Raw genomic sequence first — 57,671 nt, 5'->3', positions numbered from 1 at the left:
AACGAGCCTCTGGCCGCCGCTCTCGAGAGCGTACAGCGTGTGGCCGGGCGTGTGGCCGTACGCCGGCTCCGCGCGGAACCCCGGAAAGAACTCGGCCGCTCCGTTGAACGGCTTCACTTGCCCGGCGTCGAGGTACGGCTGCAACGTGGCTTGCGCCGCGGCGTAGAACTGGGCTTGCATCCCCGAGGACTTCGCGGCGGCCGCCTTGTCCATCCAGTAGTCGAGTTCCTTCTGGTTCACGTGGACGGTGGCGTTCGGGAAGGCCCGCTTCCCGCCGATCACGAGCCCACCGACGTGATCCGGGTGAGCGTGCGTGAGGAAGACGTCGGTGACGCTCTCGACGCTCACGCCCGCCGCAGAGAGCGACGCGGGGAGCTTCCCGGTCGTTGGGCCCATGAGCTCTGCGCACCCGGTGTCGACGAGGATCGTCCTGCCGTTCCTGTGGATCAGGAAGGTGTTGAAGGACACGTCGATCGGCGACCTCTGGAAGGATTGCGCGAGGAGCTTGTCGACCTCACCCGGCTTGGCGTTGAGGACGAGGTCATGCGAGATATCCAGGCCGAACGTGCCGTCGGAAAGCACGGTCACGTCGATGTCGCCCACGCGCGTGTGATAGAAGCCCGCCTGACGCCTCTCGCCGCCGGACGGAATCGGCGCGCTCGCCGCCGGAGACGGCGGCGGTGCCGGTGCCGCCGGCGTCGCGGCGGGCTGCTCCGGAGCCGCCGGGCTCGCCGGAGCGCTGCTGCGCGGCGGGGCCGGGGCGGCGCACGCGGCGGGGAGAGTCAGAGCGCCTCCGAGCAGCAGGAGTGAGGCCGCGAAGGACGCGATTCGCCGCGTGGAAATCATCCGCATGATCGTCTTTCTCTCCGGGCTCTCTTCGGTCGTCGGCGGCGCGCGAGCGCTGCTCGACGTCCTTCGGCGGGATGGCGGCCCGTGTTCGCCGCCCGTTCACCGTTGCACCGTACGTCCCGGCAGGTAGACTTTCTATGCCTGAAACATCAAAAAAAAAATCAACCGATCGTCCAACGTGGATCCGACGGAGGGCGAGCCTCTCCTCGTCGCGCTCCCGCGCTTCATCCACCTGCGCATCGAGGAGTCGAGGCCGCCATCGTCATGACGGCGGCGTTCGAGCCTCCAGCGACCCCGCCGCGGCGATCCTCACCGGACGGTGAATTTTGGCAAGCGCTGTCGCATCTGTGGCGGGAGGCGACGAGCTCTGGACCGTGCAGCTCGACGGGCGCAGCGCGGCCCGGCGGGTCTCCGGGCAGATCGGATGTGCTCCTTGCCCCGTGCGCTCCGGTGCGAGCGCCCCGAAACCGAGGAGGAACGATGCGCCGTCACGGCAAAATTGGCTTTTTGCTATTCCGTACGCTTGGCATGTTGTTCGGCTTCGCGCTGCTGCCCGATGCGGCGCGCGCGGCCACCACCGCGATCACGTACACCATCGGCCACGCCGATTGCGGCGCGAACAACAGCTTCGCGCTGTACATGAACGGCACGCTGCTCGACACCGTGCCAAGCTCGAACGACTGCGAGTGCAACTCCCCGCCGCTCCGGGTGAGCATCACCGATCCGGCGTTGCTCGAGCTCTACAACCCCGCGAGCTGTAACGACTTCCAGGTCGCAACGGTCGGTGATGAGTTCGTTTTGTGGGGCTACATGCGCATCGACGTCACGTCGGACGAGGGGGCGGCGTCAGCGTGTCTTTTCGACGCCAACATGATCACCCACAACTGCGCCGACCGGGATATCTGCGAAGCCTATGAGGTCAACCCGTTCCCCGTGGGGAGCGCGGACGGGGATGGCGACGGCCTCATGGCGGGTGCGGGCTCGGGGTGCGACAACTGCTCCGCCACCGCCAACCCGGACCAGAGCGACGCCGACGGCGACGGGTTCGGTGATGCCTGCGATCGCTGCGTGGGCCCGGGATCGGACGACAGCGACGGCGATGGGCTCTGCGAAGGGGAGGACAACTGCGACGCGACCGCCAACCCGGACCAAAGCGACGCCGACGGCGACGGGTTCGGTGATGCGTGCGATCGCTGCGCAGGCCCGGGGTCGGACGACTTCGACTCGGATACGATCTGCAACGGGCCGGACAATTGCTACTTCTACGCCAACCCGGACCAGAGCGACGCAGACGGCGATGGCGTGGGCGACCGCTGCGACAACTGCGCGGACACGCCGAACCCCGGCCAGGAAGACTACGACTTCAACGGCCGCGGCGACGCGTGCGACGCCTGCTACGCGTCCGGGGACCTCGACTGGGACAGCGACGGGGTCTGCGACTCGGCGGACAACTGCGCGGACCGCACCAACCCCGACCAAGCCGACAACGACGGCGACGGGTTCGGCGACGCCTGCGACGGCTGCAGAGGCTCCGGGTTCGACGACGTCGACTTTGACGGGGTCTGCGACGGGGAGGACAACTGCTACGGCTTCAACCCGAACCAGAGCGACGCCGATGGCGACAGCGATGGGCGCTGCGACGGAGCGGACAACTGCCCGTTCAACCACAACCCCGACCAGGCCGACAGCGACGGTGATGGCGTGGGCAACGCCTGCGACGCCTGCGCAGGATCGGGCGGGGTAGACGGCGACAGCGATGGGCGCTGCGACGGAGCGGACAACTGCCCGTTCAACCACAACCCCGACCAGGCCGACAGCGACGGTGACGGCGTGGGCGACGCCTGCGACGTCATCTGCGTGATGATCCAGCGGGGCACCTTCGGCCAGGTGGCGGACACGGCGATCTGGGCGCTGTACCCGAGCTACAACGAGGGCAGCGCTCCCTATCTCCACACGGGCCTGAGCAGCGGCGCGGAGAAGAACGCCCTGTACCGTTTCGAGCTCGACTCCATCCCGTACGGGGCCACCGTCGAGTCGGCCACGTTCAGCACCACGCTCTACAGCTCCGGCACAGGGGAGATCCGGGTGCACCGCATCAACGCCTCCTGGGCGGAGTCCACGGTGACCTGGAGCAGCTTCGCCGACAGCTTCGAGCCGGCCGTCGAGGCGACGTTCCTCGGGGCGTCGTCCGGCGTCGCGACCGTCGACCTGACTGCGCTCGTCCAGGCGTGGGTCGACGGCGTGCACCCGAATCACGGTTTCCTCCTGGAGGAGGACCTGACGGCGCTCACCAGCTACCGTTCGAGCGAGCACGACATCCTCGGCGACCGCCCCTCGCTCGAGGTGTGCTTCCACTGAGCTCCCGTCGTACCGCACCTCCGCTCAGGCGGAAGGCACGACGGTGATCTCTCCGGTCGTGTACAGCGCGGAGGTATCCCAGGCGAGCCCGGGGGCGAGCGGCAGGGCGATGTGCACGTCAGCGAAGGTCCCTGTGAGCTCTCCGCTCCAGCCGAGCAGGGCGACGGTGTCCCCGGCCTGGAACGGCGCCGTGTCGTCCGCCGGGACCACCTCCAGCACACCATCGAGGCTCACGTCCCCGTCCACGACCAGGAGCGGCGCGGCGCCCGGGCCCGCCACGGTGGCGCTCAGCGTGGCGCTCGGGCCCTGGCTGTAATCGCCGGCCACCTCCGTCGAGGCGTAGATGTCTCCCACGGAGAGCGCGCCGGCCTGCGTATTGGCGAGATCGCCGACGAAGCTGCCAGTGCTCAGGCGGCCGCCGGCGAAGTCGAAGTCGCGCGCCTGGATCTCGATCGCGCCCGCGGTGAGCTCCCCGCGCGTGAGGCGCACGATGGGCTCCGGGCCAGGCGTTCCGCCTTCGACCAAGGGCGTGATCCGGAGGAGGCCGCCGATGCTGACCTTGCCTCGCCCGTCGACGAGGAGCGACGGGGAAATCGAGAAGGTCGCGTAGATCGTCACATCGCCGCTGTTGCGCCATGACGCGTAGGGCTCGTTTACCCAGACGAATCCGTGGCCGTACGTGGAGCGGATCTCCGTCTCTTCCGTCACGAGGGTTCCATAAGCGCCGACCGTGAGCTCGCCATGGCCGGCGGCCCCGACGCGCAGCAGCCCCTCGTTGGTCCAGGTGGCGTCCCAGCCCCTCACGATCGCCGAGCTCGCGAAGTTGTAGGGCCCGCCGGGACGGGTCTCGATCTGCGCGTTCGCGGTGAAGACCTGGGCCCCCTGCTCGATGCGCAGCCTCGCGCCGCCGTTCGCGCCCACGATGAACTCGCCCGTGTTGACCCACCTCGTCGCGGAGCCCGTGACGTTCACGTCGCCCTGGCAGATCTGGCACGTCGCGATGAATACGTTGTTCGAGAAGAAGCTCCCTCCCTGCTTGATCTCGAGGACGCTGAGCTCCTCCGAGCGGCCGATGTACGCGTTCGTCTGGCTCGTCAGGGAGGCGTCGTACCCCTCGACGAGCACGTATCCGAAGGCCGAATAGCCGCGCACGCCGAGCACGAGGTCGTCGGTGGTCACCTGGGCGCCCCGTTTGACGAGGAGCGAGCCGGACGCCCCGGTGCGGAGCCCGAGCGCGAGCTGCCCATGGTTGATCCACCGCGAACCGTATCCGATGACCTGGACCCTGCCGCTCGAGTAGGGGACCGCCGCCACCGAGGCGCCGGCGCTGATCAACGTCCCCTGGTGGCTGACGATCACCTCTCCCATCGGCTCCTCGGCGTTGAGCGCGCTGCCGACCACCAGCGCGTTCGACCCGAGATCCCACGGGTCGCCTGGGTCAGCGACAGCGGGCGTCACACTCCCCGAGACGGACACGTCAGCATAGGCCGGCCCGGCCGCGCCCATCGAAGCTGCCACGAGCACTACCGAGAAAACGGTTCGAGCTTGTTGGTTCATGCGCTGTGCCTCTCCATGAGAAAATTCGCTTCACACTGAATCCCCTCGCCACCGACGTGCCCTTGAAACGGGAATTTTGTGAATCGCATTACACGTCCCCACATCAGAGACGTTATCGCCCGTTCTGATCCGCTTGCAGGGGATCAGGTCATCGTTTTCGAGGTGCGAAGGCAGGTTTTGAGGTGAGAGAGTACACAGGATCATTCAAAAGAAAAATCCTCCAGTGGCTCCTCGCTTCAGGAGGACCGACCGCCCCGACGTTCGAGGCGAGAGCGCCTCAGGAGGACGTCCATCGGTGCGAGCACAGGGCGCCCTCTCGATACAGGTCCCTGACGGCGTGATGGATCTCCTTGAGAGCGGCAGCGAGGACGAGGCTGCCACCTCGCCGGAGCGAGCATGGCAGCGCGACGCTCATGGCTTGTAAAACGAGGGGTCGAACACCTGCCCCAGCACCGATTTTCCGATCGTCGAGAGGAGCTGATCGTCGTTGTCGTGCCGCAGGTAGAACGTGAGATCGCGGAGGATGCGCTCCACGGGGCTCGGGCGGATCAGCGAGCGAGCGCCGCAGGCGCGGATGGCGTGGTCCACCGTCTCCGCCGCGAGGTGCTCGATGACGTGCCGCGCGCGGATCCCCGCGAGCTGCGCCTCGGCGTGGCGCGCCCCGTCCCAGAGCGAGGCGACGTGGCGTAGCCAGAGCTGCGCGGTATCGAGGTTCACCGCCATGCGCGCGACCCGCTGCTGCACATAGGGATCGCCCCCTTTGCCTTGCGACGCGATGCACTCGATCGCATAGTCATAGGCCGCCTCCGCCGCGCCGAGGAAGCTCGACGCGTAATGGGGCGTGAACGCCGTCTGCCACCCCTCGCGGAGATACTGCCCCGGCGCCCCGATCAGGTTCTCCTCCGGGATGAACGTACGATCGAACTTCACAAGGTGGCTCACGGTCGCCCGCATGCCGACGGGATCCCACCACGAGCCGTCGAACGTGACCGAGCGATCGCCGAGCTCGCACGCGAGCAGGAGCAGCGCCTCCGGCGAGCCCTGCGCGTGCCTCGCGCCGCCGGGCCCAGCGCTGTTCACGAGCAGGATCGCCCACTCGACCCCGCCCGCGCTGGTGGAGAAGACTTTGGAGCCGTCGACGACCCATCCGCCCGGGGCGCGCTCGACGTGGGTGCCGAACCGCGCCTTCTCTCCAGGGGCCGGAGATTGCGGCTCACCGCTCCACGCGACCCATTTCTCGCCTCGGCGCACGACGCCATCGAACCATCGCTCCTTCTGGGCGAGGTCCGCCATCGCGTCGAGCAGCACCATCGAGTTCGCGTGGCCCTCCCAGCAGCGCGCGAGCGACAGATCGGCCTTCGCGAGCTCCTTGGTCATCATCCACAGGGTGAGCGCGTCGCCGCCGCGCGGCCCGAGCCCGAGCCCGCCGTACCCCGCCGGCACCGCCGCCGCGAGCAGGCCCTCGCGGGACAGATCCTCGAAATCCTCGACCGGGAAGGCCGCCGCGCGATCATAGCGCCCCGCACGCGGAGCGAAGCGCTCGCTGGCGAGGGCGCGGACGCGATCGACGAGCGCCTGCCTTTCCGGGGGGAGCTTGAACATCGACAACTTTATTTCCTCCTCTCCCCTCACGCGATCGCCTGCCGCCGCTCCGCTGCCTCGTCAGCACGCTCGTTGCCATGGCCGTCGAGGAGCTTGCGCGCCGCTTCGGCCGCCATGTGCCGCCCGGTCATCAGGCGGAACTGGCGGCGGGCCTCGACGAGGAGCACCTCCCGGCCGTCGATCACCGTATGTCCCAGCGCCTCTGCGGCCCGAACGAGCGGCGTCGGCGCGGCTCCAACCACCAGATCCACGACGATTGCCCCCCTCGCCAGCCCTCGAACATCGAAGGGGAACTCGCCATCGTGGCCCGCGCACGGTGTCGCATTGACCACGATGGCGTAGTCGCCCACCGCGAAGTCGGCGAGCGGCGCGAACGGCAGGCCCAAGAGGGACGCCGCGAAGCGGCCACGCTCGAGGCCACGGTTCACGAGCGTCACCTCCGCGCCGGCTCCATCGAAGGCCGCCGCCGCCGCGCGCCCCGCGCCCCCGCAGCCGACCACGGCCACCCTGCGCCTCGCCACGTCGACCCTCCGCGCGCGCAGCGGCAAGAGGACCCCCTCGGCATCGGTCGTCGTCGCGAGCCACGATCGGCCGCGCTGGACGAGGAGGTTCGCCGCCCCCGCGCGCCGAGCGACGGGGCTCGCCACGGCCGCGGCCGCGAGCGCGGCCTCCTTGTGCGGAGAGATGACCGTGAGCCCCTTCAAAGGCATCCCCAGCGCGGCCAGACGTGCCCGCACCCTGTCGGACCAGAGGTCTTCGAAGCGCTCCGCCGAGAAGGGCAGGTACAACGCCGGCACGCTGGCCGCGCGGTACGCCGCGTTGTGGAGCCTCGGGGACAGCGAGCGGGAGACGACCGAGCCGACGATACCGAACAGCTCGCGCACCGGCTTGAGCGATGGCAGCCCGTAGTCGGCGACGAGCTGCGCCGCGCTGATCTCCCCCGCGTCCGGCTCGCGGAGCTCGACCGCACCGAACGCGACCGGCGCGCCCAGGCGGGGGGCGAGGAGGCTCGTCCACGTGCCCGCCGGGCCGGCGGCGAACGCCGTCACGTCCCGCCGTCCGAGCTCCGCGAGGAACTCCAGCGCTGCGAGCGCCTCGGCCGTGCGGGTCACGGTCGGCACCATCCGATAGAGCCACGCCGCCGCGCGATCCAGCACGCCGAGCCGACCGCGGTAGTCCCAGCGGTCTGCCGCGGTCCCGTGCCACGAGATCACGCGCCGCTCCGCCGGGATGCGCTCGAGGACGCGGGGCACCAGATCCCGCTCGGCCTCGAGATCGACGCGATCGTACCGCTCCGCCGCTGCGATCAGCCGCTCATGGCGCGCCGCGAGCTCGCCGTCGAACGAGCCCCCCTCGCGGCGGCTCCGCAGGCTGTAAACGAGCTTTCCATTGAAATGGCGGCGGAGGACGCCCGGATCGACGCTGCCCACCTGATCCGCGCGCACCTCCACGAAGCGCACCCTCGCCGGCAGCGCCGTGAGCTCGTCGCCGGAGCGCGAGGGCGGCCTCGTCAGCGTGGCGATCAGGGCGACTTCAGGAACGATCTCGCGCACTCGCATAGGCCTTGTCGCGCCTCGGCCCGAAGCAAGTGCATGGCGCGTGCCAGGGCGCGTCAGATCCCATGATGGCAAAGGTGCGCAGGAGGGGTGGCGGAGCTGCGCATGAGGACGTCGCGTCGCCGTGACAGTCACTGAAGGTTACGCCGTTGCTCTTCGCGGGCGAGCTCCTCCATATGGGCAATCCTCCCGCGCGCATGGCTGCTCATTGCACCATGCTCACCGGCAAGGGCTCGCCTTCGCGCGCGAGGTAGACAGTGGCGGTCAGCTCGCCCCTCTCGTCGGGCATCGGCGGCGAGGCGAAGAAGCCGGCGTTCCAGATCCGGGAGCCGGGGGTCATGAAGGCCCCCTGGACGAAGCGCCGGTAGCTCTCGAAGTCGGTGTGGCTCGTCTCGATACGGCACATGCTGCCGTGGCAATCGACGTTGCGCAGCGCCGATGACTCGGGCAGCACCGCGGCGACGCGGGAGCTGACCGTGCGGCTCGCCTCCGCGGTCCAGGCGGGGTCGGGGCGCTCGGACGCGAATACCGTGTCGAGCTCGCTCTTCATCTCCGCGGGCTCGAGCGTGGGGCGGGCCGGCTCGTCCTGCGCATCGCCCCGGGGCGACGCCTCGTCCTCGTCATCCTGCCCCGGGTCCGGAGCGAGCGGAGCCGTCTGCCGCGCGAGCACGGGCGCGGCCGCGGTCAGAACGGCCTTGTTCGGCGGGCGGCCCTGCGCCGCCTCCACCGACACGGACAGCGATTGCATCTCGGTGCGGAGGCCCGCAAGCTGCTTCTCGTGCCGCCGTTCGCTCATCACGTTGAACCCGGCGGCGGCCCCGACGAGCACGACGAATGTGACGATGACATGACCGTTCTTCATGGCTGTCTCCAGAGCAAGTGTCGCTCGCTGCGGGACGGGCCCGGGGAGGCGCGCTCCCCGGGGCCGGCCGTCGTGCTCAGTACGTCACAGTGGTGATGCGGCCGTTGGGGGTGATGTCGCACGCCAGGTACGACGACCCGTTGGCGGTGTGGTAGCTCGTCACGTTGATCTGCTGGAACACGTTGACGGAGGTGAGCGACTTCGCCGCATAGAGATCCCAGACGTAGCCGTCCCAGCTCGTGCCGATGGCGCGGCAGCTCACGTCGCTGCTGAGGTTGAAGGCAATGCCGCCCACCGAGAAGTTGGTCCAGCCGGCGTGGTCCACGACGGCGGGGACGAGCCAGGCACGCGGGCCAGCGCAGCCGGTAGAGCCGTTGTTGTAGATGTTGCCCCAGTACTCCGAGAAGCACGCGCGATCGGAAGGCGCGACGGTGGTCCCGGCGCTCGCCGTCGTCGTCCTGGCGGTGGCGGGCGCGGCGACAGCACCGACGGAGACGGCGGCCATGGCGGCGAGGAGGAAGCTCTTGAAGGTGGTGCTCATGTGAGGAGTTCTCCGGAGGGCAACTGTTGTTTGTCGGGAGCGGTGCCCTCCGTCCGCGCCCGCAGCCGCGTTTTGCAGCGCCCGTGCCGTGGGCTTCCGGGAGCGCGAAAAGCCTGGATTCGTGGTGCTCGGCGTGACTGGCAGTCTCCGTGGGCGAGCGAGTTGTCGCGCGGCGGTCACATCGCGCCGGCAGGTTGTCGCCTGGCAGGCGACACTTCGGCTCAGGCTCCGCCGCTACGTCCTCCGGAGGAGCGAGCGCGAAGGAGAGGAGCCTCGCGCTCACCTCCTCCGATCGCAAAGCCTGGCACGAGCTCTGGCGCGATATCCACGAGCGCCCTGCGCCCGAGCTCCCCTGCGGCGGCCAGGCACGACACCCGCTCGATCACGTTGCGTAGCTCGCGCCCGTTTCCCGGCCATGCGTAAGCGACCAGCGTCGCGTCTCCGCCGACCGAGACGCTCCCCCGCTCTCGCCTCAGCCCGCGCGAGCGCCCCGCCCCGCCGGCCCCACCTCGATAATCTGGCTCTCGGGCTCCCCCGCCTCGCCCTCCAGCTCCGCGGCCGCCGCCTCGCCGGCCCCGCTCTCGGCCTCGGCCATGCGCCCCGCGTCCTCGGGCGGCTCCTCCCACGGCTGCGTGCTCTGCACCGGCCGCACCGGCGGCGCCCACGGCCTCGGCCCCGCCGCCGCCATGCGCCCCTCCTCGGCCGCGATCTCCATCAGGCTCTCGCGGCTGATGCTCACCAGCTCGAGGCGCACCGCCTCCGGCATCGAGCCCGCCCGCGCCGGCTCCGGCATCTCCGCCCCGATCACCGCCGCGGCCCCCTCCCCCACCGGCGCCGCGCCGATCCGGATCTCGGGCGCCGACGGCCACGCCCCGCCGAGCTCTCGCCCGATCGCATCGAGGCTCTCGCGCCCGAGCGTCGCCTCGCCGATGCGGATGTCCGGCAACGACCCGGACGGCCGCGCTGGCGTCCCAGGCGACGCCGGCGCCTCGCGCACCGCCACCGGGCGCGCCAGCGACCGCGGCGGCCCCCCGTTGGCCAGGAGGACCAGCCCTGCGACGGCGCTGCGCTTGCGCCCCGGCGACGACGGCGGCGCGGCGTGCTTCGCTGCCAGCGGCTGCGGCTCGCTGAAGGACGCCGCCGCCCCGCTGATCGCCGGCGGCACCTCGCGCACCTCGGCGGCCGGCCGGCGCGCCGGCAAGGTCACCGCCTCCCCGCGCGGGCGCGACCGGGTGCGCCGCGGCGCCGCCCGGACCTGCCGCGACGCCGCCGGGGTCCCCTCGTCGATCTCGCGCAGGCCGTGCTCGATCGCGGACGCCACATCGCGCCGGTCCGCCCACGTGGGCATCACCACGCAGAGGATCGCCTCGGCGGCCACCCCGAAGTACACGTCGACGGGCGCCGCGCCCCCGTACGGCACCAGATCCTCGCGCCTCAGCTCCACGCACCCGAGCCGGCCCCGCTCCCCGAGGCCCAGCGCCGCGTCGACGATCTGGCTGCGGCCCTCCCTGGGCATGTCGCGCGGCACGCGTCTGGTGACGAGCCGCCCCCGCCGGGTGATCACGAACGCGAAGTCCGCCCCCGCAGCCACGTAGGTTCGGTCCGAGATCGCATCGAGATCCACCACGCGCCCATCCTACCCGATCCAGGGCCTCCCCGTCTCGGGATCATGCCTGTCCGCGCCTCGCAGCCCCCTCCCGCCGCGGCGGAGGTGCTGTGTTGTGCGAGATACCGACAGAGCCCCTGTTTTTCTACAGCGCTGTTATCAACCCGACCCGCGCATCGCAAGCCTTCCGCGCCCTGCTTCGCGCGCTTCGCCGCCTTCCCCCGCGGCCGCCTCTCACGGCACGACGTGCAGCATCCCCATCATGCCCGCGTCGGCGTGATCGAGGATGTGGCAGTGGAACATCCACATGCCAGGCCGGTTGTCGTAACGCACCGCGAAGCGGGCCGCGCCGTCGACAGGCACGTTCACCGTGTCCTTCCACGCGAGAGGCCTGACCGGCTGACCGTCGGCGCCGAGCACCTGAAAAAAGAAGCCGTGCAGGTGGAACGGGTGATCGAACTCCATCGTGTTCTCGACGGTCCACACCGCGGTCTCGCCCACCGCCGCCACGAGCGGCTCCGCCTCCCACGAGGGCACGCCGTTGATGCCCATCACGAGGTCGCCCGGGCCCTCCTCCCGCGTGAGCTGCAGATCGACGCGCCTCGCCGCCGCCGTGTCGAGCGCCTCGATGCGCCGCGCGACCTCGGGGAGCGGGTCGTCCTCGGCCAGGGGCTCGTCCGCGAGGCGCAGCCGGAAGGCCTCGACCTCGGGCCTCCCGAAGGTCGCGCCATAGCCGCGATCGTAGGGCACCCAGCGCACCGAGAGCGTCGCGCCCGGCGCCCCGCGCGGCGTCACGAGCACGTCGGCGCGCTCTCCGGGGGTGAGCAGGATCCTGTCCTCCTCGACCGGGTGCTCCAGGAGCCCGCCGTCTCCGCCGATGCGGGTGAAGCGGTGATCCGTGATCAGGAGCTGGTAATAGCGGGACTTGGCCGCGTTGACGATGCGCCACCGCTGCCTGAGCCCGGCGCGCGCCCCGATCACCGGGTTGACGCGCCCGTTGACGAGCAGGAGGTCGCCCTCGCGCCCGAACAGCGTGCCGAGATTGCCGCCCGCCTGCGGGTCCTCGAGCGAGCCGTCGTCGCGCAGGCTGACGTCGCTGAGCACGAGCACGAGCTGGTCGCCGAGCCCCGCGGGCTCGTCCGGATCCTCGACGAGCAGCGGGCCGTAGAGGCCATTGCCCTCCTGCACCGCGGAGTCGACGTGCGGGTGGTACCAGTACAGCCCCGCGTCCGGCACCACGAAGTCGTACGTGAAGTCGCCGCCCGGCGGCGTCTCGGGCTGGCTGTGCCCGGGCGCGCCATCCATCGCCGCCGGCAAACGCACGCCATGCCAGTGCACCGTCGTTGGCGCCGGCAGCTCGTTGCGGAGGTGCACGATCACGCGATCTCCCACCCTGGCGCGGAGCAGCGGGCCGGGGAGCCCGCCGTTGTAGGTCCAGGTCGGCGTCTTCTTGCCGGCCGCGATCTCCACGTCCTCGACGCGCGCCGTCAGATCGACCTCGAGCACCCCCGGCCTCGCGTCGAGATCGCGCGCCGGTCGCAGCGCCACAGCGCTGTCCCACCCCTCCGGCTGCGACGGAGGCTCGACCGCACACCCTATCGCGGCGACGGCGAGCCAGAGGCCCGCGAAAGGACAAGCAGAACGCCGGCACAGCATATCGCGCGGACGGATCTTACCACCAACCGGCGGAGAACCCGCGTGTTTTCGCGGGCTTCGCCGGCCCGCCGCGCGTCGGCTCCAGGTCAGCTCAGCCGAGGCGCGGCCTCGGGCGGGTCGTCGATGGCGGGCGCCGCCGCCTCCTCCCGGCGCAGGTGGCTCTCGCCGCGGCGCGCGGCGAACGCCGCGGCGAAGACCTCGTCGACCTGCGGGCGCTCGGGCGCGTCGTACAGGAACCACGCGCCCTGCACGCGCTCCGGCGCCACGTCGAGGACCACGTACCCGCGGCGCCACAGGTCGACGTACTTGACGTGCGGGTTCGTGAGGAACAGCGGCTCGGTCGTCCGGGCCTGCTCCTCGGTGAGCCACGGGGAGGTGATCCCCGGCACCGCGATCTCGACCGCCAGCGCGCCCCGGCCGGTCGCGGCGTCGTAGCGCGCCGGATCGAGCGGCGCCGGCGCGAGCTCGATCGCCCACGACGCGTGGGTGTCGCCGCTGAGCACGACGACGTCGCGCACGCGCTCCTCGTCGAGGAGCTCGAAGAAGCGCTGGCGCGCCGCCGGGTACCCGTCCCACGCGTCCGTGTTCAGGTCCTGCGGGACATGGCCCATCAGCACCTGCTGGCCGATGACCTTCCACGCCGCCGTCGAGCCCGCGAGCTCCGCGCGCAGCCACGCCTCCTGATCGCGCCCGAGGATCGTCCGCGCCGGCGCCTCGATCGCCGCGCGGTCGCCCGGGTCGGCCTGCCGGTCGCGCCCCCAGGAGCGCGTGTCGAGCAAGAAGAGGTCGACGAGATCGCCATAGCGCAGCGCGCGCCAGATCCGGCCGGCATCGCGCGGGTGCTCGCGGATCGGCATCCACTCCGCGTAGACGCGCTGCGCGACCGCCCTGCGCACCTCCCACGACCCCTCGGCAGGCCACGTGTGGTTCGCCGCGCCGCCCTTCCAGGTGTTGTTCGCGAGCTCATGGTCGTCCCAGACCGTGATGAACGGGTGCTGCTGGTGAGCCGCCTGGAGATCCCTGTCGCGCCGGTACTGGGCATAACGCGCGCGGTAGTCGGCGAGCGTCACGAGCTCGTGCGCGGGCTCGCAATGCCGCGCGCCCCCGTACTCGCCGGTGCCGAATTCGTAGATGTAATCGCCGAGGTGGATCACCGCGTCGAGGTCGAGGCGCGCGGCGATGTGCCGGTAGCCGTGGAACAGCCCGTGCGCATAGCTCGAGCACGACGCGACGGCGAAGCGCAGCCGCTCAGCGAGGCCGCGCGGCGCCGTCCTCGTGCGCCCGACCGGGGACGATCCGCCGAGGGCGATGAACCGGTAATAATAGGTCTTCCCCGGGTCGAGCCCGCCGGCGTCGACCTTGACCGTGTGATCGCGCTCCTCGTCCGTCAGGAGCGCCCCCGCGCCCACGATCCGGATGAAGCCGGCGTCGAGCGCGATCTGCCATGTCACCGCCACCGCGCCTGCCCTCACCGGCGTCACGCGCGTCCAGAGGATGACGGCATCCGGCAGCGGATCCCCGCTCGCCACGCCGTGCTGGAATACCGCCTTCGACAGCTCGCTGTCCGGCGGCGGGGCGTCCCCCGACGCCGGCAGAGGCTCACCGCCGTCCGGCGCGCCGCCCCCGCCGCCCGACACTCCGGGGAGCGCGGCGAGGCTGAACATGGATACGCTGCAAAGGATGCTTCGCCGGGCCATCGACATGATCTCGCCCCTCGTCGACCGCGTGCGGTGAGCTGCGTATGACGCGCGCACCGCCGCCCCGGCAAGCGGAAATGAGCGCTGTAACGCGTCCGTCGCGCCGCGCTCTCGGCGATGTTCGTTTCGGGCGCCCGGCGCCGACTCAGGTGTTGCGACCGACCACGTCGAGCAACGCGACGAGATCGACAGGCTTCTTCAGGATGTCGACCGATCCGAGCTCCGTGGCCCGCGGCGCCGCCCCCGCCGTCAGCACGACCACGGGGACGTCGGAGATCGCGGGCGTGCGCAGCTGCTCTGCGCGGAACGCGTATCCGTCCATCCCCGGCATCATCAGATCGAGCACGATGAGCGCCGGCGTCGGCGCCTCGCGGAGCCTGGCCAGCGCGTCCGCGCCGTCCCGGGCCGTCATCACCTCGTATCCCTCGTCGCACAGGACGGTCACGAGCGCATCGCAGACGCCTGGGTCGTCCTCGATGATGAAGATCGTCTTCCGTCGAGAGGGGCCCTGCTCCGCGAGCCTCCGCCCCATCGGGCCCGGAGGGCGCGCCGGATCGCCCCGCTCCGCGCCGCGCCCCCCTCCGGGAGCGCACGGGACATCGACGCCAGCGCCCCTGCGCGATCCGCTCCGGCCCATCGAGGGACCCATAAGGCGCGGAGCCGCGGCGCGCAATTTGAATCGCGCCGCATTCTATGCGCCATGCGTCCTCCGCGGCTGCGGAGCCTGCCAGCGGGCCGTTCCTGACGACGCCATGACGGTGCGCGTGCCGAGCTCGTCCGGAGCGCCATCGAAGCGCCCCGGCAGCGGCCACGGCGGTATGAGGGCTGCATGCGCGCTCGGCATGAACGTGGCCGTGATCTTCTATTCCCTCTATGGCGGCACGGCCGCGCTCGCGGCCGCCGTCGCGCAGGGCGCCGAGCAGGCCGGAGCGACCGTGCGGCTCCGGCGCGTCGCCGATCTGGCGGCGATCGAGGACCGGTGGAGCACGGCGAATGAGCGGATCCGTGCCGCGCGGGAACACCTCACCTCCGTGCCGCTGGCGCAGCGAGACGACCTCTTCTGGGCGGACGGCATCGCCATCGGCTCGCCCGCGCGTTATGGCGCGATGTGCGCGGAGATCCGGCGCTTCCTCGACGGATCGAGGCAGCCGTCGGGAGATCTCGCCGGCAAGGTAGCCTCGGTGTTCTGCTCGCCGTCCGCGGTCCAGGGAGCGCAGCGCGCGACGCTCCAGGCGACGCTCGCCTCCCTCGCCGGCCATGGACTCCTGCTCCAGGCCCCCGCCCGCGCGGAGCTGGATCCGACGAGCAGGGCCGCGCAGCGCGACGGCCCGCCTCGGGCGAGCGCGGATCACGCGCCGGCGGAGCTCGACCTCGCGCCGGCGCGCGCCCTCGGCCGCAGGCTCGCGCTGTTCGAGGACCGGACTCGCGGGCAGGCGCGGAGAGCCGGCCGCGCCGTCGGCCTGTGCCGTTGACCGCGCTGGCGCCGCCGGCCCTGGAGTCCCGGACAACCGCGCAGCAAATCAGCAAGCGCCAGCCTCTTCTTCGGCACTCGCGTAGAGCGCCTCCGCGTTGGGCTGTTACACCAGCGGCGATACCTCGCTACCGGTCATAACCGATGGTTCGTCAGGCCGGGCCCGAGATGGGCCGCCGGCGACCACCTCAGCCGTAGACAGGAGAGAGCTCAGCGAACCATGAGCGCACACGCTCACCGCAAGAACTATCATCCTTCGCCTCGGCGCGAAGGCAGGCTCAGGAGCTCGAGGCATTCTCCGAGGACGACCGGGCAGCTGACCGCCGCGCGCGCCGCGCCCAGCCAGCCGGCCGGCGCGGAGCGGGTCCGCTTCTTCCTCCGGGTGGGCGCGTACTTCAAGGGCGAGTGGGCGCGCCTCGGCGCGCTCGCCGTGCTGGTCTGCGTCTCGATCGCGATCAGCCTGCTCCAGGTGTGGCCCGTCGCCGTGATCGTGGATCTCATCTCGACCGGCCCGCGCACGGGGGACTTCGTCCATCGCATCCTGCTCGCCCCGCTCCCGGACAGCCTGCTCGGCCGCGTCCTCGGGCTCGCGGCGATCACGCTCGTCCTCCGGGTGGCGCAGGAGTTCGTGGGCATGGGCCGCGCCTTGCTCACGTTCCGCATCGGCTATGGCGGGCTCACGCGCGTGCGGCGCGACGTGTACCGGAAGCTTCAGGCGCTCCACATGGGCTATCACCGGGCGCAGCCGCAGGGGGACGCCCTCTACCGGCTCAACCAGGACGCCTCCGGGTGCCACGGCATCCTCAACGTGGCGGTCGCCGTGATGGGGAGCGCGCTGACGCTCGCCGTCATGATCTGCATCATGGCCTCGCGCAGCCTGGAGCTCACGATCCTCGCGCTCGCGGTCGTGCCGCCGCTCCTCCTCACGAACGCCAAGTTCGGGCGCGTGCTGCACAAGAAGTGCACCGAGGCGAAGGAGGTCGAGAGCGAGTTCGCGACGTCCGTCCAGCGCTCGATGGCGTCGATCGGCCTCGTCCAGGCGTTCGGCCGCGAGGCGGACGAGGAGGCGCGCTTCCACACGACGCTGCGCAACAGCGTGAAGGCGTGGCTGAGGCTCCACCACGACGAGCTCCGCCACACGCTCGCCATGGGCTCGATCCTCGGGCTCGGCGGCGCGCTGGTGCTCGGCTACGGCGGCTACCTCATCGTCCAGGCCCGGGCGGGCGGGGGCGAGGCGGGCATGACGCTCGGCGCGCTGACGGCGTTCCTCGGTTACCTGGGCATGCTCTACGACCCGCTCTGCAAGCTGACCGGCGCCGGCGCCGCGGTGCAGGGCGGCGTCGCGGGCGCGCAGCGCGTCTTCGAGGTGCTGGACCGCGACCAGGCGGTCGTCGACAGGCACGACGCGGCCCACCTCCCGCCGCAGCCGCGCGCGCTCTCGCTCGATGGCGTCGGGTTCGAGTACCGCCCGGGCCACCCGGTGCTGCGCGGGGTCGACGCGACGATCCGGCCGGGCGAGATGGTCGCGTTCGTGGGCTCGGTCGGCGCCGGCAAGACCACGCTGCTCGGCCTGCTGCCGCGCTTCCACAACCCGACCTGCGGGGCGCTGCGGCTCGACGGCATCGACACGCGCGCGATCCGCGTGGCCGACCTGCGCCGGCACATCGCGCTCGTCCTCCAGGACAGCATCCTCCTGCCGGCCACGATCGCGGAGAACATCGCCTACGGCCGCCCGTCCGCGACCGACGCGGAGATCCGGATGGCGGCGGAGATGGCGGGGGCGGCCGGCTTCGTCGAGGCGCTGCCGGACGGCTACCGGACGGCGATCGCCGACGGCGGGCTCAACCTGTCGACAGGCCAGCGGCAGCGCATCGCGATCGCGCGCGCGCTGCTGACGGACGCGCCCATCCTCGTGATCGACGAGCCGACCGACGGGCTCGACGCCGAGCACGAGCGGACCATCGGCGAGGCGCTGCGCGCGCTGAAGGGGAAGCGGACGATCGTCCTCATGAGCCACCGCCTGAGCACGGTCGTCGACTGCGACCAGATCTTCGTGATGGAGCGCGGCCGCATCGTCGAGCACGGCGGGCACGGAGAGCTCCTGCGGCGGGGCGGCGTCTACACCAAGATGGCCCGCTGGCAGCACCTCCACACAGGCCACGCCCCGGCGAAGAGCAGCCCGCGCCGCGTCCAGCCGGCGCCGTCGCCCGACGCGTACCGCGGCGAGGACGGCAGCTGGGCCGATGGGCTGATGGGCTGAGCGAAACGTCGGCAGGACGTAACAGAAACTCAGCTGAACACAGCGGAGGCGGTGACGGAGCCGCCTGGACGCCAGCGCGCGCAGCGGACAGAAGCGCGCGCAGCGGACAAAAGCGCGCACAGCATCGCGCGGCGCCGCCGCCGCGCTTTTGGGCGCCGTCCGCCGCCACGAGGCCGCGGGGACGTGATAGAGCAGATGGGGCGCGCGCGGGCCGCGCCTTCGCCGGATCGCCATCGATGCTGCGGGCCACGAACATCGACAGCTTGAGCCGCGAAACGTTCGACGTCCTCGTCCTCGGCGCCGGGATCAACGGCGCCGTCGCGGCCGCGGCCCTCGCCGCGCGGGGGGCGAAGGTCGCGCTGATCGATCGGGGCGACTTCGCCGGATTCACCAGCCAGGAGTCGTCGAACCTCGCCTGGGGCGGCATCAAGTACATGGAAAGCTTCGAGTTTCCGCTCGTGCGGAAGCTCTGCACGTCGAGGAACCTCCTCCTCAGGAGCTACCCGTCGTCGGTGCAGGAGATCCGGTTCTACGCCGCGCACGAGCGGGGCTTCCGCCACGGGCTCTTCAAGCTCTTCCTCGGCACCTGGCTCTACTGGATCATCGGCAGCTTCTTCACGCGCATCCCTCGCCTGCTCTCCCGCCGGGCGATCGCGCGGGAGGAGCCGATCATCAACCTGGACGGCTGCGACGGAGGATTCGAGTACTCCGACGCGTACCTCGTCGACAACGACGCGCGGTTCGTCTGGGGCTTCGTGCGCGCGGCGCTCGATCACGGCGCGCGGGCGGCCAACTACGTCGAGTCGCTCGGCGCGCGGCGCGAGGGGGGCGAGTGGATCACGCGCGCCCGCGACGTCCTGTCGGGCAGGGAGCTCGCCATCCGGTCGCGCGTGCTCGTGAACGCCTGCGGGCCGTTCGTGGACGCGCACAACGAGCTGACGGGCCAGCGGACCAGGCACCGCCACATCTTCTCGAAGGGCATCCACCTCATCGTGGATCGGCTCACCTCGAGCCGGCGGGTGCTCACGTTCTTCGCGGACGACGGCCGGCTGTTCTTCGTGATCCCGATGGGCTCGAGGACGTGCATCGGCACGACCGACACCCGCGTCGAGGGCCCGCGCGCGGCGGTGACGCCCGAGGACCGGCGCTTCGTTCTCTCCAACATCAACAAGCGCCTCGACCTGCCCCGCCCCCTGACCGAGGCCGACGTCATCGCGGAGCGCTGCGGGGTGCGCCCCCTGGCCGTCGAGGGCGGCGGAGACGGCGAGGACTGGCTTCAGCTCTCGCGCAAGCACGCCCTCGAGGTGGACCGGGCGCAGGCCCACGTGAGCATCTTCGGCGGCAAGCTCACCGATTGCATCAACGTGGGCGACGAGGTCTGCGCCGCCGTGCAGCGGCTCGGCGTCGCGCTGCCCCGCCCCGCGCAGCGCTGGTATGGCGAGCCGGCCGAGGCGCTTCGTAAAGAGTTCTTTCACAAGGCGCGCGCCCTCGATCTCGACGCGCTGACGCCGCCGCGCGCCTCGGAGACGCTCAGCACGCGGCTATGGCGCCGCTATGGCGCGCAGGCGCTCGGGCTGCTCGAGGACATCCGGAGCGACCCGAGGATGGCCGATCCGCTGATCGAAGGGGCGGAGGACCTGCGCTGCGAGGTCGCCCACGCCGCGAAGCACGAGATGATCGCGAAGCTCGACGATTTTCTGCGGCGACGCACGAAGATCGCGCTGTTGCTCCGCCGCGACGCGCTCGCGAGGTCGCCTGGCCTCCGCGAGGCGTGCAGGCTCCTCTTCGGGGACGAGGCCGACAGGCGGCTGGAGGAGTACTTCCAGGAGCACGGCGGCGGCCGCCTCGCGGAGGGGAAGGCGCCCGCCGCGGCGCTGCCGGTCGGGTAGCGATTGCGCCCCGGAGCCTGATCAGGGGGCTCCAGCGCCGCCCCGCCCGGCTCATCGCGCCGGCGCGCCGCAGATGCGGTGGACCAGCTCGAGCAACGGCTCGATCTGGAGCGGCTTCTTCAGCAGGCCGGCGACGCGCAGCCGCGACGCCTCCTGCTCGACCCGCACGTCGGCGGACACGATCACCACCGGGATCGACGCGAGCGCCGGGTCGCGCTGGAGCTCGGCGCGGAGCTGCCAGCCATCCATGATCGGCATCATCAGATCGAGCAGGATCAGCGCGGGCGGCCCGTTTCGCCGCAGCAGCTCGAGCGCCTCGGCGCCGTCCGCCGCCTCCTCGACGTCGTACCCCTCGAACACGAGGAGCTGCGTCAGAATGCTCCTGATATCCAGATCGTCCTCGACGACCAGGATGCGCCCCGTTTTCTCGATCATGACCGAACCTCACGACCGGACTGCGCCACGCGGCGCGCTTCCTCAGCCGACCCGCCGAGCAGCCCAGCTGCGGCCCTGACCGATCGAGTGTTCATGGGCCCGGTGACGCAACTTGAGCGACCGCCGCGGCCGTGGCAAGCGGTCGATCCCGCGGAGCGGCCCCCGTAGCGCTCCGACGCACGGACGACGCGCACCCTGTCGGAGCCCGTCCGCCACGGACGGCGGCGCGTCGCGCTCGCCGCCGCCGCGCGGCCGCGCCTACTGAGCGGCCTCCTCGGGCGACTCGTCGGAGGCCCCGCCCGAGGCGGCGCTGCGCTCCTCTCCGGCCCGCGCGTCAGCGTCATGGACAGGCAAGAGCACGCGGAAACACGCACCCTTGCCGACCTCGCTCTCCACGTCGATCTCGCCCTGGAAGCTCGTCACGATGCCGTGGCAGATCGCGAGCCCGAGCCCCGTCCCTTCCCCGATGGGCTTCGTCGTGAAGAACGGGTCGAAGATGCGGCTCCGCAGCTCCGGCGCGATCCCGGGCCCGGTGTCGCACACCTCGATGCGCACGCGGCCGGGCGGCGCGGGGGCGGTGGAGATCCGGATCTCGTTCTCCGACACCTTCCCTTCCGGCAGCGCCTGGGCGGCGTTCACGAGCAGGTTCAGGATCACCTGGCCGAGCTGCGCCTCGTTCGCGTGGACGGGCGGCACCGGGCTGAGCTCGAGGACGAGCCGCGCCTTGCTCTGTATCTGCTGCTGCGCCATCCGCAGGACCAGCTGGATCACGGGGTCGACGTCGACCGGGCCGAGCTCGCCGTCGTCGGCCCGCGAGAACGTCTTCAGGCCGCCCACGATGTGCCGTACCCGCGAGCCGCCCTCCGCGGCCTCGTCGAGCGCCGAGAGGAGCGCGTCGAGGCGCGCGCCGGCCCCCTTCGCGCGGAGCTCCTTGCGCGCGAAATCGACGTTCGCGACCATGTACGCGAGGGGGTTGTTGATCTCGTGCGCCACCCCGGCGGCGAGCGTGCCGAGCGAGGCCATGCGATCCGCGAGCTGGAGCCGCGTCTCCATCTGCCGGCGCTCCGTGACGTCGGACACGGCCCCGAGCATCCGGTAGGCCCTGCCGGTCGCGTCGCGCAGCACGATGCCCCGGTCGTGGACGTCGGCGTAGCTGCCGTCCGCGAGCAGGCACCGGTACCACAGCTCGAACGTGCTCTCGTCCCCCTCCATCGCGCGCCGCAGGCCGTTCATCACGCGATCGCGATCCTCGGGGTGGACCCGCTCGAACCACCACACAGCGTCCTCTTCGATGTCCGCGCCGCCGGTGCCATAGAAGCTCCGCATCCGCTCGCTCCCGGTGACGCGCCCCGACGAGAGATCCCAGTCCCAGAAGGCGTCGCTCGTGGCGCGCACGACGAGCCGCATGCGCTCCTCGCTCGTCCGGAGCGCGTCCTCTGCGGCCTTGCGCGCCTTCATGTCGAAGGCGAAGCAGACGCCGCGATCGCGCGCCCCCTCGACCAGGGCAGGCGCGATGAGGACGGGCACGCGCCGCCCGTCGCGGGCCAGGAACTCCTTCTCGAACGGCGGGCAGACGCCGTTCTTCAGGACCTCCGAGAGGGCGCGCTGGTCCGCGGCGCGGTGCTCGGGCGGCGTGATCGCCATCCAGTTGAGGCGCCCCGCCTCGACGTCCTCGCGCGTGTAGCCCACCATGCCGAGGAACGCGTCGTTCGCGTCGAGCACGCCCCCCGCCGCGTCCCACACGAAGAGACCGATCACCTCGGCGGACGCGTCGCGAAAGGAGCGCGCGGCGCGCTCGAGCAGCGCGCGCTCCGCGGGCGCCCGGTCGGCCACGTGCGCCGACGGCCGCCGCACCCACCACACCGCCGCGTCGAGCTGGATGGCGATCGACGGCTCGAGCGCCGCCGCCACGACCGTCGCGCCCGCCTCGAGCAGCGCCGTGGTCGCGCCCGCGCTCCCGGTGACGGCGACCACGGCCACGCGATCGCCCCCGGGCGCCGCGCGCAGCCGCCGGCAGAGCGCGAGCGTGTCCTCGAGCGGCCCCTCGTCCGCCAGCACGGCCACGTCGAACGGCTGAGTCGCCAGGAGATCCAGCCCGGCCTCGACGTCCCGGGCCGGGACCGCGACATAGCCGCGCGCCGCGGCGAGCGCCTGCGCAGCGCCCGAGGGGCCGCCTGGGAAGATCAAGATCCTGGGTGCCTGTGCTCCCGCCACGCGCGCAACATCCCGCGCGCGGCGCGCAGACGCAATACCGGCGCGGAGATCATCTACGTTCCCGCACGTCCCCGCGCGCTCCCCGTCTACCCCCGCTTCACCCGACCCCGGCCCTCCGGTCGTCGAACCATTGCCATGCGTTCGCGAACCCAACGCGCTGGGATGATTTCTTGTAACAGAGGAAGTAGAGCCTTCCGCCCTGAACACCGCACTCCGTGCGGTCTTTCCAGCAGGTGAGGAGATCCGGGTCCACGGCCGGATTGCTCGAAACCACCGTCCCTTCCTCGAGCTCCTGTGTCCCGGCGAGGTCCGGGCAGGCCGCCGGGCCGGAGGTCACCGGCATGCCCACGGTGCGCGATTCCACGCCCGTGTTGAAGAGCGCCTCGGCCACCCGGCGCACGGCGGCGGCGCGATCTGGACCGCAGAGAGAGAGGATATCGAGGCTCGCGCGATCGACCTGGACGAGAATGAAGTTGCGCCCCTCGGTGACGGTGAGCCCGAGCCCGCCCGCGGCGTACTCGTGGCGGAGCAGGTCGGGCGTATCGTCCGTGGCGGCATGGAACGCGTGGCGCGCCCTCACGCCCTCGCCGTGCGGGTTGAGCTCGTCCCTGAAGATGGAGTCGCACCAGTAGAACGACTCCGCGCGCGCCTGGGCCGGCACGTCTTCGAACCGCTCGACGGGCGTGAAGCCATCCGGGGCGACGCGCGCCACGGCCGCGAGCCACCCCGTGATCCTCGCGTCGATGTCTTCTTTGTGAAATGCGTGCGCGCTCATCCCCAGCCTCCATTTCTGTAGGTCGCCACGATCTGCTCGACGCGGTACCCGTCGTCCGGCGCCGAGCTGAACCAGATGAGCCCCCAGAAGACGCCCAGGATGGGCTCCACGGAATCGAACACGCCAGCGCCCCCCGCGTAATACCTCGTCACGCCGCCGTGGGAGAACTCGAGGGCCGCCTCGTACCGGTTGAGCCCCGGGCTGAGCGACCCGTCGGGCAGGCGCGTATGGGACGCCGGGTAGGTCCTCCCCACCTCCACCGGCCCATCGACGAGCGCGGCGCGCCACACGCGGCCGCCCTCGACCTTCGTGGCGTCGAGCCCCGCCCACGGGTTCTGCTCGACGTCGGCCGACAGCGTCTTGCGCCCGCCGCCGACGTTGGGGTCGCCCCAGACGACGACCATGCGCGTCCGCCCCGGGATCCCGAGCTGGCGCAGCATGCCGCGGATGAGGCGGACGATCGCCTGGCACTCGCCGCTCTCCTCCACGTAATCCGTCATCGGCCAGGCGCCGCCCTCGTCGTTCATGTACGTCGGGTGATGGTACTTCCGGGGCACCCTGGGGCTCGGCAGGAGCGTGTACGTCGGGAACTTGACCATGATCCCTTCCACGATCTCGTGGGGATCGAGGGTATCGAGCGGCGCGATCCAGGAAACCGCCCTGTCCATCCGCTTCAAGGTCACCCCATCTTCCTGCCAGACCTCCTGTCTGTCGGTCTGGGGCCTGCCCATCGTGACATACACGACGTTCGAGGTCTGAGCGGGCGACACCGTAGCTCCCGCGCCTGCCGACCAGCTCAGGGCGAGGTTGAATTTCTGGATCTTCCTCCCGAGCTGCCGCGAGGAGAAGAGATCGAACGGCGCGGCGACGGCCCCGTGACCGCGGCTCTCGAGGACGATGCCCCCCGGCCCCACGGCGCGGATCTCGGCCGCCGCCGCGCTGAAGGCGTCGCGCGACGAGAGCCCGAGCCGGACGACGATGTGCCGGCCCATCGAGATCGAGAGGGGGACGGCGCCCCGCGGCGTCCACTCCGGCCGGGGGCACAGGGGTCCTTCGTTCCTCCAGTCTTGCTCTTCGTTGCAGTCCTTCAGGAGACCGTGATCGGACCTGAACTCGATGGAATACAGCGCGATGGACTGCGCGGCATCGGGCTGCGGGCTCTCCGGGGTCGGATCCGCCATATCGACCTTCCTCGCTCGCGGCGCTCATGCACTCGACTCTTGCCGAGCCACACGCCGTGTCACGACGATCGTAGTGCGCGAGGCGGCCGGGCCAAGTCGGGAGTCGACGCAGGGGACGACGGCGCTCTGCCGGCCGCGCCGCCACCCGCGCGCCCGCCCCGCCCCCCGCCCGCCGCGCCCCGCCTCTCGGCCGAGCCCGCGCGCGGCCTGCGCGCGCTCTCCAGGGAGGCCGGCCGCGGCGCGAGCCGGGTTCCTGCGGCCGCGCGTCCGAGCTAGATTGCGCGCATGTCCAACAGCCTGCTCATCGTGCATGTGCACGTACGTGTCAGACCCGAGCTCGTCGACGCATTCCGGAGCGCGACGATCGAGAACGCACGCGAGAGCGTCAAGGAGCCGGGGATCGCCCGGTTCGACGTCGTCCAGGACACCGAGGATCCCGCGCGGTTCGTGCTCGTCGAGGTCTACAGGACCAAGGAAGCGCCGGCCGCACACAAGGAAACGGCGCATTACCAGCGGTGGCGGGACACCGTCGCGGAGATGATGGCCGAGCCGCGGACCAGCCGGAAATACGTCAATGTCTTCCCTGACGACGCGGAGGTTTGACATGGCGCCTCCCGGACATGAACCCGCCTTCGAATTCGCCACCGCGACGCGCATCGCCTTCGGCGCGGGCAAGATCGCCGAGGTGCCCGCGGCCGTGCGGGGCCTCGGCGGGACGCGGGCGCTCGTCGTCACCGGGCAGGATCCCGGCCGCGCCGCGCCGCTCCTCGCCGCGCTCGCGGCGGCGGGCGTCGCCGCGGTGCGCTTCCCCGTCGCGGGCGAGCCGACGGTGGACATCGCCCGCGAGGGCACGTCGCGGGCCGCGGCCGAGCGGTGCGACGTCGTGGTGGCGCTCGGCGGCGGCAGCGCGATCGACGCCGGCAAGGCGATCGCCGCGCTCGTCGCGAACGGCGGCGACCCGCTCGATTACCTGGAGGTCATCGGCCAGGGGAGAGCGCTCTCGACGCCATCCGTGCCGTTCGTGGCGATCCCCACGACCGCGGGCACCGGCGCGGAGGTGACGCGCAACGCCGTGCTCGCCTCGCGGGAAGCCGGCGTGAAGGCGAGCCTCCGCAGCCCGCACATGCTGCCGCGCCTCGCGGTGGTCGACCCCGACCTGCTCGCGGGCGCCCCGCCCGGGGTGCTCGCCTCGAGCGGGCTCGACGCGCTCTCGCAGCTCATCGAGCCGTTCCTGTCGAGCCGCCGCAACCCGCTCACGGACGGCCTCGCGCGCGAGGGCATCCGCCGCTCGGCGCGCTCGCTGCGCCGCGCGGTCCTGGAGGGCCCCGACGCGCCGGCCCGGGACGACCTCGCGATCGCCAGCCTGCTCGGCGGCCTCTGCCTCGCGAACGCCGGCCTCGGGGCGGTCCACGGCTTCGCGGCGCCCGCGGGGGGCATGTTCGACGCGCCGCACGGCGCGGTGTGCGCCGCGCTCTTACCTGCCGTCCTGGAGGTCAACCTGCGGGCGCTCCGAGCGCGCGACCCGGCTCACCTCGCGCTGCCGCGCTTCGACGAGCTGGCCGCGCTCGTCACGGGCCGCGCCGGCGCCGTCGCCGAGGAAGGGATCGCCTGGGTCCGCGAGCTCTGCCGTGACCTCGCGATCCCGGGGCTCCGGCGCTACGGCATGGGTGAGGCGGACCTCCCGGCGCTGGTCGCGAAGGCCAGGGCGGCGAGCAGTATGAAGGGGAACCCGCTGCCGCTCACCGACGAGGAGCTGTTCGACATCGCGGCGGCGTCCTTGTGATCGCGGCGCCGGTGGTATCATCGTGGGGTGGCAAGCCCCTACCGCACGAGGCCGTCTTTTCCGCCGCCTGTCCGGTCGATCGATCAACGGCGGCGGATCAGCGCGGCGAGCCTCGTGTTCGGCCTGCTCTGCGGCGTGACGGGGATCTCGCTCGCCGACGAGGGTCGGGCAGAGTGCACGCTGCTGTTCACGGGCGTCTGCGGCTTCGTCTTGCTCCTCCAGCGCTAGGGTGCACGCTAGCCTTGACCCCACCCCCGATAACCGGAGCTCGATGAAGAACGATCCCGCCCCGAATCCCACCCTCGACGCCATGCTCGCCGCCCAGCGCATCGCGTTTGCGCCCGTCATGTTCCAGGTGGCGCGGGTGATGCGAAACCGCGGCGTCCTCCGGGCGCTCCAGCGCGCCGGCAAGGGCGGCAGGACACCGGCCGAGGTCGCCCAGGACACCGGCCTCTCCGCCTATGCGGCCAAGACCTTGCTGGAGGCGAGCCTGAGCTTCGGCCTGGTGGAGCGCACGGGCGCAGGCGGCGCGAACGTCCAGGCAGAGCCGCGAGAGCGTGGCGAGCGCTACACGATCACGCGGGTCGGGCTCATCGTCGAGAATGACAGGATGACCCGTATCAACATGGATTTCATCCATGACGTCTGTTACGAGGGCATGCGCTTTCTCGACGAGGCCATCGAGGGCGGCAAGCCGGCTGGCCTGAAGGTCTTTGGCGAGTGGCCGACGGTCTATGAGGCGCTCCCGGCGCTCCCGCCGAAGGTGAGGGAGAGCTGGTTTGCGTTCGATCACCTCTACTCCGACTCCGCGTTCCCCGAGGCGCTGCCCATCGTGTTCGAGCGCAGGCCGAGGACGCTCCTCGACATCGGCGGCAACACCGGGCGGTGGGCGATCCAGTGCTGCACGCACGACCCCGACGTGCGTGTCACGCTGCTCGACCTGCCGGGCCAGCTGGAGGACGCGCGCGCCAACGTCGAGCAGCACGGCCTGCTCGGCCGGATCATGGGCACCCCCATCGACTTCCTGGATCACGGCCAGGCGTTCCCGACAGGCTTCGACGCCATCTGGATGAGCCAGTTCCTCGTGTGCTTCTCCGAGCCGGACATCGTCCAGATCCTCCGGCGGGCCGCGTCAGCCATGGGGGACGAGACGGTGCTCTGGATCCTCGACACGTTCTGGGATCGGCAGACGAACGAGGTGGCGGTCCACTGTCTGCACGGCTCTTCCCTGTATTTCACGTGCCTCGCGAACGGGAACAGCCGCATGTACAGCGCCGCCGATATCCGGCGTTGCGTCGACGAGGCAGGCCTCGTCGTCGAGGCGGAGATCGATCACCTCGGCCTCGCCCACACGCTGCTCCGGTGCCGCCGGCGCGACGCGCCAGCGGGCAAGCGCGCGTGAGCGTGTCGGGGAAGCGACGCGCATAGCAGCCTGGACGATCCCGACCCCGGAGCGAGCGGCGACACCACGGATGAGGCGGCTCGGGGCGGCGTGCCCCGGTCCGTCGCCGGCGCGGCGTGGCCTGCGTTGCGCCGCGGCGATGACCGGGCGGGGCGCGCTCGAACGGCTTTCGCTGGCGGCCCTCGCGTAGCATAGTGGGGCGACGCCGCCACGGCGCCGCGCTGCGCCATGGGCCCACAAGGAGAAACCGTCGTGTCCCACCCCCCGCTCACCCAGCTGTCCGACGAGGAGCGCCTCTTCCGCGACTCGGTGCTTGATTTCGCCAGGAAGCGCGTCGCGCCGCGCGCGGCGGCGATGGACGAAGAGGGCGCGCTCGACCACGATCTGCTCCCTCCGCTGTTCGAGCTCGGCCTCATGGGCATCGAGATCCCGGAGGCGTACGGGGGCTCTGGAGCGGGCTTCTTCAGCGCGATCCTCGCGATCGAGGCGCTCGCCGTGGTCGACCCGAGCGTGAGCGTGCTCGTCGACGTGCAGAACACGCTGGTGGCCAATGCGTTCCTCCGCTGGGGCAGCGAGGCGCAGAAGGAGAGATACCTCCCGCGGCTGTCCCGGGACTGGGTCGGCTCGTATGCGCTGAGCGAGGCGGGCTCCGGCTCGGACGCGTTCGCCCTCGCGGCCCGCGCCGAGCGCCGAGGCGACCGCTGGATCCTGAACGGCCGCAAGCTCTGGATCACGAACGCGAACGAGAGCTCGGTCTTCCTTGTGTTCGCGAACGTCGATCCGACGAAGGGCTACAAGGGCATCACGGCCTTCGTCGTCGAGCGATCGTCCCCGGGCTTCTCGGTCGGCAAGAAGGAGAACAAGCTCGGGATCCGCGCCTCCAGCACGTGCGAGCTCGTCCTCGAGGACTGCGAGGTGCCGGAGGGCAACGTGATCGGCGAGGTCGGCAAGGGCTACAAGATCGCCATCGAGACGCTGAACGAGGGCCGGATCGGCATCGGCGCGCAGATGCTCGGCCTGGCCGCCGGGGCGTTCGACCACGCGATGCGCTACATGGGCGAGCGGAAGCAGTTCGGGCAGCCGATCGCGAGCTTCCAGGGCGTGCAGTTCCAGTATGCGCGCGTCGCCATGGAGATCGAGGCCGCGCGCCTCCTCGTCTACAACGCCGCGCGGCTCAAGGACGCGGGCCAGCCGTTCGTGAAGGAGGCGGCGATGGCCAAGCTGTTCGCGTCCGAGGTGGCCGAGCGGACGGCGTCGCTCTGCATCGAGTTCATGGGCGGCGTCGGCTTCACCAAGGACTATCCTGTCGAGAAGCTCTACCGCGACGCGAAGATCGGGAAGATCTACGAGGGGACGTCGAACATGCAGCTCTCCACGATCGCGAAGCTGCTCCAGGCGGGATACGACGCGAAGGGCTGAGCTGGGGAGTTCGCCCCCGCCCCGACACCGATGTTGCCCTCAGCGTCTCCGCTTCCATGACTCGGGTCTTCGGCGCGTGTGAAAGCACGCGACGAAGACGACGACGTCATCCATCAGACGAAAGAACAGCCCATAGGGGAAGCGCCGGACGAGCGCTCACCGTGTTTGGCGGTGCAGAACGGCGTAGGCCGTCGGCGCCTCGACGACCGCCTGCATCGCCGCGCGGACCTCCACGAGGAACTCCTCTCCTAGCCCGTCGCGCTCTCGCTCGTACCAGGCATATGCTCGCGCGATGTCCGCCGCGGCAGCGGGCCGAACGAGGTACGGCCTCACCGTGACCGAGCGCGCGCCTGGGCGACGACCTCATCCCAGGTGAGCCCGACTGGCCCCTCGGCCTCGAGCTCATCGAGGCGCCGATCGAGCTCGACGCGCTGGGCGTCGCTGAGCGGCAGCGCGTCAGGGTCTCGCCCGAGGCTCGCCCATAACTCGTCGAGGAGGTCGAGCTGCTCGTCGCGGCTCAGTCGGGTGATGTCCAGCGCAGCCCTGCCCATACGCCCGAAAGTATCGCACGGAGCGCCCGCCGCAACAATCCGCCGACGGCCTCCCGGGTCACGGCAGCTGCCGCTTGAGATCGGCGAGCGAGCGGCGCGTCGACACCTGCTGCGGCAAGATCACGTCGCGCACCAGGGCGTGCGACTCGGTGTCGAGCTCCTCGATGTCGTCCCGGTAGTCCTTCAGGCCGTGCTCCTCCCCCTCGGCCAGCGCCGAGAGCGCCGTCTTGTGGCCGAGCGCCACGGCGGTCCCCTCGACGGCCTTGGCGAACGCGCCCCATGGCCCGGAGCTCGCCGGGGGGTCGCCTCCGAGCTCCTCGATCCGCCGGCGCAGCACCTTCACCCGCGCCTCGTGCGACGCAAGGTTGAGCCTGAGGTGGTGAGCCACCCAGCCCTGCCGCGCCGCGGCGATGGCCTGACGGTAGGTCTCGACCGCGGACATCTCCCCGCGGCAAAACGATTTGAGCTGCTCGATCGAGTCATCGTCGATGAGTCCGTCCAGGCCCACGCTCTCGTCTGCGAATGCGACCGGTTCCATGGGTACTCTCCTGCGATATCTGGTGAACCCCCGATTCCTCTCCTCCTTACCTCCCGAGCTGGGCCTCCACGCCGTACGTCCACGCAGGAGCCGCGATCGCCAGGGATCGTCGCCACTGCTGGAAGGCGCGCGCCCCCGTTGCCTCAGGGGTACATGTTCGCCTCGTACCGAATCAGTCTCGGCTGAACTCTTTCATTCCTTCCAAGTCCCGTTCCAATGTCCAGGGCTTCTCGGGATGAAACGAGCTCAGCCATCCGGCGGGCTCCCTCCAGCGGCGATGCGGAGCGCCGTGCGTCGGCGGGCTCACAGCGCGGCGAACACGCGGGCTCCCTTGCCCGTGCCGCAGAAATCGCCGTTGCCTGCCTCTCGCAGGATCGCGCGCAGCGCCGCGGCGTCCTTCTCGTCGCGCGCGAGGGCGCCGAGGAGCATCGCGCCTTCCTTGAGGCGCCTCTCGACCTCCGGCGCGCTGTGCTCGGGGATCCCGGCGTCGACGAGCACGCTGCTCAGGCTGGCCGTCTCGCTCGCCGAGCTCGCGTCCGCGAGCCTCACCGCGATGGGGCCGGCCACGGCGAGCCGCAGCCCCGGGACGACGAGCCCCGCGCTCGCCGAGGCGAGGATGGAGGTCAGCGCGCTCCCGTGCGAGGCAGCGCCCTGCGTGCGCGAGCGCGCGAAGTGCTGGCGGCGAGCCGCCTCGCTCACGATGGCGCAGACGTCCCGTCGCGTGTGCCCGCTGTCCAGGATCCGCCGGACGGCGTCCTCGGCCTCCTCACGTGCTCGCACCATCCCGGTGATCAACCTCTGGTTCGCCATGCAGACCTCCTTGGCTGAGGGCTCACGCCGCTCGCGCTGATTTCCTGGGAACATCCGCGCAACACGAACCGTACCGCGCGCGTATCCGGCGGGAGATCGCGGAGCCGCCCGCGACCCCAACAACAGCCCCCGTCGCGTCCGCGGCACGATGCCACAGCGAGGCGATCACGCTGTGACGCAACGACACGGCAGACTCGTCGCGAGCGGCGCGGCGAGGCGCATCCCCGCGCGGCCGCTGCAGCGCTCGCCGTCGGCGCGGCTCAGGCCGCTGCGCGCCGTTCCCTGGCCGGACGCTTCGCGCTCTTGCCGGCTCGCCGCGCGTTCACCGCGCGCACCGCGCGAACGCTCTCGCGGAGGCGGGTCACGAGCGGCGCGGCCTCTCGCTCGCCGAAGCCGCGGACGATCCGGAGCATCTTCGCCTCTTCCGGCCGGAGCGCCGCGAACGCCCCGTCCGCGACGGCCTCTTCCGCGTCGATCAGGGACTGCAGGGCGCCCTCCGTATAAGCGCGGATCACGGCCGGGTGGACATAACAACGCTGGCAGACCGCGCGCGTGTTGCCCAGCCGGGCAGACACCCTGTCGATCACCTGCGCCACGCGCTTCTTCACCTGGCGGACCGAGGTCGCGACCTCCATCTCGCAGAAGAACGACGCGCACAGCACGGTGCCGGTCCAGGTGCGGAAGTCCTTCGCGGTGAAGTCCTGGCCCGCGACCGAGCGCAGGTACTCGTTCACGTCGTCCGAATGGATCCTTTGCCGCCGGCCCTCGCCGTCGATGTACTGGAACAGCTCGTGGCCGGGCACGTCCTGGCAGCGCTTCACGATGCGCGCGAGCCGGCGATCCCGCACCGTCAGCGTGTGCTCCTTGCCGCCCTTGCCCCTGAAGTGGAACCTGATGAGACTCCCCTCGATCTCGACGTGCTCGTCGTGGAGCGTGGTGAGACCATACGAATCGTTGTCGCGCGCGTACTCGTCGTTCCCGACGCGGATCGATGTCTCGTCGAGCAGGCGCACCACGGCCGCCAGCACCTTCTCGCGCGTCAGGCCAGGCAGCGCGAGATCCCGCTCGGCCGCCGCGCGGATCGCCGGGAGCGCCGCGCCGAACGCGAGCATGCGATCGTACTTCGTCTCGTCGCGGACCTCGCGCCAGCGCGGGTGATACCGGTACTGCTTTCTGCCGCGCGCGTCCCGCCCTGTCGCCTGGATGTGCCCGCGCTCGCTCCGGCAGATCCACACATCGGTCCACGCGGGCGGGATCGCGAGGCGGCGGATCCGCGCGAGCGTCGCCTCGTCCTTGACGGGGCGCCCGTCGGCGTCGACGTAACGGAAGCCCTTGCCCGCCCCTCGCCTGGAGATCCCCGGCTCACCGTCGTTCACGTACCGGAGCCCGGCCGACTCGGCGGACTCGATCGGTGACGGGGTGAGCTGTCCTGTCCCCGCGAGCTCGACCGTCTCGACGGACTCGACCGACACGCTGACGCGGCGCCGGCGGAGGACGACGCCGCTCGCGGCTGCGCGCCTCTCGCGGCGCGGAGCGCTCCGCGGGCGGCGCCTTTTACGGGTGGTCATGGCGCTGCCGCTCTGCATGGCGCGGACCGCTCAGAGGGCCCTCCTGCGCGACCAAGCCCGGGGCGCGCCGCCGCGCGCGCTCGCGGTGCGCCTCATCGATGCACCGCCTCACCTCGGCGTCGATCGCCGCGATCGCCATCCGGTTGAACATGCGCAGCGGCAGCGGCATGTCGATCGCGAAATCGACGGCCCTGGGCCGGAGCTCGAGCCGCCCGGAGAGCGTGAAGCCCTTGAAGGAGAGGCCGAGATGCGCGCGCCGCTCGTCGCTCCAGAGAATGGAGGGAGCGTACTCTGCGTATCGATCGCAATACTTCGCCATCGCCCGCAGGACGGCGGTCTTCGCTTCTTCGTCGTTCAGGTCGTGATGGACAGTGTGGTTCATGATGACCTCGGGTGATGGCTGGAAAATTGGCTCCGCCGGGCATTGACGACGCGCACGCGCACGCGCACCCGCGACAGGCTCGCCAGGCCCAACGTTCGCGGGATTAGCAAGCCGGGTGCCTGTCGGGTCCGACGGGGGCCGAGCGCTCGCGGCTGGGCCATTTCTGGGCGCCTGCGCGCGGGACCGGGCCCGCCCGCGGTCCGCGCATGGCGAGGTTCGCCACGAGCGGGGCAGATCGCCACGGTTGGCCTTGAGCCCGCCCCCTCGCGCCGCGGCTCAGCTCGCGGCATGGCGCGTGCGATCCATGCGATCATGCACGCGCTCCTGCACGAAGCCGCCGCGCTGAAGTCTCCACCTGCGCTCAGCGCGAGGCTCGGGCCACGGGCGAAAAGGGCGCTGAAGGCGCTGCTGATCCTGCCTATCGCGCTCTGGCTCGGCTACGTCGTCGTCGTGAACGTCATGCTGAGCACGGGGCTCGTCGCGAGGCTCGTCAGCTACAACCCCGTCGACGCCTCGCTCTATTACGGCTCGGCGTGGAGCCTCTGGCCGGGCGTCGTTCACGTCGAGGAGCTCCGGCTCAGCGGCTCCGACAGCGTGCTTCAGTGGGCGGTGGAGCTCGACGAAGCGGACGTCGATATCCACCTGACCGATCTCCTCCGGAAGAAGTTCTATGCAGAGGACATCCGCGCCAGAGGCTTCGTGTTCCGGATGCGGATGCTCGTGGATCCGACGAGCGAGCGCGATCTGGAGGCGCCGCACATCCAGGCGCTCCCGCCCATCCCGGACTTCGCGAACCCTCCGCTCAAGCCGGAGCTGCCGCCGAAGCACGATCTCGAGAACTCCGACGAGGGTTACAACCTCTGGACGGTGCAGCTGGAGGACATCGACACGACGCTCAAGGAGGTCTGGATCCAGCAAGTCAGGTATGCCGGCGGCGGCCGCGTGCGGGGAGGGTTCTATTACAAGCCGCTCCGCGCCGTTCGCGTCGGGCCCGTCGCGCTGGAGCTCCGGTCGGGCGAGGTCCACGTCGCCGATCGCGTCGTCGCGCGGCTCGACGCCGACGCCGACGTGACGATGAGCACGTTCGATCCGCGGGACGTCGAAGGGCTCGACGTCCTCGATACCACCTGGGCGCGCGTCCGCCTCGACACGCAGCTGCCGGGGCTCGATTTCATCCACCTTCCCGGGGGCGAGGGCGCCGGACCCAGGATCGAGGACGGCAGCGGAGAGCTCAGGACGAACCTCGTCGTGAACCGGGGGAGCGTCGAGCCGGGCAGCACCGTGTCCTACGAGACGAGCCGCCTCGTGGCCTCCACCCCGTCGCTCCGCGCGACCGCCGAGGCGCGCGCGGCGCTCCGCGTCGACGAGCGCGGAGCGCCGCGCCTCGCGGTGACGCTGCCCCGCGCGACGCTCGAGCGCCCGGGGAGCGGGCTGCCGCCCATCGTCGTGGAGAGGGCGAGCGCCACCTTCGACGCGCCGGAGCTCCACCTCCTGCGGCTCCCGCCGGGGTTCGCGTCGAAGGTGGAGGTCGTCGCCGCGGCGATCCCGGACCTGCGCTGGCTGAACGCCGAGGACGCCGCGCCGGACGCGCCGCGGTTCACGGGCGGCGCAGCCTTCGCGCGGAGCAGCCTGGAGGTCGACCCGCTGGGCCGGGGGACGGGCTCGCTGAGCCTGCTGTTGAAGCACGGCGCCCTGCAGTGGAAACAGACGAGGGTGAAGGGCGACGTGGCGGCCCGCATGAAGCTCGACGCGGCGAACGTCTTGAATCCGACAGCCAAGCTGCGGGAGGGCCGCATCGACATCGAGGACCTCGCGATCGAGCACGAGGGCGAGGCGATCCCTGGCTGGTGGGCGCACATCGACATCGAGGACGCCGAGGTGAAACGGGGGCTCACAGAGGCGGCGGTCCGGGTGGAATGCAAGGACGCGCGGCCGGCCGTGATGCTGCTCGACGCCGAGGATGCCATTCCCGGCTGGGCCGCGGGGCTCCTCACGATGGAGGGGCTCAAGGCGTCCGCGAAGGTGAGGCGCGCGGACGGCGGCGTCGATTTCAGGCTGCTGGAGGCGAAGGGGGGCGATCTCGCGATCCGCGGGCGGCTCACGAAGTCCGACGGGCAGACCGCCAGGGGGGCGTTCCTCGTGAAGAGTGGGCTGCTCTCGGTGGGGATCGCGCTCGATCGGGACGGGGCCGGCGTGCACCCCCTCGCAGGCGACGACTGGGTAAACGAGAAGATGACCGCGCTGGGCAGGTGATCCCGCCGGACGGCGGCCGCGGGCCATGCGACCGCCGCGCGGCCCGGCCCTGCGCATCGGAGTGGGCCGCAACGGCATCATCAATCATCACACTCGATCCCCCTCTGTGGTCATTACCGGGAGATTCGCTGTGTAATACGGCATCTCGGGCGAAATTCTCCATCCGGCCTTCCCGCTGAACGCCGTGCGACCGTGCGACGGCGCAACCGTACAACCGTACAACCGCGCAAACGTACAAGGCGTACGACCTCGGCGCCGCATCGCATCTCACGAGGCTCGACGCTGGGTTCCGCGCCGGGTTAGTCTCTGCTTTGCTCAGCCCACCAGGACGCAGCGGTCCGTGTCTCGAGCGGCGGGGGCACGAGAGAAGGACGCGTGAACTGAGCAGGAGGAACTTGGTATGTGCCAGAAGCTCTGTGGAAATGACTCGAACCACGACCGAGAGCCAGGCGAGGCGGGCTCCTCTCGTCGCCGGTTTCTCGCGGTGGGAGCTTCAGCCCTCGGCGCTGCGGCGGCCTTCTCGACTCCCGCGGCGGCGACGGGAAGGGTGGAGCACGATGATGACATGCCGCACGGGACCGGCGCCCCGCACCGGCGTTACATCCTGAGAGGCGGCGCCGTGCTCAGCATGGATCCGAACGTGGGGGACTTCGCCCAGGGCGACGTGCTCGTTCAGGGCAAGAAGATCATCGCCGTCGGGCCGCACCTCCACGCCCCAGGCGCGGAGATCATCGACGCGACGGGCACGATCGTGATGCCGGGGTTCGTCGATACCCATCACCACCAGTACCAGACCGCGCTGCGGAGCTTCCTCTCGGACGGCCTGCTGGCCAACGACGGGCTGCCGCACGGCGAGAAGAACTACCTCGACTATATCCACTTCACCATCACGCCGGTCTTCCGGCCACGGGACGCCTTCCTCGCCGTACTCGCCTCCTCCCTCAGCCAGCTGGATGCCGGGGTGACGACGGTCATCGACACGTCCCAGGTGGGCCATACGCCGGAGCACACCGATGCCGTCATCCATGGATTGCAGGAGTCGGGCCGTCGCGCGCTCTTCGTGTACTCGCCGGGCGCGGGCCCCGGCAACATCTTCCCGAACGATCTCGATCGGATACAGAGCCAGTACTTCTCCTCGACCGACCAGCTCCTGACCCTGGCGATGGGCGGGGAGGTGTTCGACCCCGCGTGGCGCGACTACTGGGCGATCGGGCGCCAGCACGGCCTGCCCATCGTGACCCACCTCGTCGGCAGCATCGGCCAGGGGACGCTCATCGAGCAGATCGAGAGCGAGGGCCTGATGGGGCCTGATCTCGAGTTCATCCACGCCAGCGCCATCTCGGAGGCCTCCTGGCAGGCGATCGCCGACGCGGGCGCGAAGGTCTCGATCGCGGCCCCGATCGAGATGACCATGCGGCACGGCACGCCTCCGATCCAGGCAGCGCTCGATCATGGAGTCCAGCCCGCGCTCAGCACCGACGTCGAGTGCACCATGACCGCAGACTTCTTCACCCAGATGCGGACCGTCTTCACGCTCCAGCGGGCGCTCATCAACGAGCGGGCGCTGGCCGGAGAGACGGATCTGCCCGAGCTCCTCACGTGCCGCGATGTCATCCGCCTGGCCACGGTCGAGGGGGCCCGGGTGGCCGGTCTCTCCCACAAGGTCGGTTCGCTGACGCCGGGCAAGGAGGCCGACATCATCCTGCTGCGGGCGGATGCCATCAATGTGGCGCCGCTCAACAACGTGCCGGGTGCCGTGGTGACGCTGATGGACCGCAGCAACGTGGACACGGTCATCGTCGCGGGGAGCATCAGGAAATGGCGAGGCAAGCTCGTCGGCGTGAACTTTGGCCGGCTCCGCGCCGGCCTCGAGGCGTCCCGGGACTACCTCCTCGACGCGGCGGGCGTCGAGCGCGTGCTCTTCTGAGGCGGTAGCCGCCGCGCTCCGGGGAATGAAGGGGGCAGGATCCCGAGAATCGACCCGCTCTGGAGCAACAAACGGGTTGAAATCGCCAGAGAAGAGCAGAATTTCAAACCGCCAAAAGACACCAAAAGACCTTTAAATAGTGTTCTGTTCTTGGCGTCTTTTGGCGTCTTGGCGGCTCATTTCACGCTCGATCAAGGGGATCGGCATTCTAGCCGCGAGCCTTCTCACGAACGGCGATCTGACGGATCGCCTCCTCGATCGCCCCCGCGACGCCGCGGATCCGCGGAACGCGCCGCAGATCCCGGTGGACCACGAGGTACACGCTCACCGTCGGGAGCGGCGTCGGGCAGACGAGCCGTCGCAGCCCGGGCACGTCACGCGCGAGCGCGTCCGCGAAGATGAAGATGCCCTGGGACTCGCTCGCGGCCGTGAGGAGCGCGTCGTCCGAGCTCGAACGGAACGGGAACCGACGCGCGCCGCGGGCGACGAGCCACCGCTCCTGCTCGGACTCCCGGCCCGGCCCGTCATAGCCGACGAAGTCGTGCCGCGGGAAGTCCGCGTCGCGGAGGTGGCCGTCGCGCAGGTGTCGCTCGACATACTCGTTCGAGGCCCAGAGGCCGTACGAGAACGTGCCGAGGCGCTTCTCGACGAGCGCCTTCGACGACGAGCGCACCGTCCGGACGCCGAGGTCGGCCTCACGCTTCGCGACGTCCGCGAGGCGCGCCTCCGAGGCGAGCTCGATCAGCGTCTCGGGGTGGATGCGCCGCCACTCGGAGAGGACCTTCGCCATCGGGCGCGCGAAGCTCTCCTTGACCGAGACGCGCACAACGCCCTCGAGCGACTCGACGCCGCGCGCGTCCCTCCCCTCGACGCGGAGCTCCCTCTCCATGCCCTCGGCGAGCGCGACGAGCGCGCGCGCCGCCGGATCGATCGAGGTGCCGGCGGTCGTCCGGTGCACGAGCTTCCGGCCGAGCGCGAGCTCGAGCGCGTCGATGCGCCGCCCGACCGTCGAGGTGGAGAGCCCGAGCGCCTTGCCCGCGCCGAGGAAGCTGCGACGTCGGTCGACCTCGAGCAGCACGCGGAGGTCGTCCCAGGAGAAGGCGTCGTTTTTCATCCGTGGAACTCCGATGCCCGAAGATGTCCGTTCTCGCGAACCGACCCAGAGCTTACACATGGAGGCATGACGCGACACCCCTTCGAGAACCGGAACGCCCTCGTCACTGGCGCCTCCACCGGCATCGGCGCCGAATTCGCCCGCCAGCTCGCCGCGCAGCGATGCCACATGATCCTCGTCGCCCGCTCGCGCGACAAGCTGGAGGCGCTCGCCGCCGAGCTGCGCGCCGCGCACGGCGTCCGCGTCGAGGTGATCGCCGACGACCTCACGAGCGCGGGGGCGATCGGGCGCGTGCACGCGGAGGTCGCGCGGCGCGGCGTGACCGTCGACCTCCTCATCAACAACGCGGGATTCGCGACCCACGGCCGCTTCGAGGAGACGCCGATCGAAAGGCAGCTCGAGGAGATCGCGCTCAACGTGAGCGCCCTCGTCGCCATGACCCACGCGTTCCTGCCCGACCTCGTGAGGACGCGCGGCGCGGTCCTCAACGTCGCGTCCACGGCGGCGTTCTACCCGATCGCCTCGATGGCGGTGTACGGGGCGACCAAGGCCTTCGTCCTCTCGTTCAGCGAGGCGCTCTGGGCCGAGCTCGGCGAGCGGGGCGTGAAGGTGGTCGCGCTCTGCCCCGGCGCGACCGAGACGCCGTTCTTCGAGATCGCCGGGGAAGCCGCGGCCGTGGGCGCGAAGGCGAAGGCGAGCGACGTCGTGCAGCTCGGCTTGCGCTCCCTCTCGACGGGGCGAACCCACGCCATCCACGGCCTCGGCAACTACATCCTCTCGAACCTCGCGCGCTTCGTGCCGCGCGCCATGGCGGCGCGCCTGACCGCGGAGGTCATGCGGAAGAACCAGGTGCGCGCCCTGCCGGCCAGGGCGGCGAGCGCACGTCCCTGATCGGCGCTCGGGCGGGCGCTACGCCCCCCGCGGCGCGTCACTGCGATGCGGGAACCTTGAGGGCGAGCTCGCGCCGCAGCAGGATCTGCTGGAGCCCGAACTGGCCGAGCGTGGCGCCGAGCGAGACGAGCCAGATGGTGTGCATGCGGAAGCCGGGCCGAGCGCTCAGGGCGAGGACGGGGAGGACGAAAGCGACCGCGCGCGCCCCCGAGGCGGCGAGCGAGGGCCAGGTGTTGCCGAGGCCTTGAAAGACGCCGGCGCAGACGAACACGATGCCGCTCGCGAAGTATCCCCAGGAGGTCACCTGGAGGTAGTCGACGCCGGCCGCGACGACGTCCGGCGCGGGCGAGAAGAGCGCGACGAGCTGCGCGGGGAAGACCTGGCAGACCACGGTGAAGAGGACCATGAACCCGAGCACAAGCTTCACGCTCTCGAGCGCGGTCTCGCGGACGCGAGCGTAGGCGCGGGAGCCGTAGTTCTGGCCGATGACCGCCGCAGCGGAGAAGCTGATCGCCACGGCAGGCATGAAGCCGGCCTGCATCACCCGCAGCCCGATGCCGAACCCGGCCTGCGCCTCCGAGCCGAAGGGGCGCGTGACCACGTAGATCACGCCCATGGTGACCGCCAGCAACAAGAACTCCGCGCCCGAGGGCAAGCCGATGGCCACCAGCTTTCGCCATGTGGGGAGGTCCGGCTGCCAGTCGGCGAGGCGGAGGCGAAGGAAGGTCTTGCCGCGCAGGAGATAGACGGCGAGCCCGATGACGGCGGCCGCGGTCGCGATGAGCGTGGCGAGGGCCGCGCCGAGCACGCCGAGCGGGCGCCCCGATACCCAGCCGAAGACGAGGAAGGGCGCGAGGACCATGTTGAGCAGCACGCTCGCGGTCTGGGCCACGAGCCCCGGCTTCATGTCTCCGATGCCGCGCAGCGCCGAGCCGAGCCCCACCATCGTGAACTGCAGCGCGAGCGCCGGAATGAACGCGAGCAGAAAGCTGCTCGCGAGCTCGGCGGTCATGGCGTCTCCAGAGAGCCGCTCGGCGTACGTGCGGTGAAGCGCGAGGCCGAGCACGAGAAAGAGGGCGCCCGCCCACATGGCGAGGCTCTGCACCTGGTTGAACAGGCGCTGCACCTCGCCGTGCTCCTTTCTTCCGGCCGCTTGCGAGACGAGCGCCACGCAGCCGACCGAGAGCATCTGCGTCGCGGCCAGGGAGACGAACATCAGGTTGCTGGAGACCGCCACGGCAGCGACGGCCTCCTTTCCGAGGCGACCGACCCAGTAGATGTCGATCAGGCCGTAGAGGGTCTGGATCGCCATGCCGGCCAGGATGAACAGCATGACGCGCACGACGTGCGCGCGCGGCTTGCCCTGCGTCATGTCGTGCACGCCGCGCGGCGCGGACGGCGCCTCGACTTCGATGTTGGTGTCCATAAGTTTTTGCCGGGTAATATCTGACCGTCTCGGTATTACCCCGTTAGTTTTTCCTCGCAAGGGCCAGGTGCACGAGCGTGGATCGACGGCCCCGCTCTTGAAGTTTTCCGGAGAAAAGCACAGAGTGGCGGGATGATGAAGCCCTCGTGCCTTGTGGCGATCGCCGCCTTGCTCGCAGCGCCGCTCCTCACCTCCTCCGCGCGGGCGGACATCCCGCCGCCCGCCGCGTGCGACACGCCGGGGTCGAGCTGTAACAACGCGGGGCCCGAGGCCAACGAGCCTGGCACGTGCACGAAGCAGAAGTGCCAGCGAACGCTGCCGAGCGAGGACGGCGGCTTCACCACGGTGGAATACGACTGCAATCTGTGCATTTCCTCGGGCGGGAGCGCGACGTCGACCTCGGGCGGGAGCTCGACGTCGGCCACGGGCGGGAGCGCGACGTCGACCTCGGGCGGGAGCGCAACCTCGACCTCGGGCGGGGACTCGACGTCGGCCGGCAGCGCGGGCTCGGACAAGGCATCATCGGACGACGGCGGCTGCGCCATGAGCGGCGCCGCCTCGGGCGGCGCGATGGCCGGGCTGATGCTGCTCTGCGGCGCCGCGGCGCTCGTGGCCGCCCGCCGGCGCCGCTGAAGCGAGCCTCGGCCGTGGGTGCGCCCGGTCCTCCGCCCGCGAGCGTGGCCCGCCTGCTCGAGCGCGGCGTCGCGCCGCTCGACGGCGCGCGGCGGCGCGTCTTCGGCCTGCTCCGCCGGAGCGAGCTCGCGATCGCGATCGTGGCGCGCCCCGATCGCAGGATAGCCACCCTCGCCGCGGCCAACGCGCTCGGCGCCTTCGCCATGGCGGTCTTTGCGCCGAGCGCGCTGCTCGTGCTCGGGCCCGTCCTGCTCGGGGTCCTGCACGTCGCGGCCGACGTGCGCTACCTCGTGCTGCGGCGCGGGCTGCCGTCGTGGTGGCGGGGCGTCGTCTGGACCGCCTGCGCCGCGCTGGTGGGGGTGCGGGGCGCCCAGGTGCACTTCGGCTCGGCCGCGGCGCTGCTCCGCGCCGAGCACGCCTTGCTCGCCGCCTGGCTCGGCGCCGCGATCGTCGCCGGCGCGCTCGCGTCGCGCGCATGGCGGCGCGTCGCGCTCGCCGCCGCCGCGGCCGTGGCGCTGTCGGCGGCGGCGCTCGCCGCGCCGCGCGGCTTCCGGCTCGCCCTCGCGCACGCGCACAACCTGGTCGCGCTCGCGTTATGGCTCGCGCTCTTCCGCCGCCGGGTGCGCGCTGTCGCCTGGCCGCTCGGCCTCGTGCTGGCCGGGACAGCGCTCCTCGCGAGCGGGGCGATGACCTCCGTCACCCTGCGCGCCGGGTGGCTGGACGCCTTCGGGCTTCACCTCTTCCTGGCGAGCGACTGGCTCGCGCCCGGGCTGCCGACCCGCTCCGCGATGGCGCTCACCGCATGTTATGCGTTCCTGCAGTCCGTCCATTACGCGGTCTGGCTGCTGCTCATTCCTCAGGAAGATCACCCGGGCCGGCGGACAACCACCTTCCGCATGTCCGCGCGCTCGCTCCGGCGCGACTTCGGGGACGCAGGGCTCGCCGCCGTGGCGGTCCTCGCCGTCCTGGTGCTGCTCGGCGCCCTGCGCAGCGCGCTCGGCACGCGCAACCTGGTGCTCTCGCTCGCCTCCTTCCACGGGTACCTGGAGCTCGCGCTGCTCGCGTACTTCTATGTCCGCGGCGACGCCGGCCGGCGCGCCGCGGAGGCGCGCCAGGAGCGGTCCGGGCACGCGCGCGAGGTGGTGGACCGCGGCGGGTCCGAGATCGCCGCGCAGCCGGCCGCGCCATGAGCCGCGTCTTCACCGATCCGCTGGTGGCCGCCTGGGCGCGCGCGTTCGCGTTCACGCTGCTCATCGAGCTCGCCGTCGCCTCACCGCTGCTCGGCGCGGCGGAGCCGTCACGAGGCCGCCGCGCCGCGCTCGTGGCCGTCGCCAACATCGCGAGTCACCCGGCGGTGTGGTTCATCTTCCCCGCGCTCGCGATCGGCGCCACGGCGCGACTGGCCCTCTCGGAGCTCTGGGCGGTGCTGCTCGAGCTCGGCGTCTACCGGCTCGCGCTGCGCGATCTACCTGCCACGCACGCCATCGCCGCCTCGGCGCTCGCGAACGGCGCGTCGCTCGGGCTCGGGCTGCTCCTGCGCGCCACAACCGGCTGGGTGTGAGCGGGCCGCAGAGCGCCGCTCCGCCGGCTCCGAAGCGACCCCGCCGCGGACAGCACCCCTCGCGGGCGGGCTCGTCGGATGCGACATCGTTCGTTCGCCGACAGCGTGGGTGATCGTCTCACGCAGCGCGGACGGCTCCGCTGCGCTATGACTGCGAGATGTTCGGTCCAGGGCGCCCTCAGTACCCTCCGCAGCAGCCGCCTCAGTACCCTCCGCAACCGCCGCCTTACTACCCTCCGCAGCCGCCGCCTTACTACCCTCCACCGCCGCCGCAGCGTCCGAAGTCAGGCCTGTCGCCGCTCGCGATTGTGCTCATCGTCCTCGGCGGGTTGTTCGCGCTGGGCGTGGGCGCCATCCTCGTGATCGCCGGCGCCGTGTACGTGGTGGCGAGCGCCTCGCCGGAGCAAACCGTGGTCGAGACCACGCCTTCCGGCGCGTCGACCGCCGGCGGCGTCTCACCGGTGGTGCCCAGGTCGACGAGCACCCCGCTTCGCCCCGACCAGGAGGCCGACGAGGCGGCGGGCGAAGACCCGTCCACCGGCGACCATGCCGCGGGTGATGCCCCGCCGGCCGCCGCCGACGACGAGAGAGGCGAGGCGCCGGCGCCTCTGTCGACAGCGGTGCGGACGCCCGCCTCCCCGACGCAGGGCGCCTCGAATGGAAGCCCGAGCAATGGAAGCGCGACGGGCGGGACATCCTGGTGGTGCACGGCGAGCGCGTCCGTGCGCGTCTGCGGCTTCGCGGGCGCATGCAACTATCAGATGGTGTTCGGCAACGGCTCAGCGAAGGATCGCTTCCTTGCGTCGCAGCAAGCGAAGCATGCATGCGAGGCCAGCGCGCGCGCCAGGGGCGCCACCGCCATCTGCGTCGTGCAGTGCAGCCCTCGCTGACAGGCGACGAGTCGCTCGTTCGGCTGAGCTCTCGTCAGCCGCGCCACGAACTGCCGCTACCGTCGTAGCAGCTCTTCTATCACGGCGAGCCGCCCCCGACCCCGTAGTAGCCGCCCCCGGCCCCGGAGTTGCCGCTACCGGTCCCGGGATAGCCGCTGGTCACGCTCCCGATAGGGCCCGCCCCTCCGGTTCCGGGGTCCCCGCCTCCGACTCCGCCGGAACCATAGTAGTCGTCCGGATCTTCGTAGACGTTGATGTCGAGGTTCACCTTGCCGTTGAGCCACAGCTCGCTGCTCCCGATGCCGAACGCATACTCGGCCCAGGTCGTCGAACGCGGCGAGACGTACACGTAGACCGTTTGCCGCGACAGCAGCGTGGCCTCCACGTTCGGATCCGTCACCGTGCCGTCCTCGACCTTCTCGAAGTGCCAGCCCGGAAGGAGCCTGACGCCGTACCCTCCCTGCTCCAGATCGACGATGAGGGAGCTCTCGTTCGGATCCTGATCCTCGCTGCTGACCGTCACCACAGTTCCGTAGCCACCACCGACAGCCATGGCCGAGGTATTCTCATCTTCGTAGTAGTAATAACCGTTCGAGATCTCGAACGTGGCGTCGCGGAGCCGATATCGCGCTCCAGACGGCGCATCGGCCGCGAGCGGCAAGCTGATCGAGCCGACGTCCGGACCGCGATCGGCAGCCTGCGAGCCGCAACCGCTGAGCAAGGCCGCGAACACCACGCCAGCCGCCGCCACCGACCCAAACCCTCTGATCGTCTTGGTCATTCTATCCTCCAGGTAAGCTGCCCCTCCGGACCGACGGCGGACTGTGCCGTGACCTGCCACCGCTCCAGAGTGGGCCACCACCGAAGAGCAACCCGCGGGCCAACCTGGATTTGCCGCAAATCAGCGCGCGCACATTGGCACCCGCTCAGCAATTGGCCCATATTGAGCCAATTATTCGAGCCATAGTTGGCCTGTGCCAGTGCCTGATCTGTGCCACTGCGAGCGCACGCAGGCCGAGGCCGGGAGCGTCGTGGCGCCGACGACCGTCGGTCGGCTGAGCCGGACCGGCTCGTCATCGAGCCGACGGCTCGGCGGCAGCTACTCCTCGCCCGTGAGCACCGCTGCGATCGCGACGCGCTGCCCGCGCGGCTGCCCCGCCGCGTCGGCGTGGGCCATGTCGAGGGCGGCCAGCACCGTCGACAGCGTCGTCTGGTCGAGGACCGACGACGCCTCGACGGCGTGGAGGTCCTCTCCCACGAAGTTCTTCGGGCAGGCGTCGATGACCGGCAGCGCGCGCTCGCTGGCCGGCGCGAACCGGATGGGCAGGCCGTGCGTGCGGCAGATGAGCGGCCGCGCCGCGTAGATGGCGCACCTCCCCTCCCCGTCGAGCGCCGGGCACACGCCGGGATCGCCCGCCCGCGCGCGCTCGGCGAGCGCCGCGCGGTCGGCCACCGGGAGCGCCGCGAGCGCCTCGCGGATCGCGTCGGCCTCGATCGACGTCACCGAGAACCGCCGCCGGCAGCAATCGCTGCACCCCGTGCTGCAGGCCATCCGCCCGCCGTGGCGGGCGCTCGCGCTCGCGAAGAACGCGTCGACCTTGGTGAAGAGCTCGTGGAGGCGCTCGCGCGGCGTGCGGTGCATGCGCCGGCGTCTATAGCGGGGCGGATCCTCGTGCGCCACGGCCGCATCCGCGCCGCTCCGCTCGCCTCGGCGCGCTCTCCACGTTATCCGGCGGCCACGGCGCGGCCGCTGGCGACCTCCGCCGACGGCGCGTGCCGGGCCACGAGCTGGGCGACCTCGCCGCGGCAGGAGCCGCACCCCGTGCCGGCCTTGGTCGCGGTGCACGCCGCCTCCAGCGAGCAGGCGCCGCCCTCGATGGCCTCCCGGAGGGTCGCCTCGCTGACCTTGTGACAGTTGCAGACGATGCGCTCGGCCTGCGCCGCCGGCCCCGCGCCGCCGCCGGCGCAGAGCGCCTCCAGAGGATCGGCGGGCAGCGGATCGTTGCGATCGAAGAGCTGCACGAGCGTGGCGGCTGCCGCGGTGTTGCCGACGAACTGGGCGCCTAACAGTCGCCCGTCGCGGATGATCAGCTTCCGGTACGTGCTCTTCCGCGTCTCCACGACCTGGAGCACGTCGTCGCTCTCGAGCTCCGGCTCGGTGCTGCCCATGGAGGTGACGTCGACGCCCGCCACCTTCAGCCGGGTATACAGCTTCGTGCCTCGGTAGCGCGCCTGCGGGTTCGCGCCCGTCAGGACGTCGGCGAGGACGGCGGCCTGCTCCCAGATGGGCGTCACGATGCCATAGAGCCTGCCCCGGTGCTCCGCGCACTCGCCGATGGCATAGATGCCGGGCACCTGGGTGGCCATCGTGTCGTTGACGACGATGCCCTTGTTGATGGGCAGGTTGGAGGCCCGCGCGACGTCGACGCGGGGCCGGACGCCGCACGCGAGGACCACCATGTCGGCCGGCAGGACGCTGCCGTCGTCGAGGCGACACCCCTCGACGGACTCCTCCCCGCAGATGGCCTCGACGGTGCGCCCGGTGCGGACGAAGATGCCGCAGCGCTCGATGTGCTGCTCGAGCATGTCGCCGCCCATCGGATCGAGCTGCGCGTTCATGAGGCTCTTCGCGACGTGGATGACGGTCACGTGGAGGCCCATGTCGCTCAGCACCTTGGCCGCCTCCAGGCCGAGGAGCCCGCCGCCGACCACGATGGCGTTGTCTCCCGCCCGCGCGCAGCCGCGCATCCGGACGCAATCGTCCATCGTCCTGTACACGAAGACGCCCGGGCGCAGATCGCCCTCCGAGGTCGTCATGCCCTCGAGCGGCGGGACGAGCGGCTGGCTGCCGGTCGCGAGCACGGCGACGTCATAACGCTGGCGCGCGCCGTCGGCTGCCACGACCGCCCTCGACGCGGTGTCGATCCGCGCCACGGAGGTCCCGCCGACGAGCCGCACCCCGTTCCGCTCGTACCAGGCGGGGGGCTTCGTGACGATGGAGTCCGGCGCCTCCCCTGCGAGCACCTTGCTGAGCAGGACGCGGTTGTAGGCGCCGCCCCGCTCCTCGCCGAAGACGGTGATGTCGTAGCGGTCCCTCGCGCCGCGCGACATCAGCTCGTCCAGCAGGCGGCACGCCGCCATGCCGTTGCCAACGATGACAAGGTCCTTCCTTCGCATCAGTTCGACTCCGAGACCCGGCGCGCCCTGACGGCGCACACCTTGAACTCCGGCATCCGGCTGGTCGGGTCCAGCGCCGGCACGGTGAGGATGTTGGCGGCCTTCTTGCCGCCCCAGTGAAACGGAGCAAAGAGCGTGTCCGGCCGGATCGAAGGCGCGACCGCCACCCGGAAGGTGACCGCCCCTCGCCGGCTCTCGACGAGGAGCGAGTCGCCGTCGACGACGCCGAGGCGCGCCGCCAGCCTGGGGTGGACCTCGACCTTCGGCTCGGGCTTGGCCTCTTCCAGCGTGGAGACCCGGCGCGTCTGGGCGCCGGAGTTGTAGTGTTCCTTGTAGCGGCCCGTCGTGAAATAGAACGGATAGGCGTCGTCGGGGAGCTCGGCGGCGGGGCGGTGGTGGACCGCGTGGAACCGCGCCCGGCCGTTCGGGTGATGGAACCGCTCGGCGAAGAGGCGCGGAGTCCCCGGGTGCTCGACCGACGGGCACGGCCAGAAGACGCCTCGGTGCCGGCGTATCTTGTCGTAGGTGATGCCGCTGTAGTCCGCCTTGGCGCCCGCGGTCGCGCGGCGCAGCTCGTCGAACACCTGCTCGGCGGACGTGTACTGGAAGTGCCCGCCCGCGCCGAGGCGGCGCGCGAGCTCGCAGAAGATCTCGATATCGGTCTTCACCTCGGGGGGCGCCGGGCGGACCTTCTGCCGCAGGATCACCCGCCCTTCGAGGTTCGTCATCGTCCCCTCCTCCTCCGCGAACTGGGCGATCGGAAGGAGGACGTGGGCGTCTCGGGCCGTCTCGTTGGCGAAGGCGTCACAGACCACGAGCAGATCGAGCGACGCGAGCCGCCGCTCGACGTTGAGCGCGTTCGGCGACGCGACAGCCACGTTGGATCCGAACACGAGCAGCGCGCGGATGCCCCCCTCGGGGCCGAGCGCGTCGAGCAGCTCGTAGGCGCTCTTCCCCTTGCCTGGCAGCTCGGCAGGGTCGACGCCCCAGACGCGGGCGATCGCGGCCCGGTGCTCCGCGTCCTCGATATGCCGGTAGCCGGGGAGCTGATCCGCCTTCTGGCCGTGCTCGCGGCCCCCCTGGCCGTTGCCCTGTCCGGTGAGGCAGCCATAGCCGCTGTACGGCTTGCCGACCTTGCCGAGCGCGAGCATGAGGTTGATGAAGGAGAGCACGGTGTCCACCCCCTTCGACTGCTGCTCCGGCCCGCGGCCGGAGAGCAGCATGCTGCTCGGCGCCTCGGCGAGCAGCCGCACGGCCTTGAGCTGATCCTGCGTGGAGACCCCGGTCAGCCGCTCGACGTGCGCCGGGTGGTACGAGAGGACGGCGCGGCGGAGATCGTCGAACCCGTCCGTGCGCGCGGCGATATACGCCGTGTCGATGAGCTTCTCCTCGAGGGCGAGGTAGAGGAGGCCGTTGGCGAGCGCCAGGTCGGACCCGGGCGTGGGCTGGAGGTGGAGCGCCGCGGCGCGCGCCGTGTCGGTGCGCCGCGGGTCGACGACGATCAGCGCGCCGCCGTTGTCGCGCTGCGCGAAGATCCATTGCATGATCGGCGGCAGGGTCTCCGCGCAGTTCGCGCCCCAGAGGAGCAGCGCCTTGGTCTGGGCGATATCGGACACGGGGAACGGCAGGCCGCGGTCGACGCCAAACGCCTTGTTCTGCCCCGCGGCCGCCGAGGACATGCAATAGCGGCCGTTGTAATCGACGTTCGGCGACTGGAGGGCGAGGCGGACGAATTTGCCGAGGAGGTAGGTCTTCTCGTTCGTCAGGGCGCCGCTGCCGAACGCGGCCAGCGCCGCGGGGCCGTGGAGCTCTCGCAGCCGGAGGAGCCGCTCGGCGACGAAATCGAGCGCCGTGTCCCAGCGCGCCGGCAGGAGGCGGCCGGCGCGCCCGCGGATCTTCGGCACCGTCAGCCGCTCGGGGTGATCGAGCAGCGCCGCGGAGGTGAACCCCTTGATGCACATCTGCCCGCGGTTGACGGGGAAATCGTCGTCCGGTCGGACGTCGATCGCCCCCGCGTGGGCCGCGCGGTCCGTCATGACCACGCCGCACTGGAAGGCGCAGTAAGGACAGTGGGTCTGCGTGGTCGTCTCGGAGGTGACGATCTTGAGCCGAAGGGAGGAGCGCGGTGCCATGGAGTCGCGTCAGCCACCCTCAGCGAGCGCGTCGAGGAGGCTCGCAGTGATGTAGCAGCCGCTCTGTTTCGGACGTATTTCTGAGGAATGTGCGGGCAGTTAACCTGTCGATGCCCCATGCCGCCGGCGCAGCAGGAGGCTCTCCCCCAGCGCCCACACCTCGGCCCCGTCCCCGCGCACCTCGAACAGCGTGCCCCAGGTGCCGGACGCCTCGCCTCGCCAGGTGTGCCCGCCATCGATGGATCGCAGGAGCACGCCGCCCGCGCCGCACGCCCACAGCGTGCCGGCGTCATCGCCCCAGAGGCTCCTGAGGCTGCCGGAGACCTGGGCCAGCACCTCCCAGGTCGCGCCTGCGTCTCGAGAGCGCAGCACGTCGCTGACGCCCAGTCCACCCGCCACGAAGAGCTCATCGCCCGTGCCCCAGATGGCGGACAGATCGCGGGAGCTGCCGCTCTCCGCGGCTTCCCACGTGGCGCCGCCGTCGACCGTGCGCACGATGGCGCCGCCGGAGCCCACCGCCACGGCGCGCTGCTCCGGCCCTGCCCAGACGGCGCGGAAACGCGGCGCGCGCGGGACCTCCAGATCCACCCATCGTGAGCCGTCCGCGTCGAGGCGGCAGACCCGGCCATCGAGGACGGCGAACGCCCCTGTCCCGCCCTGCCCGTGGACCGAGGCCCCGCCGGGATTGCCTGCCACTGCCATCCAGCGGTGTCCGCCGTCCTCGGATCGGATCTGCGAGACCCCCTCGCCGACAGCCAGGATCGCCTCGCCGCTGCCCCACACGGAGATCAGCGCGCCGGCGTCCTCCACGGCGCTCCTCTCCCATGTCTGGCCGCCGTCGTGGGTTCGCGCGATGGCGCCGCCGTCGCCCACCAGAACGACCCTCCCCTGGCCTTGCACCCAGAGGCCCCGGAACTTCCCTCGAACAGGCACCTTTTCCCAGGGGCCGTCGAGCGGCGCGTCCCCTGCCTGGACTGGCACCTTGGTGAAGCTCTTCCCGCCATCGAGGGATCGGGCGGCGGGGCCGTCTCCCAGGCACCAGATCGCGCCCTGGTCATCGCCCCACGCCGCGCAGCGGTGCTGATCGGACCGGAGCGCGGCGCGCCTCCAGGTGCGGCCCTCGTCCTCGCTGACCGCCAGGATGCCGCCTTCGCCGGACGCGATCACGAGGCCCGCGGCGCCGAGCCACAGCGCCTTGATCGAGCGCCCGGTCCCGGTGGAATGCGACTCCCAGGAGGCGCCCCCGTCCCGGCTCGCGTGGGCATGGCCATCGCCGTCGCCCACGATCACGAGCTCGCCTCGCGCGCAGAGCGCCCTCGGATTCCGGCCCGGGACTTTGTGGCACGTCCATGTCGCTCCTTGCAGGGTGGCGAGCTGTCCTTCGAGCGCGAGCGCGAGGAAGCGGCCCTCGGCGTCGAGCGCGGCGGCCTCCAGGCAGAGGTCCCCGGGGCTCGGCCCGGCTCCCCAGGTGTGGCCGTGATCGCCGGAGCGGAGCACCGTCCCGCCGAGCCCCACCGCGATGGCCTCGCCGTCGTCCCGCAGGGCGACGCCGCGCAGGTCCGCCGTCGCGCCGCAGCCCACCTCCGACCAATGCTGCCCGTCATCACGCGATGACAGCAGGGTCCCGCGGTGTCCGGCGGCGATCAGCGCCGCGCCGGTGCCTGCGAGCGCGCTCAGGTCCTGGCGGGTGGCCGTCTGCCCCCTCTTCCAGCGCTGGCCGCCGTCCTCCGAGCGGAGCACGTGCCCCTGGGATCCCACGATGACAATCAGGTGCCCTCGTCCCCAGACGGCGCTGTGCCGGATGCTCATCCCGGCCACGATACCAGGCCGGACGAAGCGACGGTCGACGGGGACTGCCGCGAGCGCGCCAATCCACCCACACCACCGCCCGCGTCCTCACCGGAGAACTCACGCGCTCACCCGCGACCACGGATTGCCACCCTCGCGGCCAATCGCGCAGAATGCCGGCCAAGCTCGCTCGTTCGGCCGGGCTCAAGCGCTCATCACCAACTCACGTGGTCTCACTGGGGTGGTGTTTTCATGTCCATTCAGGATCTCTCGCGATCCATGCCAATCGCGCAAACATCATATCGGGTTGGATCACGGGCCGTCCTCACGTGATTGTTTCACCGAGAGAGGCACGCTGCCCGTGTCAAGGCGGTAGCACGTCCTTGGCCGCGGATTTGCTCTGACGTTGACGTCCAAGCGAGAGGCACTCGCGAGGGTGCGGGGACGGCAGCACGGCGCGGCGATCGCGAGCGATGGTCGCGCGGATCCGCGAGCGGATCGGCCGTCAAGTTACATCAGCAGCGGAGAGGCTGGCGGCGCTTGCGGCCTCTCCTTGGCAGCGCTCCGTCGCGCCGCGCCCGGACTCCTGAGGGGGATGGTGCGGCGCCCTCCGACATCGGGGGAGATGGGCGCATCGGACCGAGCCAGGAAAGGAAGATCCAATGAAGCGCTTCAAGTCACACCTCACCGCGGCTGCCCTCACTGCAGCGTGCGCGTTCGCGCCCGGCTGCCTGAGCATCGGCGCCGATGACGAGGGAGCGGGGCCGACCCCGACCGCCTCCGGGACGCTGACCGTCGCCGTCGCCAACGGCGAGGCGCGGTACATGCTGGAGCGGGAAGATGGGGTGTTCGTGCGCCTGAACCTGGACTCGATGACGGATACGGCGCCGGGCGCCGAGCCGTCGACCGACTGGCGCACGGCGAGCGGCTCCCCGGTGGACGTGTTCGGCACCGTGACCGACGACGGCATGATCGTGGTCGACACGATGCGGCCGGCCGAGGGCATCGGCGAGCTGACGAACGCGCTCGTCACGACCGGGACCAAGCGCGTCCTTGTGCTGCGCGTGCAGTTCGACGGCGGCCAGACGATGGGCACGGAGCAGGACGTACGCAACACCATGGCAGCAGCGGCGACCCACCTGGCGGGCTCGTCGTTCGGCAAGATGCAGCTCGAGTACGACCTCGCCGGCCCGTTCAACATCACCTTTGGCAAGTGCGACGACTACGACCGATGGCAGAACGAGGCCAGGACCGCGGCGAAGAACGCCGGCTTCGATCTGAAGGCGTACCAGCACTACATGATCATGGGGAAGATGGATTGCGGGTACGCCGGCATGGGCGCGCAGCCCGGCAACGCCACCTGGATGGCCGGCCTCTGGCCCGAGGTCGTCGTGCACGAGCTCGGCCACAACTTCGGCCTGTGGCACGCCTCCTCGCGGACGTGCCGCAGCGGCGGGGCGACGGTGACGATGAGCAACGACTGCACCTTCGACGAGTACGGCGATATTTTCGACCCGATGGGCGACGGCGGGAAGCAGCACTACAACGCCAATTACAAGGTGAACCTCGGGTGGATCCCGTCGGCGCAGGCCCAGACGGTCACCGCCGACGGGACGTATACGCTCGCCCCGATGACCGAGGCGAGCACCGGGATCCAGCTCCTCCGCGTCAAGGGCCCGAACGACATCATGTACCAGATCGAGTTCCGCCAGCCGGCGGCGACGAACGTCGTCGACTCGCGCAACCTCTCCACGAAGGGCCTGCTCATCCATGCCTTCTTCACGCAGTCGCGAGAAAGCGGCCGGGCGCACCTGCTCGACATGATCCCTGGCGGGAACTTCAGGGACGCGCCGCTCGTCGTCGGCGCTTCTCATCAGCTCTTCGGGACGAACGCGACGCTGAAGCTCCTCTCCGTGTCGGCCACGGGCGCGCAGGTCCAGATCTCCGGCCTGGGCGGCGGCACGGGCGACCCCGGCGGCGGCACCGGCGGCGGCACGGGCGACCCCGGCGGCGGCACCGGCGGCACTGCCGGCCAGAGCCTGGCGGCCCTCCATTCCGGCAAATGCATGAGCGTCAACGCGGCGAGCCTGGACAACGGCGCCACCGTCGTCCAGCGGCCGTGCACCGGGGCGAGCGACCAGCAGTGGCATGTCGAGATCATCAGCGGCACCACGGCGACCGTGAAGAACGTGAACAGCGGAAAGTGCGCCGACGTGCAGGGGTCCAGCCGGAACAACGGGGCGAACATCACGCAGGCGGACTGCAACAGCGGCAAGAACAGCCAGAAGTGGGATCTCATCGATCGCGGCAACGGCGTCGTCTCGCTGCGCTCGGTCAACAGCGGGAAGTGCGTGGACGTCTACGGGGCCAGCACCGCCGACGGCGCCAGGCTCGCCCAGTACACCTGTAACAACGGGACGAACCAGCAGTTCCGGCGGCAGTAGCGATCCTCGCTTCGATGAACCGCGTCGCTCTCGGGCTCGCCGCCGCCGCGGCGGGCCTCGCCCTCTCCGCCGCCCCGCCCGCGCGCGCCAACGGCCGATACCCCGCCGCCGGCCAGATCCTCGTCGATCCCGCCGATCCCGAGCACATCGTCGTCCGCGCGACCTACGGCGTCCTCACGACGCACGACGGCGGCGAGCGCTGGTCGTGGATCTGTGAAGCGGCCATCGGCTACAGCGGCTTCGAGGACCCCATGCTCGTCGTCACCGCCGACGGCTCGATCCTCGCCGGGCTCTTCGACGGGCTCAGCGCGACGCACGACGGCGGCTGCGACTGGCACATCGCCGAGGGCGCGCTCTCCCAGCACAACATCGTCGATCTGTCGATCGATCGCGCGGATCCCGCGAGCGTCCTCCTGCTCGGCTCCAGCGTCATGGCCAGCGACGCGATCTTGACGCAGGTCTGGGAATCGAAGGACGACGGGCGGACATGGACCCAGGCCGGGGTCGATTTCCCGAGCACGTTCCTCGGCGTGACCCTGGACAGCGCGCCCAGCGATCCGCGGCGCATCTACGTCAGCGGGCGCCGCAACGGCCCCACGTTCCAGGGGATCGTGCGGCGCTCGGACGATCGCGGCGCGACCTGGGAGGAGTTCGACGTCCCTGGCAGCGACGATCGCAACCTGCCGTACCTCGGCGCCGTGGACCCGAACGACCCTGACGTTGTGTACGTGCGCCGCGACGGCGACGGCGCGGACGCCCTGCTGGTCTCGCGGGATGGGGGCGCCACGTGGCGCGAGGTGTTCCAGGCCGCGAGCCTGCTCGGCCTCGCCCTCTCGCCCGACGGGACCGAGATCGCGGCCGGCAGCGATCTGGACGGCCTGTGGGTCGCGCCGACGGATACCCTCGAGTTCACCCAGGTTGGGCAGCTCGGCGTCCGCTGCCTGACGTGGACCGCGCGGGGCCTCTTCGCCTGCGCCGACGAGCCCGTGGACGGCTTCTCCGCCGGCATTTCCACGGACGGGGGCAGGACGTTCTCGCCGCTCATGACGTTCGACCGGCTCTGCGGCGCGCCGGCGGCCTGCGGGGTCGACGGCTCGACAGGCAAGACCTGCCCCCAGCTCTGGCCGGCGACCGCGCGCTTCATCGGCGCCGCGGCGTCGTGCGAGGCCGGCGCCGGCCCGGGCGGCGCCGCGGGCGCGGGCGGGAGCGCGGCGAGCGCCGGCGGGGGTGAGGCCGGCGCGGGCGCAGCCGAGCCGAGCGCCGGCGGCGGCTGCTCCTGCGAGGCGTCCGGCGGGGGGCGTGCCGGGGCGCTCCTGAGCTGCCTCGCCGCTGCCGGCGGCGCGCTCCTGCGCGCGCGGCGGCACGGACGCCGCCGCGCGCAGGCGCCGCGAGCGCGGTGACGCCCGGGCCGTTCCCGCGTCGGGTGCTGGGCGGGCAAGTCGCTCCGATTCAGAACCAGCGCGCGAGCGCGTCGTCGAGCGACTTCGATGACGCGTCTGTCCACGCGATGCAGCCATCCGGGCGGACGAGCATCGACGGGCCGTCCTTGGTGCGTGCGTGGTGCACGTCGTGCGGGAGTGAACGCTCCGAAGGGGAGATGAAGAGGCCGCCGCCTCTCTCCATCAGCGCGTAGAGCCGGTCTTCGCTGCCGCCTTCGAGCGTGAGGAGCTGGTCCTTCGCGAGGGTGCCGACGAGCGGGTCGTCGTCGCCGAGGTCGTAACGAATGCCGACGCCCGTGAGCATCTCGCCGAAGTAGCGATTGCCTTCAGGCAGCTTCATCAGGTCGCTCACGATGGTGCGGAGCGCGCTCGTGAGCGGGTCAGGGCGCATCAGCGCGACTTGAGCGCGGGTATTTTCGAGGACGCTCGCAGCCACGGGATGGCGCTCGGCGGTGTACGAGTCGAGGAGATGCTCGCGCCCCTTCACCGCCGCGGCGAGCTTGAAGCCAAGGTTCGCGGCGTCGACGAGGCCGAGGTTCAAGCCTTGGCCGCCGAAGGGCGAGTGGACGTGCGCGGCGTCACCGGCGAGAAAGACGCGGCCCATCCGGTAGGTCGTCGCCTGCCGCGCGTTGTCGGTCCAGCGCGTCGCCATCGTCATCGACAGGATCTTGACGTCGGTGCCGCTCACGCGCTGGATCGCCGCCTCGAACTCGGCTTGCGTGATCGGCGCATCCCGATGGGGCGGCGGCCCGTTGAACTCCGCCGTGAAGACGCGCCCCGGCATCGGTCCGGACGCGACGAGGCCGCGCGGCGTTCGGTGCCAACCGGTCCCGAGCTTCTCGGGCGTATCGAGCTCGACGACAGCCTGATAGCCGGTGATGGTCGGATCCGTTCCGGGGAACTCGAAGCCGGCGAGCTTGCGGACGCGGCTCCGGCCGCCGTCGCAGCCGACGAGGTACTTCGCGCTCAGGGGGCCCGCGCTCGTCTGCACGGTCACGCCGTCGTCGCCCCGCTCGAAGCCTTCCACCGTGACGCCGCGACGGATTTCGATCCCGAGCTCCGCCGCGCGCGCGCTCAGGATCTTCTCGAGCGCCTCCTGCGGCACGAGGCGCATGTGGCGCTCCGGGTCGCGCTGGAGGCTCCCATCGATCAAGAACAGGCCAGAGAAATGGCCTCCCGGCCTCCTCACCGGTCCAGGGCCGAAGCGCGCCTTCAGCGCCGGCATCATCAGCGCCATGACGGCACGGCGCTCGTCCTCGAGCGCGCGCGCGAGCCCGCGTCGTTCCAGCGCCTCGGCTGCCACCGCGCCGACCCCGGCGGCCTTGATCATGCGGTCGGGCTCCACGAGCCGCTCCAGCACGAGCGGCTTCACGCCCGCGGTCGCGAGCTCGATCGAGAGGAAAAGCCCTACCGGGCCAGCGCCTACGATGACCACATCGTGAATCATGACGTGAATGTTGGACTCGGTAAAACTTTGTGCAAGCAGAATTTTTGTCTTAGTCTAAGATTTCATCCATGGGCGAGCTCCGCGAAAGCAAGAAGCGCGAGACCAGGCAGCGGATCTCCGACGTCGCGACGGCGATGTTCTTCGCGCGCGGCTTCGACGCGGTGACGGTCGAGGAGATCGCCGCCGTCGCAAATGTCTCCAAGATGACGGTGTTCAACTACTTCGCGCGCAAGGAGGACCTCTTCCTGGATCGCGAGGACGAGGTGAAGCTGCTCTTGCGCGAGGCAATCAGCGGGAGGGCGCAGGGGCAATCGCCGATCGACGCGCTCCGCCGGCTCGTCGACAGGCTGTGCGAGCAGAGGCATCCGTTCGCTCGCATCGACGGCCGAACGGTCGGCTGGTGGCGCGTCGTTGCGGCGAGCCCGTCGCTCAAGGCGCGCCTCCGCGAGATGGGGGACGAGGTGGTCGAGGGGCTCGCGGTCGATCTCGCTGGTCCGAAGCCCGATGGCCTCGCGCGGCTCGTCGCCGGCATGGTCGTGCTGACGTGGCGCACGGCTTACGCCGAAGCGATCCGCGTGTTCGAGCGCGGAGGCTCGGCGAAGAAGGCGAACGCTGCGTTCATCGCGTTGATCGATCACGGCTTCGCGGCCGTTCACGGGATGGCGGCGAGCTCGAGCTGGCAGACGACCGGATGACCCATCCGCCGCCGGCCGAGAAGGAGACGCCGTTCAATCACTCTCCATCGAGCAGGGATCAGCAGCCGGAGACCCCGGCACCCCGCTCGATCTCGCCGAACGGGTCCATGAGGGCGCGCACGATCAGGCGCGCGGGCGCGCTCTCGATGCTCCCTGCCGCGCGCCAGGTCGCGTACCGGAGCTCGCCCAGGAGGACGCCCGCGAGCGGCGTATAGACGAGATCGAGCGCCGAGGGCCGGACGCCGTTGGCCTCGTAGCCGTACTCCCAGAGGTGGGTGCCGGCGACGGCGAACGCGACCGCGGCCGGGGCGCCGAAGCGGCATATCCGCGCCCTGAGGTACATCTCGCTCCCGAGCAGGCCGTGGCCGACCACGTTGATCGTCCACGGGTCGTGATCCCACCGGAAGGCGGGCTGAGCGGCGTCGAAGAGCGGCGGCTTCGTGAGCGCCTCGCCATAGTGGTATCCCCATCGCTCCACGCGAAAGTCGGCGAAGGGGTCGGGCCACAGCGCCGCCTCCACGCTGCGGGTCACCGTGAGCACGGCCAGGGTGTGCACGATCGGCGGCGCCCAGAGGGGCTCCACGGCCTCGGCCGCGGCGGCGCGCGGCCACGCCTGGGGCTCCCCCGCGGCAGGCGCGCGCTCCTGCAACGGGGCCGGGAGGCTCGGCGGTAAGGCCGACTCGGCCGGAGGAACCGCCGTGGTCCGGCCAGCGCACGCGGAGACCAGGACGGCGAGGGAAGCGGCGGCGCACAGGCGGATCGGGGCCATTGGGGAGCGGCCGCGGCGCGCGGTGGGTGCGGCGACCAGACCCAAGTCTAGAGCGACAGACGGGTTGAAGCCGCATGCAACAGCAAGAAGTTGAACCGCCAAGTCGCCAAGGACGCCAAGAAG

At 71.1% G+C, this 57,671-nt stretch carries 48 protein-coding genes (1 of these 48 running past the window's edge); 19 read left to right on the top strand and 29 right to left on the bottom strand.

Annotation, left to right across the window (positions count from 1 at the left end; all coding sequences use genetic code 11):
- On the bottom strand, positions 1-852 hold the 5' portion of the coding sequence (locus POL72_RS33595) for an MBL fold metallo-hydrolase (RefSeq protein WP_272100868.1). Its footprint begins 246 nt before the window's first position; 852 of the gene's 1,098 nt are visible here — the first part of the coding sequence; its start codon is at positions 850-852; the stop codon falls past the left edge of the window.
- A 525-nt stretch (positions 853-1,377) separates the two neighbouring features.
- On the opposite strand from POL72_RS33595, the gene POL72_RS33590 reads away from it, so the two are divergent.
- Positions 1,378-3,207: a thrombospondin type 3 repeat-containing protein gene (locus tag POL72_RS33590; protein ID WP_272100867.1), complete on the top strand. Its 1,830-nt coding sequence runs from the start codon at positions 1,378-1,380 to the stop codon at positions 3,205-3,207.
- 24 nt (positions 3,208-3,231) lie between these two features.
- On the opposite strand, the gene POL72_RS33585 is transcribed toward POL72_RS33590, so the two are convergent.
- The 10 genes from POL72_RS33585 to POL72_RS33545 all read right to left on the bottom strand — a co-directional run bounded on the left by POL72_RS33585 (position 3,232) and on the right by POL72_RS33545 (position 14,921).
- Positions 3,232-4,725, bottom strand: coding sequence for a hypothetical protein (locus tag POL72_RS33585; protein ID WP_272100866.1), 1,494 nt, complete (start codon positions 4,723-4,725; stop codon positions 3,232-3,234).
- A 450-nt stretch (positions 4,726-5,175) separates the two neighbouring features.
- Positions 5,176-6,366 (bottom strand): acyl-CoA dehydrogenase family protein, encoded by a 1,191-nt coding sequence (locus tag POL72_RS33580; RefSeq protein ID WP_272100865.1) that lies wholly within the window; start codon positions 6,364-6,366, stop codon positions 5,176-5,178.
- Positions 6,367-6,392: 26 nt separating this feature from the next.
- Complete coding sequence (locus tag POL72_RS33575; RefSeq protein ID WP_272100864.1) at positions 6,393-7,919, bottom strand: type I 3-dehydroquinate dehydratase; 1,527 nt, start codon at positions 7,917-7,919, stop codon at positions 6,393-6,395.
- Between the two features lie 208 nt (positions 7,920-8,127).
- Entirely contained in the window at positions 8,128-8,784 is a 657-nt protein-coding gene (locus POL72_RS33570; protein WP_272100863.1) for a hypothetical protein, read from the bottom strand.
- Between the two features lie 76 nt (positions 8,785-8,860).
- On the bottom strand, positions 8,861-9,325 hold the full coding sequence (locus tag POL72_RS33565; protein WP_272100862.1) for a hypothetical protein: 465 nt from the start codon (positions 9,323-9,325) through the stop codon (positions 8,861-8,863).
- A 221-nt stretch (positions 9,326-9,546) separates the two neighbouring features.
- Positions 9,547-9,756 (bottom strand): AAA-type ATPase lid domain-containing protein, encoded by a 210-nt coding sequence (locus POL72_RS52170; RefSeq protein ID WP_444547646.1) that lies wholly within the window; start codon positions 9,754-9,756, stop codon positions 9,547-9,549.
- Between the two features lie 41 nt (positions 9,757-9,797).
- Positions 9,798-10,952, bottom strand: coding sequence for a serine/threonine-protein kinase (locus POL72_RS33560; RefSeq protein ID WP_272100861.1), 1,155 nt, complete (start codon positions 10,950-10,952; stop codon positions 9,798-9,800).
- 213 nt (positions 10,953-11,165) lie between these two features.
- Positions 11,166-12,479, bottom strand: coding sequence for a multicopper oxidase family protein (locus POL72_RS33555; RefSeq protein WP_272100860.1), 1,314 nt, complete (start codon positions 12,477-12,479; stop codon positions 11,166-11,168).
- Between the two features lie 194 nt (positions 12,480-12,673).
- The gene (locus tag POL72_RS33550; RefSeq protein WP_272100859.1) at positions 12,674-14,251 is read right to left on the bottom strand and encodes an alkaline phosphatase D family protein; all 1,578 of its coding nucleotides are present in this window, start codon (positions 14,249-14,251) and stop codon (positions 12,674-12,676) included.
- A gap of 178 nt (positions 14,252-14,429) precedes the next feature.
- The gene (locus POL72_RS33545) at positions 14,430-14,921 is read right to left on the bottom strand and encodes a response regulator (RefSeq protein ID WP_272100858.1); all 492 of its coding nucleotides are present in this window, start codon (positions 14,919-14,921) and stop codon (positions 14,430-14,432) included.
- A 205-nt stretch (positions 14,922-15,126) separates the two neighbouring features.
- Between POL72_RS33545 and POL72_RS33540 the strand changes: the two genes are divergently transcribed.
- The 3 genes from POL72_RS33540 (at position 15,127) to POL72_RS33530 (ending at position 19,904) form a co-directional block, all read left to right on the top strand.
- Entirely contained in the window at positions 15,127-15,756 is a 630-nt protein-coding gene (locus POL72_RS33540) for an NAD(P)H-dependent oxidoreductase (RefSeq protein WP_272100857.1), read from the top strand.
- A 219-nt stretch (positions 15,757-15,975) separates the two neighbouring features.
- Positions 15,976-18,015 carry an ABC transporter ATP-binding protein gene (locus POL72_RS33535; protein ID WP_272100856.1) on the top strand — a complete coding sequence of 680 codons (2,040 nt, stop codon included), beginning with the start codon at positions 15,976-15,978 and terminating at the stop codon, positions 18,013-18,015.
- Positions 18,016-18,251: 236 nt separating this feature from the next.
- A complete protein-coding gene (locus POL72_RS33530) occupies positions 18,252-19,904 on the top strand; it encodes a glycerol-3-phosphate dehydrogenase/oxidase (RefSeq protein ID WP_272100855.1) in 1,653 nt (550 codons plus the stop codon).
- A 51-nt stretch (positions 19,905-19,955) separates the two neighbouring features.
- Here POL72_RS33530 and POL72_RS33525 read toward each other — a convergent pair whose 3' ends face one another.
- The 4 genes from POL72_RS33525 to POL72_RS33510 form a co-directional block, all read right to left on the bottom strand.
- On the bottom strand, positions 19,956-20,339 hold the full coding sequence (locus tag POL72_RS33525; RefSeq protein ID WP_272100854.1) for a response regulator: 384 nt from the start codon (positions 20,337-20,339) through the stop codon (positions 19,956-19,958).
- 258 nt (positions 20,340-20,597) lie between these two features.
- Positions 20,598-22,526, bottom strand: a complete 1,929-nt coding sequence (locus tag POL72_RS33520) for an ATP-binding protein (RefSeq protein ID WP_272100853.1) — start codon at positions 22,524-22,526, stop codon at positions 20,598-20,600.
- Between the two features lie 124 nt (positions 22,527-22,650).
- Positions 22,651-23,328: a hypothetical protein gene (locus POL72_RS33515; protein ID WP_272100852.1), complete on the bottom strand. Its 678-nt coding sequence runs from the start codon at positions 23,326-23,328 to the stop codon at positions 22,651-22,653.
- The gene (locus POL72_RS33510; protein WP_272100851.1) at positions 23,325-24,509 is read right to left on the bottom strand and encodes a hypothetical protein; all 1,185 of its coding nucleotides are present in this window, start codon (positions 24,507-24,509) and stop codon (positions 23,325-23,327) included. Before POL72_RS33510 ends, POL72_RS33515 begins: the two co-directional genes overlap by 4 nt.
- Positions 24,510-24,794: 285 nt before the next feature.
- On the opposite strand from POL72_RS33510, the gene POL72_RS33505 reads away from it, so the two are divergent.
- From POL72_RS33505 to POL72_RS33485, 5 genes are all read left to right on the top strand, one after another.
- The gene (locus POL72_RS33505; RefSeq protein ID WP_272100848.1) at positions 24,795-25,112 is read left to right on the top strand and encodes a putative quinol monooxygenase; all 318 of its coding nucleotides are present in this window, start codon (positions 24,795-24,797) and stop codon (positions 25,110-25,112) included.
- A gap of 1 nt (position 25,113) precedes the next feature.
- A complete protein-coding gene (locus POL72_RS33500) occupies positions 25,114-26,292 on the top strand; it encodes an iron-containing alcohol dehydrogenase (RefSeq protein ID WP_272100846.1) in 1,179 nt (392 codons plus the stop codon).
- A gap of 27 nt (positions 26,293-26,319) precedes the next feature.
- Complete coding sequence (locus POL72_RS33495; RefSeq protein ID WP_272100844.1) at positions 26,320-26,520, top strand: hypothetical protein; 201 nt, start codon at positions 26,320-26,322, stop codon at positions 26,518-26,520.
- Between the two features lie 43 nt (positions 26,521-26,563).
- Positions 26,564-27,694: a class I SAM-dependent methyltransferase gene (locus POL72_RS33490; protein WP_272100842.1), complete on the top strand. Its 1,131-nt coding sequence runs from the start codon at positions 26,564-26,566 to the stop codon at positions 27,692-27,694.
- Between the two features lie 252 nt (positions 27,695-27,946).
- Positions 27,947-29,113: an acyl-CoA dehydrogenase gene (locus POL72_RS33485; RefSeq protein WP_272100840.1), complete on the top strand. Its 1,167-nt coding sequence runs from the start codon at positions 27,947-27,949 to the stop codon at positions 29,111-29,113.
- Positions 29,114-29,442: 329 nt separating this feature from the next.
- Here POL72_RS33485 and POL72_RS33480 read toward each other — a convergent pair whose 3' ends face one another.
- From POL72_RS33480 to POL72_RS33460, 5 genes are all read right to left on the bottom strand, one after another.
- On the bottom strand, positions 29,443-29,664 hold the full coding sequence (locus POL72_RS33480; protein ID WP_012233798.1) for an addiction module protein: 222 nt from the start codon (positions 29,662-29,664) through the stop codon (positions 29,443-29,445).
- Between the two features lie 58 nt (positions 29,665-29,722).
- Positions 29,723-30,202 carry a DUF2383 domain-containing protein gene (locus POL72_RS33475; protein ID WP_272100837.1) on the bottom strand — a complete coding sequence of 160 codons (480 nt, stop codon included), beginning with the start codon at positions 30,200-30,202 and terminating at the stop codon, positions 29,723-29,725.
- 303 nt (positions 30,203-30,505) lie between these two features.
- Positions 30,506-31,012 (bottom strand): hypothetical protein, encoded by a 507-nt coding sequence (locus tag POL72_RS33470; protein WP_272100835.1) that lies wholly within the window; start codon positions 31,010-31,012, stop codon positions 30,506-30,508.
- Between the two features lie 260 nt (positions 31,013-31,272).
- Positions 31,273-32,580, bottom strand: a complete 1,308-nt coding sequence (locus POL72_RS33465; RefSeq protein WP_272100833.1) for a DNA topoisomerase IB — start codon at positions 32,578-32,580, stop codon at positions 31,273-31,275.
- Complete coding sequence (locus POL72_RS33460; RefSeq protein ID WP_272100831.1) at positions 32,567-32,962, bottom strand: polyhydroxyalkanoic acid system family protein; 396 nt, start codon at positions 32,960-32,962, stop codon at positions 32,567-32,569. The genes POL72_RS33465 and POL72_RS33460 overlap by 14 nt, the downstream gene beginning before the upstream one ends.
- Before the next feature lie 312 nt (positions 32,963-33,274).
- Between POL72_RS33460 and POL72_RS33455 the strand changes: the two genes are divergently transcribed.
- Together POL72_RS33455 and POL72_RS33450 are read left to right on the top strand one after the other, a co-directional pair.
- On the top strand, positions 33,275-35,215 hold the full coding sequence (locus POL72_RS33455) for a hypothetical protein (RefSeq protein ID WP_272100829.1): 1,941 nt from the start codon (positions 33,275-33,277) through the stop codon (positions 35,213-35,215).
- A 565-nt stretch (positions 35,216-35,780) separates the two neighbouring features.
- Entirely contained in the window at positions 35,781-37,142 is a 1,362-nt protein-coding gene (locus POL72_RS33450) for an amidohydrolase family protein (RefSeq protein ID WP_272100827.1), read from the top strand.
- A gap of 208 nt (positions 37,143-37,350) precedes the next feature.
- Here POL72_RS33450 and POL72_RS33445 read toward each other — a convergent pair whose 3' ends face one another.
- Positions 37,351-38,256 carry a LysR family transcriptional regulator gene (locus tag POL72_RS33445; protein ID WP_272100825.1) on the bottom strand — a complete coding sequence of 302 codons (906 nt, stop codon included), beginning with the start codon at positions 38,254-38,256 and terminating at the stop codon, positions 37,351-37,353.
- 66 nt (positions 38,257-38,322) lie between these two features.
- Here POL72_RS33445 and POL72_RS33440 point away from each other — a divergent pair, with 66 nt between their 5' ends.
- Positions 38,323-39,147, top strand: coding sequence for an SDR family NAD(P)-dependent oxidoreductase (locus tag POL72_RS33440; protein WP_272100824.1), 825 nt, complete (start codon positions 38,323-38,325; stop codon positions 39,145-39,147).
- Between the two features lie 37 nt (positions 39,148-39,184).
- On the opposite strand, the gene POL72_RS33435 is transcribed toward POL72_RS33440, so the two are convergent.
- On the bottom strand, positions 39,185-40,573 hold the full coding sequence (locus POL72_RS33435) for an MATE family efflux transporter (RefSeq protein ID WP_272100822.1): 1,389 nt from the start codon (positions 40,571-40,573) through the stop codon (positions 39,185-39,187).
- Between the two features lie 132 nt (positions 40,574-40,705).
- Between POL72_RS33435 and POL72_RS33430 the strand changes: the two genes are divergently transcribed.
- From POL72_RS33430 to POL72_RS33415, 4 genes are all read left to right on the top strand, one after another.
- Positions 40,706-41,206 carry a hypothetical protein gene (locus tag POL72_RS33430; RefSeq protein WP_272100820.1) on the top strand — a complete coding sequence of 167 codons (501 nt, stop codon included), beginning with the start codon at positions 40,706-40,708 and terminating at the stop codon, positions 41,204-41,206.
- Positions 41,207-41,220: 14 nt separating this feature from the next.
- A complete protein-coding gene (locus tag POL72_RS33425) occupies positions 41,221-42,396 on the top strand; it encodes a hypothetical protein (protein WP_272100818.1) in 1,176 nt (391 codons plus the stop codon).
- Complete coding sequence (locus POL72_RS33420; RefSeq protein WP_272100816.1) at positions 42,393-42,767, top strand: hypothetical protein; 375 nt, start codon at positions 42,393-42,395, stop codon at positions 42,765-42,767. Before POL72_RS33425 ends, POL72_RS33420 begins: the two co-directional genes overlap by 4 nt.
- 158 nt (positions 42,768-42,925) lie before the next feature.
- The gene (locus POL72_RS33415; RefSeq protein WP_272100814.1) at positions 42,926-43,657 is read left to right on the top strand and encodes a hypothetical protein; all 732 of its coding nucleotides are present in this window, start codon (positions 42,926-42,928) and stop codon (positions 43,655-43,657) included.
- Positions 43,658-43,736: 79 nt separating this feature from the next.
- Here the strand turns inward: POL72_RS33415 and POL72_RS33410 are convergent, their stop codons facing one another.
- The 5 genes from POL72_RS33410 to POL72_RS33390 all read right to left on the bottom strand — a co-directional run bounded on the left by POL72_RS33410 (position 43,737) and on the right by POL72_RS33390 (position 50,775).
- Entirely contained in the window at positions 43,737-44,438 is a 702-nt protein-coding gene (locus POL72_RS33410; RefSeq protein ID WP_272100812.1) for a hypothetical protein, read from the bottom strand.
- Between the two features lie 318 nt (positions 44,439-44,756).
- Positions 44,757-45,299: a YkgJ family cysteine cluster protein gene (locus POL72_RS33405; RefSeq protein ID WP_272100810.1), complete on the bottom strand. Its 543-nt coding sequence runs from the start codon at positions 45,297-45,299 to the stop codon at positions 44,757-44,759.
- Positions 45,300-45,382: 83 nt separating this feature from the next.
- On the bottom strand, positions 45,383-46,834 hold the full coding sequence (locus POL72_RS33400) for an FAD-dependent oxidoreductase (protein WP_272100808.1): 1,452 nt from the start codon (positions 46,832-46,834) through the stop codon (positions 45,383-45,385).
- Positions 46,834-48,966, bottom strand: a complete 2,133-nt coding sequence (locus tag POL72_RS33395; RefSeq protein WP_272100806.1) for a molybdopterin oxidoreductase family protein — start codon at positions 48,964-48,966, stop codon at positions 46,834-46,836. Before POL72_RS33395 ends, POL72_RS33400 begins: the two co-directional genes overlap by 1 nt.
- 99 nt (positions 48,967-49,065) lie before the next feature.
- Positions 49,066-50,775, bottom strand: a complete 1,710-nt coding sequence (locus POL72_RS33390) for a WD40/YVTN/BNR-like repeat-containing protein (RefSeq protein ID WP_272100804.1) — start codon at positions 50,773-50,775, stop codon at positions 49,066-49,068.
- Positions 50,776-51,416: 641 nt separating this feature from the next.
- Here POL72_RS33390 and POL72_RS33385 point away from each other — a divergent pair.
- Both POL72_RS33385 and POL72_RS33380 read left to right on the top strand, forming a co-directional pair.
- Positions 51,417-53,198: an RICIN domain-containing protein gene (locus tag POL72_RS33385; RefSeq protein ID WP_272100802.1), complete on the top strand. Its 1,782-nt coding sequence runs from the start codon at positions 51,417-51,419 to the stop codon at positions 53,196-53,198.
- Between the two features lie 14 nt (positions 53,199-53,212).
- The gene (locus tag POL72_RS33380; RefSeq protein WP_272100800.1) at positions 53,213-54,598 is read left to right on the top strand and encodes a WD40/YVTN/BNR-like repeat-containing protein; all 1,386 of its coding nucleotides are present in this window, start codon (positions 53,213-53,215) and stop codon (positions 54,596-54,598) included.
- Positions 54,599-54,647: 49 nt separating this feature from the next.
- On the opposite strand, the gene POL72_RS33375 is transcribed toward POL72_RS33380, so the two are convergent.
- Positions 54,648-56,084, bottom strand: a complete 1,437-nt coding sequence (locus POL72_RS33375; protein WP_272100799.1) for an FAD-dependent monooxygenase — start codon at positions 56,082-56,084, stop codon at positions 54,648-54,650.
- Between the two features lie 68 nt (positions 56,085-56,152).
- Between POL72_RS33375 and POL72_RS33370 the strand changes: the two genes are divergently transcribed.
- Positions 56,153-56,779: a TetR/AcrR family transcriptional regulator gene (locus POL72_RS33370; protein WP_272100797.1), complete on the top strand. Its 627-nt coding sequence runs from the start codon at positions 56,153-56,155 to the stop codon at positions 56,777-56,779.
- 58 nt (positions 56,780-56,837) lie between these two features.
- Here the strand turns inward: POL72_RS33370 and POL72_RS33365 are convergent, their stop codons facing one another.
- Positions 56,838-57,548, bottom strand: a complete 711-nt coding sequence (locus POL72_RS33365; RefSeq protein ID WP_272100795.1) for a DUF3943 domain-containing protein — start codon at positions 57,546-57,548, stop codon at positions 56,838-56,840.
- Between the last annotated feature and the right edge of the window lie 123 nt (positions 57,549-57,671).

The sequence above is a fragment of the Sorangium aterium genome, assembly GCF_028368935.1.
Lineage (GTDB): Bacteria > Myxococcota_A > Polyangia > Polyangiales > Polyangiaceae > Sorangium > Sorangium atrum.
This window is presented reverse-complemented; position numbering and strand designations above follow the sequence as displayed.

Coding starts and splice junctions, on each gene's coding strand:
- POL72_RS33410 (WP_272100812.1), bottom strand. CDS start 44,438: ATGACCAAGACGATCAGAGGGTTTGGGTCGGTGGCGGCGGCTGGCGTG.
- POL72_RS33510 (WP_272100851.1), bottom strand. CDS start 24,509: ATGGCGGATCCGACCCCGGAGAGCCCGCAGCCCGATGCCGCGCAGTCC.
- POL72_RS33500 (WP_272100846.1), top strand. CDS start 25,114: ATGGCGCCTCCCGGACATGAACCCGCCTTCGAATTCGCCACCGCGACG.
- POL72_RS33590 (WP_272100867.1), top strand. CDS start 1,378: ATGTTGTTCGGCTTCGCGCTGCTGCCCGATGCGGCGCGCGCGGCCACC.
- POL72_RS33565 (WP_272100862.1), bottom strand. CDS start 9,325: ATGAGCACCACCTTCAAGAGCTTCCTCCTCGCCGCCATGGCCGCCGTC.
- POL72_RS33540 (WP_272100857.1), top strand. CDS start 15,127: ATGAACGTGGCCGTGATCTTCTATTCCCTCTATGGCGGCACGGCCGCG.
- POL72_RS33420 (WP_272100816.1), top strand. CDS start 42,393: ATGAGCCGCGTCTTCACCGATCCGCTGGTGGCCGCCTGGGCGCGCGCG.
- POL72_RS33480 (WP_012233798.1), bottom strand. CDS start 29,664: ATGGGCAGGGCTGCGCTGGACATCACCCGACTGAGCCGCGACGAGCAG.
- POL72_RS33370 (WP_272100797.1), top strand. CDS start 56,153: ATGGGCGAGCTCCGCGAAAGCAAGAAGCGCGAGACCAGGCAGCGGATC.
- POL72_RS33530 (WP_272100855.1), top strand. CDS start 18,252: ATGCTGCGGGCCACGAACATCGACAGCTTGAGCCGCGAAACGTTCGAC.
- POL72_RS33490 (WP_272100842.1), top strand. CDS start 26,564: ATGAAGAACGATCCCGCCCCGAATCCCACCCTCGACGCCATGCTCGCC.
- POL72_RS33440 (WP_272100824.1), top strand. CDS start 38,323: ATGACGCGACACCCCTTCGAGAACCGGAACGCCCTCGTCACTGGCGCC.
- POL72_RS33545 (WP_272100858.1), bottom strand. CDS start 14,921: ATGGGCCGGAGCGGATCGCGCAGGGGCGCTGGCGTCGATGTCCCGTGC.
- POL72_RS33580 (WP_272100865.1), bottom strand. CDS start 6,366: ATGTTCAAGCTCCCCCCGGAAAGGCAGGCGCTCGTCGATCGCGTCCGC.
- POL72_RS33525 (WP_272100854.1), bottom strand. CDS start 20,339: ATGATCGAGAAAACGGGGCGCATCCTGGTCGTCGAGGACGATCTGGAT.
- POL72_RS33570 (WP_272100863.1), bottom strand. CDS start 8,784: ATGAAGAACGGTCATGTCATCGTCACATTCGTCGTGCTCGTCGGGGCC.
- POL72_RS33405 (WP_272100810.1), bottom strand. CDS start 45,299: ATGCACCGCACGCCGCGCGAGCGCCTCCACGAGCTCTTCACCAAGGTC.
- POL72_RS33470 (WP_272100835.1), bottom strand. CDS start 31,012: ATGGCGAACCAGAGGTTGATCACCGGGATGGTGCGAGCACGTGAGGAG.
- POL72_RS33475 (WP_272100837.1), bottom strand. CDS start 30,202: ATGGAACCGGTCGCATTCGCAGACGAGAGCGTGGGCCTGGACGGACTC.
- POL72_RS33430 (WP_272100820.1), top strand. CDS start 40,706: ATGATGAAGCCCTCGTGCCTTGTGGCGATCGCCGCCTTGCTCGCAGCG.
- POL72_RS33385 (WP_272100802.1), top strand. CDS start 51,417: ATGAAGCGCTTCAAGTCACACCTCACCGCGGCTGCCCTCACTGCAGCG.
- POL72_RS33380 (WP_272100800.1), top strand. CDS start 53,213: ATGAACCGCGTCGCTCTCGGGCTCGCCGCCGCCGCGGCGGGCCTCGCC.
- POL72_RS33460 (WP_272100831.1), bottom strand. CDS start 32,962: ATGAACCACACTGTCCATCACGACCTGAACGACGAAGAAGCGAAGACC.
- POL72_RS33435 (WP_272100822.1), bottom strand. CDS start 40,573: ATGGACACCAACATCGAAGTCGAGGCGCCGTCCGCGCCGCGCGGCGTG.
- POL72_RS33445 (WP_272100825.1), bottom strand. CDS start 38,256: ATGAAAAACGACGCCTTCTCCTGGGACGACCTCCGCGTGCTGCTCGAG.
- POL72_RS33395 (WP_272100806.1), bottom strand. CDS start 48,966: ATGGCACCGCGCTCCTCCCTTCGGCTCAAGATCGTCACCTCCGAGACG.
- POL72_RS33375 (WP_272100799.1), bottom strand. CDS start 56,084: ATGATTCACGATGTGGTCATCGTAGGCGCTGGCCCGGTAGGGCTTTTC.
- POL72_RS33390 (WP_272100804.1), bottom strand. CDS start 50,775: ATGAGCATCCGGCACAGCGCCGTCTGGGGACGAGGGCACCTGATTGTC.
- POL72_RS33455 (WP_272100829.1), top strand. CDS start 33,275: ATGCACGCGCTCCTGCACGAAGCCGCCGCGCTGAAGTCTCCACCTGCG.
- POL72_RS33505 (WP_272100848.1), top strand. CDS start 24,795: ATGTCCAACAGCCTGCTCATCGTGCATGTGCACGTACGTGTCAGACCC.
- POL72_RS33450 (WP_272100827.1), top strand. CDS start 35,781: ATGCCGCACGGGACCGGCGCCCCGCACCGGCGTTACATCCTGAGAGGC.
- POL72_RS33465 (WP_272100833.1), bottom strand. CDS start 32,580: ATGACCACCCGTAAAAGGCGCCGCCCGCGGAGCGCTCCGCGCCGCGAG.
- POL72_RS33535 (WP_272100856.1), top strand. CDS start 15,976: ATGAGCGCACACGCTCACCGCAAGAACTATCATCCTTCGCCTCGGCGC.
- POL72_RS33515 (WP_272100852.1), bottom strand. CDS start 23,328: ATGAGCGCGCACGCATTTCACAAAGAAGACATCGACGCGAGGATCACG.
- POL72_RS33550 (WP_272100859.1), bottom strand. CDS start 14,251: ATGTTCAGCCTCGCCGCGCTCCCCGGAGTGTCGGGCGGCGGGGGCGGC.
- POL72_RS33400 (WP_272100808.1), bottom strand. CDS start 46,834: ATGCGAAGGAAGGACCTTGTCATCGTTGGCAACGGCATGGCGGCGTGC.
- POL72_RS33415 (WP_272100814.1), top strand. CDS start 42,926: ATGTTCGGTCCAGGGCGCCCTCAGTACCCTCCGCAGCAGCCGCCTCAG.
- POL72_RS33365 (WP_272100795.1), bottom strand. CDS start 57,548: ATGGCCCCGATCCGCCTGTGCGCCGCCGCTTCCCTCGCCGTCCTGGTC.